Annotated in this window: 52 protein-coding genes and 1 pseudogene; 20 read left to right on the top strand and 33 right to left on the bottom strand. The window is 70.4% G+C overall.

Features of this window, described 5'->3' with window-relative positions:
• The first annotated feature begins 223 nt into the window (after nucleotides 1-223).
• The 4 genes from BMZ18_RS13580 (at nucleotide 224) to phoU (ending at nucleotide 5306) form a co-directional block, all read left to right on the top strand.
• On the top strand, nucleotides 224-1192 hold the full coding sequence (locus BMZ18_RS13580) for an acyl-ACP desaturase (protein WP_068363999.1): 969 nt from the start codon (nucleotides 224-226) through the stop codon (nucleotides 1190-1192).
• Between the two features lie 163 nt (nucleotides 1193-1355).
• Complete coding sequence (gene dusB, locus BMZ18_RS13585; RefSeq protein WP_068102942.1) at nucleotides 1356-2495, top strand: tRNA dihydrouridine synthase DusB; 1140 nt, start codon at nucleotides 1356-1358, stop codon at nucleotides 2493-2495.
• Nucleotides 2496-2555: 60 nt separating this feature from the next.
• Nucleotides 2556-4553: an LCP family protein gene (locus BMZ18_RS13590; protein ID WP_074922255.1), complete on the top strand. Its 1998-nt coding sequence runs from the start codon at nucleotides 2556-2558 to the stop codon at nucleotides 4551-4553.
• Nucleotides 4554-4628: 75 nt separating this feature from the next.
• The gene (phoU, locus tag BMZ18_RS13595) at nucleotides 4629-5306 is read left to right on the top strand and encodes a phosphate signaling complex protein PhoU (protein WP_068363064.1); all 678 of its coding nucleotides are present in this window, start codon (nucleotides 4629-4631) and stop codon (nucleotides 5304-5306) included.
• Between the two features lie 112 nt (nucleotides 5307-5418).
• Here phoU and pstB read toward each other — a convergent pair whose 3' ends face one another.
• The 6 genes from pstB to BMZ18_RS13625 all read right to left on the bottom strand — a co-directional run bounded on the left by pstB (nucleotide 5419) and on the right by BMZ18_RS13625 (nucleotide 11250).
• Nucleotides 5419-6195: a phosphate ABC transporter ATP-binding protein PstB gene (gene pstB / locus BMZ18_RS13600; RefSeq protein ID WP_068102946.1), complete on the bottom strand. Its 777-nt coding sequence runs from the start codon at nucleotides 6193-6195 to the stop codon at nucleotides 5419-5421.
• A 15-nt stretch (nucleotides 6196-6210) separates the two neighbouring features.
• Complete coding sequence (gene pstA, locus BMZ18_RS13605) at nucleotides 6211-7107, bottom strand: phosphate ABC transporter permease PstA (RefSeq protein WP_068102948.1); 897 nt, start codon at nucleotides 7105-7107, stop codon at nucleotides 6211-6213.
• Between the two features lie 38 nt (nucleotides 7108-7145).
• Nucleotides 7146-8183, bottom strand: coding sequence for a phosphate ABC transporter permease subunit PstC (gene pstC, locus BMZ18_RS13610; protein WP_068363061.1), 1038 nt, complete (start codon nucleotides 8181-8183; stop codon nucleotides 7146-7148).
• Nucleotides 8184-8271: 88 nt separating this feature from the next.
• Nucleotides 8272-9369 (bottom strand): phosphate ABC transporter substrate-binding protein PstS, encoded by a 1098-nt coding sequence (gene pstS, locus BMZ18_RS13615; protein ID WP_068363058.1) that lies wholly within the window; start codon nucleotides 9367-9369, stop codon nucleotides 8272-8274.
• 196 nt (nucleotides 9370-9565) lie between these two features.
• The gene (gene mshD / locus BMZ18_RS13620) at nucleotides 9566-10447 is read right to left on the bottom strand and encodes a mycothiol synthase (protein ID WP_068363088.1); all 882 of its coding nucleotides are present in this window, start codon (nucleotides 10445-10447) and stop codon (nucleotides 9566-9568) included.
• Nucleotides 10448-10455: 8 nt separating this feature from the next.
• The gene (locus BMZ18_RS13625; protein ID WP_068102953.1) at nucleotides 10456-11250 is read right to left on the bottom strand and encodes a winged helix-turn-helix transcriptional regulator; all 795 of its coding nucleotides are present in this window, start codon (nucleotides 11248-11250) and stop codon (nucleotides 10456-10458) included.
• Between the two features lie 124 nt (nucleotides 11251-11374).
• Here BMZ18_RS13625 and BMZ18_RS13630 point away from each other — a divergent pair, with 124 nt between their 5' ends.
• The 5 genes from BMZ18_RS13630 (at nucleotide 11375) to BMZ18_RS13650 (ending at nucleotide 14601) form a co-directional block, all read left to right on the top strand.
• Complete coding sequence (locus BMZ18_RS13630) at nucleotides 11375-12154, top strand: LmeA family phospholipid-binding protein (protein WP_068102955.1); 780 nt, start codon at nucleotides 11375-11377, stop codon at nucleotides 12152-12154.
• On the top strand, nucleotides 12151-12597 hold the full coding sequence (locus tag BMZ18_RS13635) for a thioredoxin family protein (protein ID WP_068102956.1): 447 nt from the start codon (nucleotides 12151-12153) through the stop codon (nucleotides 12595-12597). Before BMZ18_RS13630 ends, BMZ18_RS13635 begins: the two co-directional genes overlap by 4 nt.
• Nucleotides 12598-12905: 308 nt before the next feature.
• Nucleotides 12906-13406, top strand: coding sequence for a DUF4395 domain-containing protein (locus BMZ18_RS13640; RefSeq protein WP_068363056.1), 501 nt, complete (start codon nucleotides 12906-12908; stop codon nucleotides 13404-13406).
• Between the two features lie 47 nt (nucleotides 13407-13453).
• Nucleotides 13454-14290 carry a sulfurtransferase gene (locus tag BMZ18_RS13645; protein WP_068363053.1) on the top strand — a complete coding sequence of 279 codons (837 nt, stop codon included), beginning with the start codon at nucleotides 13454-13456 and terminating at the stop codon, nucleotides 14288-14290.
• Between the two features lie 2 nt (nucleotides 14291-14292).
• Nucleotides 14293-14601 carry a DUF1416 domain-containing protein gene (locus BMZ18_RS13650; protein WP_068102964.1) on the top strand — a complete coding sequence of 103 codons (309 nt, stop codon included), beginning with the start codon at nucleotides 14293-14295 and terminating at the stop codon, nucleotides 14599-14601.
• 111 nt (nucleotides 14602-14712) lie between these two features.
• On the opposite strand, the gene BMZ18_RS13655 is transcribed toward BMZ18_RS13650, so the two are convergent.
• Entirely contained in the window at nucleotides 14713-16182 is a 1470-nt protein-coding gene (locus BMZ18_RS13655) for a cutinase family protein (protein ID WP_074922252.1), read from the bottom strand.
• Nucleotides 16183-16507: 325 nt separating this feature from the next.
• Between BMZ18_RS13655 and BMZ18_RS13660 the strand changes: the two genes are divergently transcribed.
• Nucleotides 16508-17149: a heme-binding beta-barrel domain-containing protein gene (locus tag BMZ18_RS13660; RefSeq protein ID WP_235606308.1), complete on the top strand. Its 642-nt coding sequence runs from the start codon at nucleotides 16508-16510 to the stop codon at nucleotides 17147-17149.
• Here the strand turns inward: BMZ18_RS13660 and BMZ18_RS13665 are convergent.
• From BMZ18_RS13665 to BMZ18_RS13690, 6 genes are all read right to left on the bottom strand, one after another.
• Entirely contained in the window at nucleotides 17137-17427 is a 291-nt protein-coding gene (locus BMZ18_RS13665; RefSeq protein WP_068102968.1) for a hypothetical protein, read from the bottom strand. The two genes, BMZ18_RS13660 and BMZ18_RS13665, sit on opposite strands and share 13 nt — an antisense overlap.
• Before the next feature lie 241 nt (nucleotides 17428-17668).
• Nucleotides 17669-19456, bottom strand: coding sequence for a thiol reductant ABC exporter subunit CydC (gene cydC / locus BMZ18_RS13670; RefSeq protein WP_139203973.1), 1788 nt, complete (start codon nucleotides 19454-19456; stop codon nucleotides 17669-17671).
• The gene (gene cydD / locus BMZ18_RS13675) at nucleotides 19453-21120 is read right to left on the bottom strand and encodes a thiol reductant ABC exporter subunit CydD (protein ID WP_068363045.1); all 1668 of its coding nucleotides are present in this window, start codon (nucleotides 21118-21120) and stop codon (nucleotides 19453-19455) included. The genes cydC and cydD overlap by 4 nt, the downstream gene beginning before the upstream one ends.
• A complete protein-coding gene (gene cydB, locus BMZ18_RS13680) occupies nucleotides 21117-22148 on the bottom strand; it encodes a cytochrome d ubiquinol oxidase subunit II (protein WP_068363042.1) in 1032 nt (343 codons plus the stop codon). Before cydB ends, cydD begins: the two co-directional genes overlap by 4 nt.
• 10 nt (nucleotides 22149-22158) lie before the next feature.
• Entirely contained in the window at nucleotides 22159-23631 is a 1473-nt protein-coding gene (locus BMZ18_RS13685; protein WP_068363039.1) for a cytochrome ubiquinol oxidase subunit I, read from the bottom strand.
• A gap of 151 nt (nucleotides 23632-23782) precedes the next feature.
• Entirely contained in the window at nucleotides 23783-24634 is an 852-nt protein-coding gene (locus BMZ18_RS13690) for an aminodeoxychorismate lyase (protein WP_068363035.1), read from the bottom strand.
• Between the two features lie 70 nt (nucleotides 24635-24704).
• Between BMZ18_RS13690 and ygfZ the strand changes: the two genes are divergently transcribed.
• The 3 genes from ygfZ to BMZ18_RS13705 all read left to right on the top strand — a co-directional run bounded on the left by ygfZ (nucleotide 24705) and on the right by BMZ18_RS13705 (nucleotide 26816).
• On the top strand, nucleotides 24705-25835 hold the full coding sequence (gene ygfZ, locus BMZ18_RS13695; protein ID WP_068363031.1) for a CAF17-like 4Fe-4S cluster assembly/insertion protein YgfZ: 1131 nt from the start codon (nucleotides 24705-24707) through the stop codon (nucleotides 25833-25835).
• Nucleotides 25832-26521, top strand: coding sequence for an MOSC domain-containing protein (locus BMZ18_RS13700; RefSeq protein ID WP_371828504.1), 690 nt, complete (start codon nucleotides 25832-25834; stop codon nucleotides 26519-26521). The genes ygfZ and BMZ18_RS13700 overlap by 4 nt, the downstream gene beginning before the upstream one ends.
• A 106-nt stretch (nucleotides 26522-26627) precedes the next feature.
• Nucleotides 26628-26816 carry a DUF3073 domain-containing protein gene (locus BMZ18_RS13705; RefSeq protein ID WP_072681144.1) on the top strand — a complete coding sequence of 63 codons (189 nt, stop codon included), beginning with the start codon at nucleotides 26628-26630 and terminating at the stop codon, nucleotides 26814-26816.
• 84 nt (nucleotides 26817-26900) lie between these two features.
• Here BMZ18_RS13705 and BMZ18_RS13710 read toward each other — a convergent pair whose 3' ends face one another.
• The 8 genes from BMZ18_RS13710 to purF form a co-directional block, all read right to left on the bottom strand.
• The gene (locus tag BMZ18_RS13710) at nucleotides 26901-27794 is read right to left on the bottom strand and encodes an aldehyde dehydrogenase family protein (protein WP_068363028.1); all 894 of its coding nucleotides are present in this window, start codon (nucleotides 27792-27794) and stop codon (nucleotides 26901-26903) included.
• Between the two features lie 47 nt (nucleotides 27795-27841).
• Nucleotides 27842-28939 carry a phosphoribosylformylglycinamidine cyclo-ligase gene (gene purM / locus BMZ18_RS13715; RefSeq protein ID WP_068102982.1) on the bottom strand — a complete coding sequence of 366 codons (1098 nt, stop codon included), beginning with the start codon at nucleotides 28937-28939 and terminating at the stop codon, nucleotides 27842-27844.
• Between the two features lie 79 nt (nucleotides 28940-29018).
• A complete protein-coding gene (locus BMZ18_RS13720; RefSeq protein WP_068363025.1) occupies nucleotides 29019-30635 on the bottom strand; it encodes an ABC transporter ATP-binding protein in 1617 nt (538 codons plus the stop codon).
• Nucleotides 30632-31579, bottom strand: a complete 948-nt coding sequence (locus BMZ18_RS13725; RefSeq protein WP_068363022.1) for an ABC transporter permease — start codon at nucleotides 31577-31579, stop codon at nucleotides 30632-30634. Before BMZ18_RS13725 ends, BMZ18_RS13720 begins: the two co-directional genes overlap by 4 nt.
• A complete protein-coding gene (locus BMZ18_RS13730) occupies nucleotides 31579-32667 on the bottom strand; it encodes an ABC transporter permease (protein WP_082833927.1) in 1089 nt (362 codons plus the stop codon). The genes BMZ18_RS13725 and BMZ18_RS13730 overlap by 1 nt, the downstream gene beginning before the upstream one ends.
• Nucleotides 32668-32669: 2 nt before the next feature.
• Complete coding sequence (locus BMZ18_RS13735) at nucleotides 32670-34241, bottom strand: ABC transporter substrate-binding protein (RefSeq protein ID WP_068363081.1); 1572 nt, start codon at nucleotides 34239-34241, stop codon at nucleotides 32670-32672.
• A gap of 196 nt (nucleotides 34242-34437) precedes the next feature.
• Nucleotides 34438-35037, bottom strand: a complete 600-nt coding sequence (locus BMZ18_RS13740; protein WP_068363019.1) for an ASCH domain-containing protein — start codon at nucleotides 35035-35037, stop codon at nucleotides 34438-34440.
• Between the two features lie 4 nt (nucleotides 35038-35041).
• Nucleotides 35042-36607: an amidophosphoribosyltransferase gene (gene purF, locus BMZ18_RS13745; RefSeq protein WP_068363017.1), complete on the bottom strand. Its 1566-nt coding sequence runs from the start codon at nucleotides 36605-36607 to the stop codon at nucleotides 35042-35044.
• A gap of 139 nt (nucleotides 36608-36746) precedes the next feature.
• Between purF and BMZ18_RS13750 the strand changes: the two genes are divergently transcribed.
• Together BMZ18_RS13750 and BMZ18_RS13755 are read left to right on the top strand one after the other, a co-directional pair.
• A complete protein-coding gene (locus tag BMZ18_RS13750; protein ID WP_244516534.1) occupies nucleotides 36747-37286 on the top strand; it encodes a DUF427 domain-containing protein in 540 nt (179 codons plus the stop codon).
• A complete protein-coding gene (locus tag BMZ18_RS13755) occupies nucleotides 37283-37609 on the top strand; it encodes a hypothetical protein (RefSeq protein WP_244516535.1) in 327 nt (108 codons plus the stop codon). The genes BMZ18_RS13750 and BMZ18_RS13755 overlap by 4 nt, the downstream gene beginning before the upstream one ends.
• On the opposite strand, the gene BMZ18_RS13760 is transcribed toward BMZ18_RS13755, so the two are convergent.
• Together BMZ18_RS13760 and BMZ18_RS13765 are read right to left on the bottom strand one after the other, a co-directional pair.
• Nucleotides 37610-37939 carry an AzlD domain-containing protein gene (locus tag BMZ18_RS13760; RefSeq protein WP_170851491.1) on the bottom strand — a complete coding sequence of 110 codons (330 nt, stop codon included), beginning with the start codon at nucleotides 37937-37939 and terminating at the stop codon, nucleotides 37610-37612.
• Nucleotides 37936-38619, bottom strand: a complete 684-nt coding sequence (locus BMZ18_RS13765; RefSeq protein ID WP_442978334.1) for an AzlC family ABC transporter permease — start codon at nucleotides 38617-38619, stop codon at nucleotides 37936-37938. The genes BMZ18_RS13760 and BMZ18_RS13765 overlap by 4 nt, the downstream gene beginning before the upstream one ends.
• An 84-nt stretch (nucleotides 38620-38703) precedes the next feature.
• On the opposite strand from BMZ18_RS13765, the gene BMZ18_RS13770 reads away from it, so the two are divergent.
• The gene (locus BMZ18_RS13770) at nucleotides 38704-39270 is read left to right on the top strand and encodes a helix-turn-helix domain-containing protein (RefSeq protein WP_068102996.1); all 567 of its coding nucleotides are present in this window, start codon (nucleotides 38704-38706) and stop codon (nucleotides 39268-39270) included.
• 10 nt (nucleotides 39271-39280) lie between these two features.
• Here the strand turns inward: BMZ18_RS13770 and BMZ18_RS13775 are convergent, their stop codons facing one another.
• From BMZ18_RS13775 to BMZ18_RS13790, 4 genes are all read right to left on the bottom strand, one after another.
• Nucleotides 39281-39667, bottom strand: a complete 387-nt coding sequence (locus BMZ18_RS13775) for a sterol carrier family protein (RefSeq protein WP_068102998.1) — start codon at nucleotides 39665-39667, stop codon at nucleotides 39281-39283.
• Between the two features lie 183 nt (nucleotides 39668-39850).
• Nucleotides 39851-41668, bottom strand: coding sequence for an alpha/beta hydrolase (locus tag BMZ18_RS13780; RefSeq protein WP_068363013.1), 1818 nt, complete (start codon nucleotides 41666-41668; stop codon nucleotides 39851-39853).
• 31 nt (nucleotides 41669-41699) lie between these two features.
• On the bottom strand, nucleotides 41700-43985 hold the full coding sequence (gene purL, locus BMZ18_RS13785; protein WP_068363010.1) for a phosphoribosylformylglycinamidine synthase subunit PurL: 2286 nt from the start codon (nucleotides 43983-43985) through the stop codon (nucleotides 41700-41702).
• A gap of 89 nt (nucleotides 43986-44074) precedes the next feature.
• Nucleotides 44075-45349 carry a M18 family aminopeptidase gene (locus BMZ18_RS13790; RefSeq protein ID WP_068363073.1) on the bottom strand — a complete coding sequence of 425 codons (1275 nt, stop codon included), beginning with the start codon at nucleotides 45347-45349 and terminating at the stop codon, nucleotides 44075-44077.
• Between the two features lie 619 nt (nucleotides 45350-45968).
• On the opposite strand from BMZ18_RS13790, the gene BMZ18_RS13795 reads away from it, so the two are divergent.
• Nucleotides 45969-47261, top strand: a complete 1293-nt coding sequence (locus tag BMZ18_RS13795) for an alpha-amylase family glycosyl hydrolase (protein WP_068363007.1) — start codon at nucleotides 45969-45971, stop codon at nucleotides 47259-47261.
• 1 nt (nucleotide 47262) lies between these two features.
• On the opposite strand, the gene purQ is transcribed toward BMZ18_RS13795, so the two are convergent.
• Together purQ and purS are read right to left on the bottom strand one after the other, a co-directional pair.
• Nucleotides 47263-47952 carry a phosphoribosylformylglycinamidine synthase subunit PurQ gene (gene purQ, locus BMZ18_RS13800; protein WP_068103006.1) on the bottom strand — a complete coding sequence of 230 codons (690 nt, stop codon included), beginning with the start codon at nucleotides 47950-47952 and terminating at the stop codon, nucleotides 47263-47265.
• Nucleotides 47949-48182, bottom strand: a complete 234-nt coding sequence (gene purS, locus BMZ18_RS13805; RefSeq protein ID WP_068103008.1) for a phosphoribosylformylglycinamidine synthase subunit PurS — start codon at nucleotides 48180-48182, stop codon at nucleotides 47949-47951. Before purS ends, purQ begins: the two co-directional genes overlap by 4 nt.
• A gap of 108 nt (nucleotides 48183-48290) precedes the next feature.
• Between purS and BMZ18_RS13810 the strand changes: the two genes are divergently transcribed.
• The gene (locus BMZ18_RS13810) at nucleotides 48291-48935 is read left to right on the top strand and encodes an MBL fold metallo-hydrolase (protein ID WP_068363004.1); all 645 of its coding nucleotides are present in this window, start codon (nucleotides 48291-48293) and stop codon (nucleotides 48933-48935) included.
• Here the strand turns inward: BMZ18_RS13810 and BMZ18_RS13815 are convergent.
• On the bottom strand, nucleotides 48932-50575 hold the full coding sequence (locus BMZ18_RS13815) for an FAD-binding dehydrogenase (protein WP_068363001.1): 1644 nt from the start codon (nucleotides 50573-50575) through the stop codon (nucleotides 48932-48934). The genes BMZ18_RS13810 and BMZ18_RS13815 overlap by 4 nt on opposite strands.
• Before the next feature lie 18 nt (nucleotides 50576-50593).
• Nucleotides 50594-51190 (bottom strand): helix-turn-helix domain-containing protein, encoded by a 597-nt coding sequence (locus BMZ18_RS13820; protein ID WP_068362998.1) that lies wholly within the window; start codon nucleotides 51188-51190, stop codon nucleotides 50594-50596.
• Between the two features lie 64 nt (nucleotides 51191-51254).
• Here BMZ18_RS13820 and BMZ18_RS13825 point away from each other — a divergent pair, with 64 nt between their 5' ends.
• Complete coding sequence (locus BMZ18_RS13825; RefSeq protein WP_068362995.1) at nucleotides 51255-52823, top strand: FAD-dependent oxidoreductase; 1569 nt, start codon at nucleotides 51255-51257, stop codon at nucleotides 52821-52823.
• Nucleotides 52824-52882: 59 nt separating this feature from the next.
• Here the strand turns inward: BMZ18_RS13825 and BMZ18_RS13830 are convergent, their stop codons facing one another.
• Together BMZ18_RS13830 and BMZ18_RS13835 are read right to left on the bottom strand one after the other, a co-directional pair.
• On the bottom strand, nucleotides 52883-53620 hold the full coding sequence (locus BMZ18_RS13830) for a DUF2334 domain-containing protein (RefSeq protein WP_068362991.1): 738 nt from the start codon (nucleotides 53618-53620) through the stop codon (nucleotides 52883-52885).
• A gap of 84 nt (nucleotides 53621-53704) precedes the next feature.
• Nucleotides 53705-54205 (bottom strand): glutathione peroxidase, encoded by a 501-nt coding sequence (locus tag BMZ18_RS13835; protein WP_068103019.1) that lies wholly within the window; start codon nucleotides 54203-54205, stop codon nucleotides 53705-53707.
• A gap of 145 nt (nucleotides 54206-54350) precedes the next feature.
• Between BMZ18_RS13835 and BMZ18_RS13840 the strand changes: the two are divergent.
• Nucleotides 54351-54658: pseudogene (locus BMZ18_RS13840) on the top strand (hypothetical protein); the annotation flags it as partial.

The raw sequence follows: 54658 nt of genomic DNA on the forward strand, positions 1-54658 counted from the left end.
GGATATTTCACAGCCGATTCGGCCGTCCCGCCGGGCCTATACTCGAACCGGTCGGCACGCAGCCCCGTAACCGAACTCGGCGCCCGTTCGATGGGTGTCGTCGAGACACGCATTCGGGTCGCCGGCGCGGCGCACGCCGCACAGCGAGGCCCGACGAGACACCCCACAGCGCGGTTACGGTGCCGTAGGCTGTTTCGGATCGACATCGACACGGAGGATTGGCATGGCACGGGATCTGACCCAACTCGAGCTGCTCAGCGAGCTGCAGCCGGTTGCGGAGGAGAACTTGAACCGGCACCTCTCCATGGCCAAGGAATGGCACCCGCACGACTACGTCCCGTGGGACGAGGGTCGCAATTTCGCCGCCCTCGGCGGCGAGGACTGGTCGCCCGAGCAGTCGCAGCTCGACGAGGTGGCCAAGGCCGCCATGATCACGAACCTGCTCACCGAGGACAACCTGCCCTCGTACCACCGCGAGATCGCGGAGAACTTCTCGCAGGACGGCGCGTGGGGCACCTGGGTGGGCCGGTGGACGGCCGAGGAGAACCGCCACGGCATCGTCATGCGCGACTACCTGGTGGTGACTCGCGGCGTCGATCCCGTCGCCCTCGAGAACGCCCGTATGGAGCACATGACCAACGGATTCGCCTCCCCCGCCGGGGAGAACGGCGATCAGATGGGCTTCCTCCACTCGGTCGCCTACGTCACGTTCCAGGAGCTCGCCACCCGCGTGAGCCACCGCAACACCGGCAAGGTCTGCAACGACCCCATCGCCGATCGCATGCTCCAGCGCATCGCCGCGGACGAGAACCTGCACATGATCTTCTACCGCAACCTCTGCGGAGCGGCGCTCGACCTCGCGCCCGATCAGGCGCTGAAGGGTGTGTCGGACATCGTGCAGAACTTCGTGATGCCCGGCGCGGGCATGCCGAACTTCCGACGCAACGGTGTCCTCATGGCCAAGCACGGCATCTACGACCTCCGCCAGCACCTGGAGGACGTGGTCATGCCGGTCCTGCGCAAGTGGAAGATCTTCGAGCGCACCGACTTCGGCGCCGCCGGCGAGCAGACCCGCGACGAGCTCGCGGCGTTCCTCGAGAAGCTCGAGGGCCAGGTGCTCAAGTTCGAGGAGCAGCGCGACCGCATGCTCTCTCGCGAGGCGGCGAAGCGGCAGGCCGCTCAGGCCTCCTGACCTCCGGCCACCGGGCGTCGTCTCGGCCGAACTGGCCGTGACCGCCCCGTGACCCGTATTCTCGATGATGCCCGGCCCCCGTCCGACGGCGGCCGGGCATCGTTCTGTCGACACGCCGACTCCCCCGTCGGCCCCCCGAGTGCGTTTGGTGCGTGATGTCCCCATGGCTTTGCAGATCGGTTCGTTGACGCTGCGCAGTCCGGTGGTCCTCGCCCCCATGGCCGGCGTCACCAACGTCGCGTTCCGCACCCTGTGCCGCGAGCTCGAGGACGAGCTGACGGGGTCGACGTCGGGGCTGTACGTGTGCGAGATGGTCACCGCGCGCGCACTCGTGGAACGTCAGCCCGCCACGCTGCACATGACCACGTTCGGCCCCACCGAGACGCCGCGATCCCTGCAGCTCTACACCGTCGACCCGCAGACCACGTACGACGCCGCGAAGATGATCGTCGACGAGGACATGGCCGATCACATCGACATGAACTTCGGCTGCCCCGTGCCGAAAGTGACCCGCAAGGGCGGCGGCGCGGCACTGCCGTACAAGCGCTCGCTGTTCGGCGCCATCGTCGCCGCGGCGGTGCGCGCCACCGAGGGCACCGACATCCCCGTCACGGTCAAGTTCCGTATCGGCATCGACGATGCGCACCACACCCACCTCGACGCCGGACGGATCGCGGCCGGCGAGGGCGCGGCCGCAGTGGCCCTGCACGCACGGACCGCCGCTCAGCGGTACTCCGGCACGGCCGACTGGTCGGAGATCGCGCGGCTCAAGGACCACGTGCGCGACGTGCCGGTCCTCGGCAACGGCGACATCTTCCACGCCGACGACGCCGCCCGGATGATGACCGAGACCGGGTGCGACGGCGTCGTCGTCGGGCGGGGGTGCCTCGGTCGTCCGTGGCTCTTCGCCGAACTGTCCGCCGCGCTGCGCGGCACGGAGCGCCCGACGCCGCCGACCCTCGGCCGAGTCGCCGACATCATGCGTCGGCACGCGGAACTGCTCGCCGACCACCACGGCGAGGACCGCGGACTGCGGGAGATGCGCAAGCACGTCGCCTGGTACATGCGGGGCTTCCCCGCGGGCTCGGATCTGCGGCAGAAGATGGCCACCGTCTCCACGCTGGTGGAGCTCGACGGTCTGCTCGACCAGCTCGATCCCACCGTGCCGTTCCCCCCGGACGCCGAGGGTCCCCGCGGACGGCAGGGCTCGCCCTCGTCGGTCGCGCTGCCCGACGGGTGGCTGGACGACCCGGAGGACTGTGCCGTCCCCGCGGGCGCCGATCTGATGCACTCCGGCGGATGATCGCTAGGATTGCGTCGATCGCGCGACCTGCGGTCGGTGCACGAGAGGGAGACCGCACGCGTGGGTGACGACGACGAGACGCGCGCACCCGGCGTCGGCCGACGTGCCCCGTGGGAACGTCCGATCTCCCGGCTTCACGATCCGGAGTCCGGCACGAACTCCTCGCCGGAGTCGTCCCGCGACGACGAGGCGAGTGCCGACGTCCCGGCGCCGACTCCTCGAAACGGCCCCGCCGACACCCCTGCCCCGACCGACGATGCGGACGCCCGCCTGTCCGTCGCGGAACTGGTCGACAAGGTCGCCCGCATCACCTCCCGCCGTCGGGACGGTGCGGGCGAGGACGCACCCGCCACCACCCCGCCTCCCACCCCGGCACCACCCGCGCCGACCCCGACTCCCGCACCGCCGGTCGAGAACGGGTCCGCATCGGCGACCGAGGACGACCCCACCGTCGTGCTGCCGGCCGCCGCGCCCCCGCGCAAGGGACCCGAAGCGGTGGGCACCGTCGCACCGCCCGCCCTCACCCGGCTCGCCCTGTCGAAGGCCCGCAAGCGGGCGCGGATGCGGCTGGCCGGCCGCGTGTCCGTCGCCCTGGTCTCCGTGCTCGCTCTGCTGCTCACCGGCATCGTCTGGGGCTACCTGCGCGCCACCGACCGCGGCTTCGCCCAGGTGTCGGCTCTGGACACCGAGTCGACGGACGTCGTCGACGCGCCGGGCCAGTACGGCGACGAGACCTACCTCATCGTCGGCACCGACACCCGCGCCGGTGCCAGCGGGGAGATCGGCGCCGGTACCGAGCTCGACGCCGAGGGCGCCCGGTCCGACACCGTGATCCTCATCAACATTCCGGCCGATCGCAGCCGGGTGGTCGCGGTGTCGTTCCCCCGCGACCTCGACGTGACGCGACCCGAGTGTCAGGCCTGGGACTCGACCACCGGCGACTACACCGACGAGGTCTTCCCGGCGGCGGACGGCGACAAGCTGAACGCGACGTACGCCCTCGGCGGCCCGAAGTGCCTGGTCAAGGTGATCCAGAAGATGTCCGGCCTGCGTATCGGGCATTTCGTCGGCATCGACTTCGCCGGTTTCGAGTCCATGGTGGACGAGGTCGGCGGTGTCGACGTGTGCACCACGCAACCGCTGATCGACGACGAGCTCGGCACCATCCTCGCCACGACCGGCGAGCAGCGCGTGGACGGGCGCACCGCGCTGAACTACGTCCGTGCCCGGAAGGTCGAGGCCGAGGGGACGGGCGATTACGGCCGCATCAAGCGTCAGCAGGTCTTCCTGTCGTCGCTGCTCCGGTCGGTGCTGAGCAACCGCGTGCTGTTCGATCCGGGCAAGCTCAACGGGTTCGTCACCGCGTTCACGCGCGACACCTTCGTCGAGAACGTGAAAACGGCGGACCTGCTCACGCTCGGCAAGTCGCTGCGCGGAGTCGACGCGGGCGCGGTCACGTTCCTCACCGTTCCGACGGCCGGCACCACGTACTACGGCAACGAGATTCCGCGGACCGACGACATCGACGCCATCTTCCGCGCGATCATCGACGATCAGCCGCTGCCGGGTGAACAGCGCGCACCCGAGACCGCTCCGACGACTCCGGATTCGACGGACACCCGCGCCGTCGCCACGACGCCGCAGGTCTCCCTCGATCCCACCGCGGTGTCCGTGCAGGTGTCCAACGGCTCCGAGGTCGGCGGGCTCGCGGCTACCACGGCGGACTCGCTCGCGGCATACGGCTTCCAGATCGTGGGCACGGGCAACGCCGACGCCACGACGACCGGCCCGACGGTGGTGCGCTACGGACCGGGCTCGATCGCGGAGGCCGCGACGGTCGCGAGCGCTCTTCCCGGTGCCGTCCTGCAGGAGACGACGTCGCTCGGCGGCATCGTCGAGGTGATCCTCGGCGGCGCCGACGCCGGCACCGTGACCGCGCCCGCCCCGGTCGGCGAGACGCTGCCGACCTTCGACACGGCCGTCGACGGCGCCCCCACCGACGTGGCGCTGCCGAGCGACCTCACGGTCACCAACGCCGCCGACGCGACCTGCATGTAGTCGGCTGCGCGGCATTCACCCGCCGTTCACCGCCTGCATCCCGGCCCGATCATCACCCGGGCCTAGAATCGGACCATGCGCGTGGCTTACAACGAACAGATGACCGAGCTCGCCGACCTGCTCGGCGAGATGGCCGGGCTCGCCGGTCAGGCCATGGAGCGGGCCACGCAGTCCCTCCTCCAGGCCGACCTCCGCATCGCCGAACAGGTGATCGGCGACCACGAGCGCATCACCGATCTCAGCGCCCAGGCCGAGGAGCGCGCGTTCGCGCTGCTGGCCCTGCAGGCCCCCGTCGCCGGCGATCTCCGGTCCGTGGTGTCCGGCATCCAGATCGTCGCGGACATCGACCGCATGGGTGCACTCGCCCTCCACGTCGCGAAGATCGCCCGTCGTCGCCACCCGGCGCACGCCCTCCCCGAAGAGGTCAACGGTTACTTCGCCGAGATGGGACGCATCGCCGTCGCGCTCGGCGCGTCGGCGCGCGAGGTCCTCGAGACGCGCGACCCCGAGCGGGCCGCGAAGCTCCGCGAGGAGGACGAGGCGATGGACGATCTGCACCGGCACCTCTTCAGCGTCCTGATGGACCGTGAGTGGAAGCACGGCGTGGCCGCGGCCGTCGACGTGACGCTGCTCGGCCGGTTCTACGAGCGTTTCGCCGACCACGCCGTGGAAGTCGGTCGTCGCGTGATCTTCCTCGTCACCGGTGAACTGCCCTCCGACATGCCGACGCCGCCGGCGCAGCACGTCAACTAGATCACCCACCCGGTCCGGCTCGTCCGGGCCGGGCCCGCCGGTTCGCCGGCCGCCACGAGCACGAGAAAGGGCGCCCCTCGCGAGAGGGGCGCCCTTCGTCGTCGTCGAGTGTCTAGCCGAAGCGGCCGGAGATGTAGTCCTCCGTGGCCTTCTTCGAGGGGTTGGAAAAGATCTTCTCGGTGTCGTCGATCTCGATGAGGTTGCCGGGCTTGCCGGTGGCCTCGAGGTTGAAGAACCCGGTCTGGTCGCTGACGCGGGCCGCCTGCTGCATGTTGTGCGTGACGATCACGATGGTGAAGTCCTTCTTGAGCTCACCGATCAAATCCTCGATCGCGAGGGTCGAGATGGGATCGAGCGCCGAGCAGGGCTCGTCCATCAGCAGGACGTCCGGCTGCACGGCGATCGCGCGCGCGATGCACAGACGCTGCTGCTGACCGCCGGAGAGGCCGCCGCCCGGCTTGTCGAGCCGGTCCTTGACCTCGTTCCAGAGGTTCGCGCCCTTGAGGGAGTTCTCGGCGATCTCGTCGAGTTCCTTCTTGCTCCGGCCGCCCTGCAGCTTGAGCCCGGCCACCACGTTGTCGCGGATCGACATGGTGGGGAACGGGTTCGGGCGCTGGAACACCATGCCGATGGTGCGGCGGACGCCGACCGGGTCCACGCCCGCGCCGTAGATGTCCTCGCCGTCGAGCTTCACCGAGCCCTCGACGCGGGCACCCGGAGTCACCTCGTGCATGCGGTTGAGGGACCGCAGCACGGTCGACTTGCCGCAACCGGACGGACCGATGAAGGCCGTCACACTGCGCGGCGGAACGGACAGCGTCACGTTCGACACGGCGTGGAACTTGCCGTAGTAGATGTTGACGTTGTCGAGATCGAGACGTTTGGCCATGACGAAGTCCTTCGGTCAGAAACTCTTGGGGGCGAAGAAGCGGGAGACCAGCTTCGCGCCGATGTTGAGCACCGCGACGATGAGGATGAGGGTGAGTGCAGCGCCCCACATCCGCTCGCTGGTGAGCGCGGCCGTACCGGCCTTCTGCAGGTCGACCATCATGAGCGGCAACGAGGTCTGCGGCCCGGCGAACAGGTTGAAGTTGATGGCGGTGGCCGATCCCACCAGGATCAGGACCGGCGCCGTCTCCCCCATCACGCGGGCCAGCGCGAGCATGATGCCGGTGACGATGCCGGAGAGCGCCGTCGGCAGCACGATCTTGGCGATCGTCTTCCACTTGGGCACCCCCAGGGCGTACGAGGCCTCACGGAGGTCCTGCGGCACGATGCGCAACATCTCCTCGGCGGACCGCACGATCACCGGGATCATGAGGAGCACGAGCGCGAGGGACACCGCCAGACCGGAGCGGTCGAAGCCGAACGTGGCGATCCACAGCGCGTAGACGAACAGCGCGGCCACGATGGACGGCACGCCGGTGAGGATGTCGACCATGAAGGTGGTCGCGCGGGCCAGGCGGGTGCCCTGCCCGTACTCCACCAGGTAGATCGCCACGAAGATGCCGATCGGGATGGAGATCAGCGCGCAGAACAGGCCCTGGAGCAGGGTGCCGACGATCGCGTGGTACGCGCCGCCGCCCTCGCGGAACGGCGTGACGCCGGCCTGCGAGTACGTCCACCAGTCGGCCGTGGCGACGGCGCTGATCCCCCGCGAGACGACGGTGTAGAGCACCCACACCAGCGGAACGAGGGCGATCAGGACGGCCAGGGAGACCAGAACCGTCGCAGCGCCGTCGGACGCCTTGCGACGGGCGGACACACCCTGGAAGGTCGGTTCCTTGACGGGCCGGTCCATGGTGGCGGTGCCACCGGCTGTGCTCGTGTCGGCCACGGTCAGTCCTTCTTTCCGGCGATGGCGGCGCGGGCGCCGGCGTTGACGAGGAAGGTCAACACGAACAGCACGAGTCCGGCGGCGATGTACGCGCCGGCCTGCAGCTCGTTGTTGAACTCCGCCGCGGCCAGGGCGATCTTGGTGGCGAAGGTGTTACCGCCGTCGAAGAGCGTCCAGCCGAACGTCTGCTGCGTGCTGCGAATGATGATGTAGAGCGCGATGGTCTCACCCAGAGCGCGGCCGAGGCCGAGCATCGATCCGCTGACGAAGCCGGACTTGCCGAACGGGATCACCGTGGTGCGCACCACCTCCCAGCGGGTGGCACCCAGGGCCAGCGCGGCCTCGATCTGCCCCTTCGGGGTCTGCACGAACACCTCGCGGGTCACCGCGGCGATGATCGGCAGGATCATCACGGCGAGGACGATCGCGCCGGTGAAGATGGTGCCGCCACCGGCGATGGACACCGAGCCGGTGGCGAACAGCGGGATCCACGACAGGTTCTCGTTCAACCACTCCGCGACGGGCGCGATGGCCGGAGCCAGCACGTAGAGGCCCCAGAGGCCGAACACGATGGACGGCACCGCGGCGAGCAGGTCGATGACGTATCCGAGCGGGCCGGCCAGACGCTTCGGCGCGTAGTTGGTGAGGTAGATCGCGATGCCGAGAGCGACGGGCATCGCCAACACGAGCGCGACGATCGACACGGTCGCGGTGACCAGGAAGAGGTCCCGGACACCGAACAGCATCGCCGAGGTGTCCGACGTCGACCACTGGCCGTTGTAGGTGAAGAAGTTGACCGTGTTGTTCTGCAGCGCGGGGATCGCCCGCCACAGCAGGAACGCGCCGATGGCCGCGATGAGAACGATGACGAACACACCCGAGCCGGTGGCCAGAGTGGAGAAGACGCGGTCACCCGGGCGGGTGACCGTCTTGTTGCTCTTGGTGTCGGGCACTGGCGTCGGCGCTTCCGTCCTTCGAGCGACGCCGGCCGTGGTCGCCGTGGCCGGGGTGACGTCGCTGATCGAATGAGTGTCGCTCATACCGCTCACAGTCTCGTGTCGTGGGGGTACGGCGTCGCCTGCACCGTGATCCGTGGTGTCGGGCATGGTGCAGGCGACGACCAGTGTGTCAGGAAATGGCGTTGATCGCGGTCACCAGACGCTCCTTGAAGGCGTCCGGCAGCGGCACGTACCCGGCCTCCTCGAGGCCTTCCTGGCCCTCGTTGGCTGCGCTGAGCAGGAACGACTTGACCGCAGCCGAGGTGTCGGCGTCGTACCCGGCCGAGCAGACGATCTCGTACGTGGCCAGCACCAGCGGGTAGGAGTCCGGCTCGCTCGAGGTGAACAGCGCGTCGGTGTCGAGCACGAGGTCGTTGCCCTCGCCCGAGAAGGTCACGGCGTCGATGGCGCGACCGGCGGTCTCGCTGCTCAGCTCCACGGGGCCGGAACCGAAGTCGAGGCGCGCGGTGGCGAGGTTCTCCTGGTCGGCGAAGCCCTTCTCGACGTAGGTGATCGAGCCGGGGGTCGCGGCGGCGGCCTGGGCGACACCGGACGAGCCGTTGGCGCCCTCGCCGACTCCACCGGCCCAGTCCGAGCTGTGGTCGAGGGTCCAGGACTCGGGCGCCGCGTCGGAGAGGAAGCGCTGGAAATTGTCGCTGGTGCCCGAGGAATCGGAGCGGTAGATCGGGGTGATGGCCGTGGACGGCAGGGACACGCCCTCGTTGACCGCGGCGATCGCCGGATCGTTCCACGTGGTGATGCGGCCGGTGAAGATCTGGGCGACCAGGTCCGGCGTCAGCACCAGATCGTCCACACCGTCGAGGGTGTAGGCGACGGCGACGGGGCCGAAGACCAGCGGGAGGTTCCAGGCGGGGTTGCCGGCGCAGCGCGTGGCGGCGTCGGCGGCCTGCTGCTCCTTGATGGCGGAATCGGAGCCGGCGAAGTCGACCAGGCCGGCGACGAACTGGGTCCGGCCGTTGCCGGAACCGCTGACGGTGTACTCCACGGCCTGACCGGCGCAGACGCCCGAGTAGACCGAGGTGAAGTTGGACATGGCGTTCTGCTGGGCCGACGAGCCCTCACCGGTGATCGGGCTCTTGCCCTCACAGGTCGCCGCGGACTCGCTGCCGCCGCCGGCCTCGACGTTCGCGTCGCTGCCACATGCGGCCAGCGTCATGCCGCCGGCGGCCAGGACACCCAGAAGGGCAATGCTGCGCTCGAGCTTCACCTGTCTCCTCCAAGACCAGCCCGCTGCGATCGGTCGTCGACCGGCGGGCGCGAGAGATGCGGTGACGTGACCGCAACGGACAACACGCGCTGCCCGACGCGAAAGGTAAGCGGCCTGCGTGGACGAATCCCCGCGCGCATGTGAACGGAAGGTGAACAGGCGGACGTGGAGCCCGATTCGGGGTGCGATCTCCGTCTCAGCGACGGGCGTACGCGGTGTCCGTGTGGAACCGGGTGAAGCCGAGTCGATCGTAGGTGTGCACGGCCGCGGCGTTGTCGGCCTCGACGTAGAGCAGCACCGCCGACAGCCCCGCGTCGACCAGATGGCGGACACCGGCGAGCGTCAGCACCCGCCCGAGTCCCCTGCCCTGCTCGGCCGGGTCGATCCCCACGACGTACACCTCGCCGAGCGCCGGGTCGGACCCCGCCGGCGGATGCACCTTGGTCCAGTGGAACCCGAGCAGCCGGGTGTCGTCGTCCGCCGGGGTGGCGACGAACAGTCCCGCCGGGTCGAACCACGACTCGGCCTTGCGCTCGTCGATGTCCTCCTGCGTCCACCCGCCCTGCTCTGGGTGCCAGGAGAACGCGGCGTTGTTGACCCGCAGGATCTCGGCGTCGTCACCGGGGCGGTAGGTCCGCACGACGATGCCCTCGGGCGTCGTCGGCTCCGGCAACGCCTCGGTGGACGGACGACGCATCTGCAGCAACTCCCGCGCGACCACGAGATCGAGCCGCTCGGCGACGCGCTGCGCCGCGGGCAGGTCACCGTGCGCCCACACCCGCGCCGCCGGGCCGTCCAGGACGTGGTCGACCAGGCGGGTACCGACGCCGTGACCCCGGTGATCGGGGTGGACGACCAGTTCGGCGATCTGCGGCGCCGAGTCGGTCGCCACGGCGACGACGGCGTACCCGACCGGCACGTCGTCCCGGACGGCGATCACGTGGCGGTCGTCGCCTCGGCCGTCCAGTGCCCGCACGGCCTGCTCGGAGAGCGGGGCGGTGCCGTCCACGGCCGTCGCGCGCCCGATCGCGTCGCGGATCGCGGCACGCTCGTCGTCGGTGGGGCGTCGGTCGGCCAGGGCGACGGTCACGTGAGCAGCTCGTTCCGGGGGTCGGTGCGGGCGTCGGTGCGGGATTCGTCGGAACCCGCGAGATCGTCGTCGGCGACAGCATCGGTGCCGTCGTCGTCCGCCGGGTCGGCGCCGCCCTTGCGGGCCGACGGCCGCACCGCCTTGTAGCCGACGTTGCGGACCGTGCCGATGAGCGATTCGTACTCCGAGCCGAGCTTGGCGCGCAGCCGTCGCACGTGCACGTCGACGGTGCGGGTGCCGCCGAAGAAGTCGTATCCCCAGACCTCCTGTAGCAGCTGAGCGCGCGTGAAGACACGGCCGGCGTGCTGGGCCAGGTACTTGAGGAGCTCGAACTCCTTGTAGGTCAAGTCGAGGGGCCGTCCCCGCAGTCGGGCCGTGTAGGTGCCCTCGTCGATCACCAGCTCGCCGAGGGTGATCCTGCCGGTCGCCTCCGTGTCCGCCACGCCGCCGTGCCGACCGGCCGACAGCCGCAACCGCGCGTCGAGCTCGGCGGGACCCGTGGTGGGCAGCAGGATGTCGTCCACACCCCACTCGGAGTTGACGGCCACGAGCCCGCCCTCGGTGAGCACGGCCACCACGGGAACGGAAGATCCGGCCGCCCCGAGCAGACGGCAGAGGCCGCGCGCCGCCGCGAGGTCGGTCCGGGCGTCGACCACCGCGACGTCCGCGTTGCCCGCCTCGAGCAGCGACGACACATCGGCCGGCACGGGGCGGACGTGATGGGCGAGCAGGGACAGGGAGGGCAGCACCGAATCCGGGTTCGCGTCGGAGGTCAGCAGCAACAGCTCCATGCGGCCCTCCTCTCCCGGTGTGTGCGCCGAGGGACAGACTAGCCTGTGGCACGGGCGATGCCGGGTCACGGCAGCCCCGTCCGACCGAGCCGGACGGGTGCACGGCCGAAGAGGAAGGACCGCAGTGCGCAAACTGATCGTCGGGCTCGTCGCCCTGGTGGCCGTTCTCCTGGCCGTCGATTTCGGCGCCGCGGCCTACGCCGAGTACCGCGTCTCCCGGGCGCTGCGCGACGGCGGCGATCTCGTGTCCGATCCCGACGTCACCGTGCACGGTTTCCCGTTCCTCACGCAGTTCGCCGACGGCCGGTACTCCCGCGTGGAGATCCGCGCCCGCGAGGTCCCGACGCCGTACGTCGAGAAGACCACGATCGAGGCCACCCTGCGTGACGTGCGCATTCCGCCGTCCGACCTGGTCGACGGCGCCGTGCGCACCGTGCCCGTGGGCGAACTCGACGCCCGCGTTCGGATCGACGCCACCGACCTCGGTCGCTTCCTGGACATTCCCGACCTGCAGGTCTCGGCGCCGCCCGCCGACCGCTCCGACGGCACGGGCGGCTCGGGCGGATCCGGCGAGACCACGGCGGGCGCGGTGGTCCTCTCCGGCACCGTCCCGGTCGGACCGATCGACACCGCCGTCAGCGTGACCGCCGAACTCCTGCTCGACGGCGACGGTGTGTCGATCGTCGCAACCGATCTGTACTTCGGCCCGGAGGGCCGGGCGGACTACACCGTTCCCGACTTCCTGAAACCGGCCGTGCTCGGTCTGTTCACGCGCACCATCGACACACAGCAGCTTCCCTTCGGTCTGCGCCCCACCGAGGTGCGAGCCGAGGGCGGACAGATCGTCGTCGAGGGCGAGGCCGACGACGTGACGGTCGACCTCAGCGAGATCGGGACCTCGTGACCGGGATCCTGGTGCTCCTCGCGGTCGTCGCGATCGCCGTGCTGATCGGGCTGATCGTCCGGCGACGCGACGGGGCCGTCCGCGCGGGCCGAGGCGCCGGGCCGGACGACGCCCGTCGGCGGGCCCTGACCGCCGCCGGTGCCGCCGAGGGGTCGGTGACCGTGCTGCACTTCTCCGCCGACTGGTGCGGACCCTGCAGCGCGGTGCGCCGCGTGGTGGCCGCGAGCGTGCAGGCCCTCACCGACGACGGCCACCGCGTCCGCGACGTCGAGGTCGACATGGAGGACGACCCCGCCCTGGCCCGCGATTTTCGCGTCATGTCCCTGCCCACCACCGTCGTGCTGGATGCGAACCTCCGCGAGCGCTTCCGGGCCTCCGGTGTGCCCGGGTCGGCCGATCTGCGGGCCGCCGTCCTGGCCGCCGCGGCACCCGAGCGGGACTGACCGAGAAACGGTGGTCACCACCCGCGCTGCCGGGACGGCGCGGACGTGCGTACGATGGGCGCCGTGATCGCCAGCCGCGAGCTTCTGCTCACCCGACGCCGCACAGTGGATCTGTGCCGCCTCGGCGGCTGTTGCTGCCGCTGCCGCTGAATCACCGGCTCTCCCCGCCGACCGCACTCGCGTGCGACGCGCCCCGATCGGGCCCCTCCCGCGACGGCCCGGCGCCCCGGGGACGAGCACCCGACACCCCGCCGAACGGCCGTGTGTCCCCTCCCGGTTCGCAGCCCATCCCGCAGGAGCATCCCGCAGTGTCTCTTCATCACCCCGACTCGACCCGACGCGAGTCGTCCCGTTCCGTCTCCCGCGTCGACGTCCGCGGTCCCCGCACCGTCGCCTGGGTCACCACCGCGGTGCTGGCCGTCGTCCTCCTCCTCGCCGGCGCGAGCACCGTCGCCGCGGCCGTTCTCCTCGGCGTCCAGGCCGTCGTCTTCGCGATCGGCGCGCTGCGCGGCCCCGCCGGGCACCCCTACGGCGTCGTGCATCGCGCCCTCGTGGCCCCGCGCCTCGGTCCCGTGACCGAGACCGAGCCGGTCCCGCCGCTGAAGTTCGCGCAGGCCGTCGGGTTCGTCTTCGCCGCCGTCGGCACCGTCGGTTTCGCCGCCGCGGTCCCGGCTCTCGGCTACGTCGCCACCGGCTTCGCCCTGGTCGCGGCCATCCTCAACGCCGCCTTCGGCCTCTGCCTGGGCTGCAAGCTCTACCCGCTCGCGAGCCGGTTCCTCCCGGCGCGCACCACCGCTGTTCCCTCCTGACCCGACTCCACCTTCCGAGCACCGACCGCATCACCGAAAGGAAAACCATGGCCCGCTCCGACGTCCTGGTCTCTGCCGATTGGGCCGAGCAGAACCTGAACGCCCCGAAGACCGTGTTCGTCGAGGTCGACGAGGACACCAGCGCCTACGACGGCGGTCACCTCGAGGGCGCCGTGCGCCTCGACTGGAAGAAGGATCTGCAGGACCCGGTCCGGCGTGACTTCCTCAACCAGAAGCAGTTCTCCGATCTGCTCTCCGAGCGCGGCATCGCCAACGACGACACCGTGATCCTGTACGGCGGCAACAACAACTGGTTCGCCGCGTACGCCTACTGGTACTTCAAGCTCTACGGCCACCAGGACGTCAAGCTCATCGACGGCGGCCGCAAGAAGTGGGAGCTCGACGGCCGGCCGCTGTCCAAGGACACCGTGGAGCGCGAGCGCACCCAGTACGAGGCGCAGACCCCGGACCTGTCCATCCGCGCGTTCCGTGACGAGGTCATCGACGCCATCGGGACCAAGAACCTCGTCGACGTGCGCTCCCCCGACGAGTTCTCCGGCAAGATCCTCGCCCCCGCGCACCTTCCGCAGGAGCAGGCGCAGCAGCGCGGCCACGTCCCCACCGCCATCAACATCCCGTGGAGCACCACCGCCAACGAGGACGGCACCTTCAAGGACGACGACGCCCTCGAGGCGCTGTACAAGGAGAAGGGCTACGACGACGAGAAGGCGACCATCGCCTACTGCCGCATCGGCGAGCGCTCCAGCCACACCTGGTTCGTGCTCAAGGAGCTGCTCGGCAAGCAGGACGTGAAGAACTACGACGGCAGCTGGGTCGAGTACGGCTCCCTCGTCGGCGCCCCCATCGAGCTGGAGGTGCGCTGACCATGTGCGGAGCACCCGTCCAGGGACAGACCCTGCCCGCCGGAGTCGACGTCGAGAAGGAGACCGTGATCGTCGGTCGCGTCCTCTCGGCCGAGGACCAGCAGCCCGTCGGCGGCGCGTACGTGCGCCTGCTCGACGAGTCCGGTGAGTTCACCGCCGAGGTGGTCGCCTCCGGAACCGGCGACTTCCGCTTCTTCGCCGCCCCCGGCACGTGGACCCTGCGCGCACTGTCCTCCACCGGCAACGGCACGGCCACCATCGCGCCCGAGTCCGCCGGTGTGCACAGCGCCGACGTACTCGTCGCCAAGTAGCTCGGCCACCACACCAGCACCGACGACACAGCAGCCCCGCCCCGAACGATCGGGGCGGGGCTGCTGTGCTTCTCGGATCGGCGCTATTTACCCGGCTCCGCCGGGCTCGTGCTATTTACCCGGCTCCGCCGAGATGCCCAGCGACTTCAGAATCTCGTCGAACGTCGTCGGGATCGATTCCTGCTCCGGCGCCGGCGGCGCGAGGTAACCCGGGTTGACGGGCGGGATCACCTGCGGCGCACCGGATTCCGACGGCGCAGCGGATTCTGCGGGCGCGGCGGGAGCGGGCGGGGCCTCGCTCTGCTCGCGGGCGAGGTCGGTGATCCAGCGGATCATGCGCTCGCTCTCCCAGTCACGGCCGTTGTCGGGGAAGTTGTCCCAGTAGTAGAGGTGCTGGACGAACCCCAGTTCGAGGTACGGCTTCTCCCACAGCTGCGGGATGTCGGCGTTGTCCTCGGCGAATCCCTCCGCCTCGGCGGCCAGCTTGGCCTCGACGATCGGGCGGCCGGGACCGAGCGCCCACTGCACGGCGTCGGACACCTCCTGCGGCGACGGCAACGGTGGTGTCGGGCTGGTGTCCTCCGTCCGATCGGACACGCGGAGCATCACGTCGAGGACCGACTCGTCCGAGGTGGCGAAGTCCGGGTCGGTGAACACGTGGGCGATGGTGCGTGCCGCGAGGTCGGACGCCGCGGCCGCGAAGTCCGTGAGCAGCAGACCGGGTGCCGCGAAGGTGAAGTGCATCTGCCCGAAGACGTTCGCCGCCAGCGGGAGGATGCCGAGCCGCAGCGGAGCGTCGCAGGCGATGTCGCCCGGCCGGCAGAACCACTTCATCTTCGGCGTGAGAGTGCCGTAGTCCTTGGGCTCCGACGACATGAAGCCGCCGCCGGACGGTCCCGGCTGCCCGAGCGACGGCGTTCCGGCCGGCCGGTAGGGGTCACCGACCAACGCGACGCCTGCAATGTCGTCACTGGTCACCGAGGCGGTTGCGGGGCGGGAGCCGATGTCGACGGCGAGCCGCTCCATCACTTCCGCGCCCACGCTGTAGCCGAGCAGGACGAACTTGGTGGAACTGCCGCACTTCGCCTTGTTCTCCTCCAGGAACCGGTCGGTGCCGGCCAGAGCCTCGCGCACCGACTCCTGGTAGGTCGGCACAACCTCGGTGGGGCTGACACCGTAGGTCGAGGAGTAGGGAACGTAGACCCAGCCGACGCGCCCCGGGTGATCGGCGTTGGCCTCGCCCGTCGGGACCGTGACGTTGCCGGTCCAGTTCGACCACGGCAGCCGGTCCACCTCGTCGAGCGGGTTGCGGGTCGACTCGGAGTCCGTGGCTCCGGTGACGGCGACGATGAGCACGTCCGGGCAGTCGAGGGCGTAGTTGTTGGGGTCGACGTCGATCTTCGTCCCGGCCCCGAAGACGTCGAGGATCGACTCCACCGGATCGTCCCCGAGACCCAGGGGGTCGGACGGCGTGATCGGTGCCGCCAGCGCCGTCGCGCCCCCCGCCGACAGCAGCAGCGTCGCGGCGACGACCCCCGTCCGTCGTCCCGCCGCCGTCCACCACGTCCTCGTCACGCGCATCGAAACCGATCGTCCTTTCCGGGGTACACCTCGGGCGCGAACGGGCCCGCGGCCGGGCGCAGCGCCCGATCGGTTCGAACCCTATGAGAGATGCAGGGGCGACGGATGCGAGCCGATTTGTCAGATGACACAAGGTTCACGACTCGAGGTTCGATCCGGCCGATCAGGGAAACGAGCCCCGCGACCGACCTCGGCCGGGCCGTGCGGCCGTGGGTGTCTACACTGGGACCGTGGTCATCTTCTTCGAGGTACTCCTGGTACTGGCGTCGATCCTCATCGCCTGGTTCTCGCTCTACGTCGTCTACCGCTTGGTCACCGACGAGTCGTGAGTGACCGGCTGAGCGGCGACGAGGCAGTCGCTCGCGCCGAGGAGCGCGCCAAGCAGACCGCGACGCGCAACATCCCGTCGCTTCCGGACCTGCCCGCGCCCGCCGATACGGCGAACCTGCGCCTGGGCGAGGACATCTCGCCGGCGATGCTGGCGCTGCTTCCGCTGGTCGGGGTGTGGCGCGGCGAGGGCGAGGGCCATGACGAGCAGGGTGACTACCGGTTCGGTCAGCAGGTCGTCGTGAGCCACGACGGCGGCCCGTACCTCGTCTGGGAATCCCGGAGCTGGCGGGTGACCGACGACGGCGCCTACGCGGCCCCCGATCTGCGCGAGTCCGGCTTCTGGCGCGTCAGCGGCAGCGACGCCGCGGGCGCCGAGAACCCCGAGACACTCGAACTGCTGCTCACCCACTCCTCGGGTGTGGTCGAGCTCTACTACGGCCACGCCCGGAACCAGTCGTCCTGGGAGCTGGCCACCGACGTCGTGATCCGCAGTACGTCCGCCGCGTTGGTGGGCGGAGCCAAGCGGCTCTACGGCATCGTCGAGGGCGGCGATCTCGCCTACGTGGAGGAGCGCGTCGGACCCGACGGCGACCTCTCTCCCCGGCTGTCCGCGCGCCTGGAGCGCTACGCGGGCTGACCGTCTTCGGCGTCGGCCTGCTCGGTGTCGGTCTGCTCGGTGCTCTCGTTCTCGATCTTCCCGTCCTCGTCGACCATGTCCGCGAAGGCGGTGCCCGACACCGTGCCGTCGGTCCCCGGGAGCGTGACGGTCTTGCGCGCCCCGGTCTCGTAGCGCTCGTTGAGGCCGTCCATCTTCTCCCCGGCCCTGTCCAGATCCTCCTGTGACAGTTCGGGTCCCACCGTCTCGTCGGTCTTCTCCGTGCTGTTCTCCCGGGTCTGCTGCTCGTCGGCGCTCATGAGACAAGCGTGACACACGCACGCACCGGACGGAGGCGATTGCTCGGTCTGCGATGACCGGGCACAGCCCGGGCGAGCCCGAACAGGAAGCGGCCCCCGAGCCGTACCGGGTGGGCATCTTGCGAGAAGACGCGCACCGGGTCTCGGTCTGGACGGACCGAGGGCTCGGGGGCCGGGTAGCTACCTGGTATTCGCCCGCCGCTCGCGCGGAGATTCCGGTGAATACCGTCAGCGGGTGCGGCTAGCGGGCAGCCACCTCACGTGTCCATAAGTCATACAACTTCGAACCACCTCCTCTCTCGTGTACCGACGACGCTACGCCCGCCCGAGCGGAGTCGGCAACGATTTTTTCTCGCGGTGAACAGGAGAGAGTCCGCACTCCGGCCGGAACCGGACGGTGGGTGATCACCACCGCCGTGGTCGCCGGATCCAGCAGGCCGGACCCCGGGTCGAGCAGTGCGGCGAGCAACCGCGCCGAGCTCGCGTCGTCGAGGTGCTCGGTGGGCTCGTCGACGATGACGACGGGTGCGCGGGACACCACGACGCGGGCCAGCAGCAACCGGCGACGTTGCCCTCCCGAGAGGGACCGGTCACCCCCGACGAGAACCGTGTCCGGCCCGTCGGGCAACGCACGCACCCACGCGCCCAATCCCGTCGCGTCGAGGGCGGCGAGCGCCTCGTCGACGCCGAGGTCGCCCCGGACCACTCGAAGGTTCTCGAACACCGACGTCTCGAAGACCCGCGCATCCTCCGCGAAGAAGGTCACCGCGGCGCGAACGTCGGCCGGGTCGAGGTCGGACAGGGTGCGTCGACCGGTGGTGGCGTCGCCGAGGCTCACCGTGCCGGCCACGGCGGGCAGCAGGCCGGCGGCCGTCAGCGCCACCGAGGTCTTTCCCACCCCGCTGGGACCCACCAGGGCCACCCGCTCGCCCGCAGCGATCGTCGTCGTCATCGGCGCGGTCCCTCGGTCGGTCGCATATCCGGCGACGACGCCGTCGAGCACCAGCTCAGGACGCGCCGTGGCGAGCCGCGCACCGGGAACCGGCGGCTCCGGCGTCGTCGTACCGCTCCCGATCAGGTCCACGATGCGCCGCGCCGCCAGTCGGCCGCGCGTCACGGCGACCGCGGCGGCGGGAAGGACCGACGTGGCCTCGAACGCGGCCAGCGGCACGAGGACGACGATCGCGAGCGACATCGGGGACGTGCCCCCGGCGAAGGCCGTGCCGGACCCGTACGCGACCGTCCCGACCAGCAAGGCCCCGACGACCGCGACGCCCGTCGCGAGCGGCCCCGCCGCAGCAGCGAGAGCGGACCATCGCGCGGCGCGATCCTCCGCGGCCGCGACGTCACATCGGGCGGCCGCGGCGCGGGCGCGGACGTCCGCCAGTCGACCGGCGACGCGCAGTTCGGCGGCGGACTCGATCGCCAGGACCGTGGACGCTGCGGCGTCCGCACGGGCGCGGGCGTGATCGGCGTCGTCGTCGGTCTGCGCGCGGGCGGTGAGGATCGGCGTCACGACGCCCGCGAGGAGAAGACACCCCGCGAGGATCGCCGCGGCGGCCGGCGAGAACGCGGCGAGCAGTCCGACCGACGCGACGGCGAGCACGGCGGCGACCGCGGCCGGCACGAGCGCGCGCACGACGACGTCCCCGATCGCGTCGACGTCGTCGCCGGTGCGCACCACGAGATCCCCGCGGCGCAGTCGCCAGGCCGCCGTCGACTCCCTCTGTGCGAGAGCGCGATACAGCGCTGCGCGCAGGGCGACCGTTCCGCGGAGTGCGACGTCGTGGGTCGCCAGCCGTTCGAGATACCGGCAGATACCGCGGCTGATGCCGAGCGCGCGCACCGCCACGACGGCGACGGACAGGTGCAGGACGGGCGGCATCTGCCACGCCCGGAGGATCAGCCACGCGGACAGCGCCGACAGGGCGAGCGCGCTGCCGAGCGTCGCGACCCCGGCGAGCACGGCCCACGCGATGCGGCGACCGTCGAGGTCGGCCAGGGCGAGGACGCGTCGGAGGTCGGTCATCGCGAACTCCACACCGGTGCGTCGGTCACGCTCACCACCCGGTCCGCGGCGGCCAGCACGTCGGGGGTGTGCCCCACGATCACCACCGTGCGCCCCGCGGCGGCGAGGCGGACCAGCGCCGCGAGAACGGCTGCCGCACCGGCGGAGTCGAGGTGCGCGGTGGGCTCGTCGAGCAGCAGAACCCGCGCCGACGACGCCAGGGTCCGCGTCAGGGCCAGGCGTTGCCGCTCCCCCAGCGACAGGCCGTCGCCGCCGTCGCCCAGCCGGGTGGCCCACCCGTCCGGTGCGGACGCCACCACGGCGTCGAGACCGGTGGTCACCGCGGCGGCGGTGACGAGGTCGTCGTCGTCGCACCACACGTTGTCGCGGATGGTGCCGGCCGTGATCGCGGGGCGTTGGGGCAACCACGCCACCGACGCCCACCACCGCTCGAGGTCGAGGTCCGCGACGTCCACGTCGCCCACCGTGACGCGGCCGCGATCGGGTTCGGTGAGGCCGAGCGCGACGGTGAGCGCGGTCGATTTGCCGGACCCGTTGGGGCCGGTCAGCACGGTGACCTCGCCGGGCCGGCACTCGGCGGACAGCTCGTGTGGTGCCGGGCCGTCCCGTCCGTCGACCGTGACGCCGTGCCATCGAAGCGGTTGTGCGACAGGCGGATCGACGGTCCCCGTTCGGGGTCGTTCGGCGTCCTCGTCGAGCAGCGCGAACACGCGATCGGCCGCCTCCGCGCCGTCCTCCGACGCGTGGAAGGCGGCACCCACCGCGCGCAGCGGGAAGTAGATCTCCGGGGCGAGGATCAGCGCGACGATGCCGGGGGCGAGCTCCATCTCACCGCGCACCAGCCGGAGACCGATCGTGACCGCCACGAGCGCGACTCCCAACGACGCGAGCAGTTCCAGCACCATCGAGGACAAGAACGCGGTGCGCAGCGCGCGCATCGTGGTGCGGCGGTGGCGGTCGCCGAGCTCGGCGACGCGCTCCTCCGGACCCTGCTCGCGTCCGAGTGCGCGGAGCGTCGGGACGCCGGCGAGCAGGTCGAGCTGGCGCCCGGCCAGTGCGGCGGTGGCGTCCAGCGTGCGACGCGAGCGTCCCTCGGTCAGCCGGCCGATGAGAATCATGAACACCGGGATCGTCGGCAACGTCACCGCGACGACGACGGCCGAGAGCGGGTCGAACCACGCCACCACCGCCAGCGCCGCCGGTGTCACCGTAGCGGCGAGGAGCAGCGACGGGACGTAGTCGGTCAGGTAGGGCCGCAGGCCGTCGAGGCTGCGCGTGAGCACCGTGGTCCACTCCGCGCGCCGGTGGTCGAGACGCCGGTCGGGCACACGCGCCGCGGCGTCCAGCGCGTCGGCCGTGAGGTCCTGCACCACCCGCGTCGCCGAGCGGTGCGCGGTGCGGGCACGCAGATGCGTCGCGACGACACGGCCGAGCACCGCGACCCCCAGGATCGTGAGTTCGACGGTCCAGGCGCCGGGCGTCCGTCGTGCCGGATCGGTGACCACGCCGGCGAGGATCGTGCCCACCGCGACGGCGATCACGACCACGCAGACGGTGGTGACCAGGGACAGCCCGGTCGACACGAGCAGGTAGCGACGACCCGCCGCGGACCGGCTCCACAGACGCGGGTCGACGGGCCCGCGCCGGCGACGTCGGGTGGTCATCGGGCCAGCCCGATGGACTGCGGAATGTCGGCGACGGACAGTCGGCGCCGGAAGACCCAGTAGGTCCACGCCTGGTATCCGAGCACCACCGGGGCGACGATGACCGTCGCCCATCCCATCACCCGCAGCGTGTACTCCGAGGACGACGCGTTCTCGACCGTCAACGACCAGGCCGGATCGAGGGTCGACGGCAGCACCGCGGGGAACAGGGAGGCGAAGAGCAGGACGACGGCGCCGGCGATGGTGACGGTGGTGCCGAGGAAGGCCCAACCCTCCCGGCCCGCGTGCGCGGCGACCACGGCGGCGACGAGCGCGGCCACCGCGACGCCGACCAGCCACCAGGTCCAGTCCTTGCCGTGGGCCAGCTGGGTCCAGAGCGCGAACGCGCCCGTCGTGGCCGTCGCGGGCAGGGCCAGGCGCCGGGTGAGCGCCGCGGCGTCGCGGTGCACGTCGCCGGACGTCTTGAGCGCCACGAACACCGCGCCGTGGAACAGGAACAACAGTGCCGTCGTCGCGCCGCCGAGCAGGGCGTACGGAGTCAGCAGATCGAGCAGTCCGGACACGACCTTCTTGTTCTCGTCGACGGCCACGCCGCGCACGATGTTCGCGAACGCGACGCCCCAGAGCACCGCCGGTACCCAGGAGCCGATGCCGATGCCCAGATCGCAGCGACGACGCCAGATCGGGTCGTCGATCTTCCCGCGGTACTCGATGGCGCAGATGCGCAGGATCAGGGCGACCAGGATCAGCAACAGCGGCAGATAGAACCCGGAGAAGAGCGTGGCGTACCACTCGGGGAACGCGGCGAACAGGACGCCGCCCGCGGTGATCAGCCAGACCTCGTTGCCGTCCCATACCGGGCCGATCGTGTTGAGCACCACGCGTCGTCGCTTCTCGGCGATCTCGGCGGAGGCACTGCGTCCCAGCACCGGCATCAGCATGCCGACGCCGAAGTCGAAGCCTTCCAGCACGAAGTAACCGACGAACAGGACGGTGACGAGGACGAACCAGAACTCGGGAGTGGCCATGGCGGTGCTCCTAGTACGCGAACGACAGCGGGCGGGCCGCGCCGTCGGAATCGTCGGTGTCGTCGGCCTCGGCGTGCGGGTGGCGATCGTGCTCCAGCGGCCCGGCCTGCACGTAGCGGCGCATGAGGCCGAACCACACGGCCCCCAGCGCCGCGTAGACCACCGTGAACGTCGCGAGCGAGGCGACGACGAGGCCCACCGGGTGGTCCGACACGCCCTGGTCCACGGTCAGTCGGATCGCGTCGACGCCCGTCGGGTTGGGGGCGACGATCCAGGGCTGGCGACCCATCTCGGTGAAGATCCAGCCGGCGCTGTTGGCCAGGAAGGGCGTCGGGATCGCGAGAAGCGACAGGCGAGAGAACCAGCGCTGGTCGGGAATACGGCCGCCCCGCGTCACCCACAGTCCGGCGAGCGCCAGCGCGGCCGAGCCGGCGGCGAGGCCGATCATGGCGCGGAACGCCCAGTAGGTGACGAAGAGATTGGGCCGGTAGTTGCCCGGTCCGTACATCTGCTCGTACTGCGCCTGCAGTTCGGTGACGCCCTGCACGGTGGCACCGGTGTCGCTCTCGGCCAGGAACGAGGTCAGACCGGGGATGGCGACGATGTGCTGCACGCTGTCGCAGTCGTTGTGCGTGCCGATGGTGAGGATGGAGAAGGACGCGCCGGTTTCGGTGTGGCACAACGATTCCGCGGAGGCCATCTTCATGGGCTGCTGGTCGAACATGAGCTTGCCCTGGATGTCGCCGGTGATCGCGAGGGCGGCTCCGGAGACGATCATGACGACGAAGGCCAGGCGTGCGGCGGGCCGGAACATGCTGCGTGCGTCGGACTCCGGGCCGGTCTCACCGCGACGGGCGCTGCGCACCATCCACCACCCGGCGATCCCGGCGACGAAAGTCGCTGCGGTGAGGAAGGATCCGGCCACGGCGTGCGGGAACGCGGCGAGCGCGGTGTTGTTGGTGAGCATGGCGACGATGTCGACCAGCTCGGCCCGCCCGGTGTCCGGGTCGTAGATCGCCCCCACCGGATGCTGCATCCAACTGTTGGCGGCGATGATGAAGTACGCGGAGGCGTTGACGCCGATCGCGACCAGCCAGATCGTCGCCAGGTGCACGAGTTTCGGCAACCGGTTCCACCCGAAGATCCACAGCCCCAGGAAGGTCGACTCGAGGAAGAACGCCACGAGTCCCTCGAGGGCGAGCGGTGCTCCGAAGACGTCGCCGACGAAGCGCGAGTACTCCGACCAGTTCATGCCGAACTGGAACTCCTGGACGATGCCGGTGGCGACGCCGAGCGCGAAGTTGACCAGGAAGAGCTTGCCGAAGAACTTGGTGAGTCGGTACCACGAGTCCTTGCCCGTGATCACCCACATCGTCTGCATGGCGGCGACCAGCGGGGCGAGCCCGATGGTCAATGGAACCAACAGGAAGTGATAGACGGTGGTGATGCCGAACTGCCACCGGGAGACATCGAGTGCGTCCATGGCCAACTTCTCTCGCGGACCGCAGGTCAGGGTGATCGGCCTGCACTCCGGACGCTACTACTACGCGTAGTAGTAAAGCGACGGACTGTGTCCGCGGTCATGGGCGATCCACGTCACCCGGCTCACGTCCGGGACCGGGGTCCGCGACGGGTCAGAGCTGGACGGCCGTGTCGACGAGCGTGCGCACGGTCTCGTCGAGCGGTGTCTCGCCGAGGGCGACGTCGCCCAGCGTGTGAACCTTCGCGGCCAGGGTGATGGACGACACCAGCCAGACGCTGTCGGCGAGAACGAGATCCGCGACGCGGAGCGGCGACCGACGGCAGGTGAACCCGGCCGACCCGGCGACGTCGTAGAGCGCGTCGACGGTGGTCCCCGGCAGCACGCCGTGCTCCACCGGCGGCGTCGTCATGACCCGGTCCGTCACGGCGACCACGGTGGAGCGCGGCCCCTCGAGGACGTAGCCCTCGGCGCTGCGGAAGATCACGTCGTCGAATCCCGCTCGCTGCGCGTGCCGCAGCGCGGCCATGTTGACCGCGTAGGACAGCGTCTTCGCGCCCAACAACGTCCAGGGCGCGGCGCCGGCCACGTCGACCGAGTACCCCCGAGCCAGCGTCAGCGCCGACACCCCGGCCGTGCGTGCCGACGCCACGCGCGCGGGAACGGCCGAGACCGTCAGCAGCGCGGTCTCGCCGCCGTCGCCGTCCTCTCGGCCGCGGCTGAGGTAGAGACGCATCGCGCCTTCCTCCGCCGTGCCCCAGGCCGTCGCGGCGATGCCGATCGCGCGGGTCCAGGCGTCGACGCCGGGCTCGGTGAGGTCGACGGCCGCCGCCGAGCGGCGCAGTCGCGCCAGGTGGGCGTCCACCCGGCACGCCTTTCCGCCGCGCACCAACAGGGTCTCGAACACGCCGTCGCCTCGGACGGCACCCAGGTCGTCCGCGTGCAGGACCGGACGGGTCGGATCGAGGACGTCGCCTGCCAGGGTCACCACGACGCGGGAGCTCATGGCGTCAGGGTAGTGCCGGGCCGAGAGACGCCCCCTGCACCCGACCACGACACGCTCCTAGACTGGGGACGTGGCCGCCGTTTCCGATCGCCCGTTCGAGCCCTCTCCCGTTCTCGGCCGTCCGGGGGCCGTCGCCTCCCCGGCCGAACTTCCCGACCTGGGCACCGCCTGGCACTACGGCGACCCGTTCGGTGAGCAGCGTGCTGCCGCGACCTCGGTCGCGGTGATCGACCGCAGCACCCGCGCGGTCATCGCCGTCACCGGCGAGGAGCGCCTCACCTGGCTGCACACCATCTCGTCCCAGCACATCGCGTCGTTGCCCGACGGACGCTCGGCGGAGAATCTGAGTCTGGACGTCAACGGACGCGTCGAGGACCACCTGGTCCTCACCGACCTCGACGGAACCACGTGGATCGACACCGAGGCCGCGCGCGGTCCCGCGCTGCTCGGTTTCCTGACGAAGATGGTGTTCTGGTCCAAGGCGGAGCCGCGGGACGGCGGCGAGCTGGCCGTGCTGTCCCTGATCGGCCCACAGGCCCCGTCCGTGTTGCGGGCGGTGGGGGCGCCGGTGCCGGAGCTGCCGTACGACGCAGCGGCATTGCCGGATGGCGGCTTCGTCCGCCGCATGCCGTGGCCCTCCCGCACCGACTCGTTCGACGTGCTCGTTCCGCGAGATCGTCTCGAAGAATGGTGGGCGACGTTCGTCGTCGCCGGTGCGCGGGAAGCGGGCAGCTGGGCGTACGAGGCGCTGCGGGTGGAGACGGTCCGCCCCCGCCTCGGTCTCGACACCGACGAGCGGACCATCCCGCACGAGGTGGGCTGGATCGGCGGCGTCACCGAGTTCGGCGCGGTGCACCTGGACAAGGGCTGCTACCGCGGGCAGGAGACCGTCGCCCGCGTGCACAACCTGGGCAAGCCTCCCCGCCGACTGGTGCTGCTGCACCTCGACGGGTCCGCGGACAGTCGCCCCGAAACGGGTGACGACGTCACCGCCGAGGGACGGACGGTCGGCCGCGTCGGCACGGTGGTGGACCACTTCGAACTCGGCCCGATCGCACTCGCCCTGATCAAACGCGCCGTCCCGGTGGACACCGCGCTGACCGCCGGCCCCTGCGCGGCGTCGATCGATCCGGACTCCTACGCCCCGGACACCGCGATCCAGGCCGGGCGCGCCGCCGTCGACCGACTGCGCGGGCGGTGACCGCCCCCGAATCGACGGGGCCGGTGCCGACGGGCCGTCTTTTGGACGTCTGCGTGGTGCACACGCTCCACCCGCTCTCGCGGCCTGCCGTCGTCGACTCGGCGATCGACAAGCGCCCCGTCACCGGACCGGTCGAGGTCACCGCACTCGGACTCACGGGCGACCGTTCGATCGACGTGAAATTCCACGGTGGAGCCGATCAGGCCGTGTACGCCTTCGACGACGCCGAAGCACTGCGGTGGGCGACCGAGCTCGGCCGGCCGGTCCCCGCCGGTTGGTTCGGGGAGAACCTGCGCGTGTCCGGTGTGCCGGTGACCGACGCCGTCGTCGGCTCCACGTGGGCCGTCGGCACGGCCGTGCTGGAAGTCACCATTCCGCGTCGGCCTTGCGCGACGTTCGCCCGCTGGACCGAGGAACCGCGCTGGGTGAAGCGGTTCACCGAGCGTGGCGACGTGGGGACCTACCTCCGCGTCGTCCGCCCCGGACACGTCGGCGCGGGTGACCTCGTCGAGGTCACCGGCGTGCCCGATCACGGCGTCACGGTGCGCGATCTGTTCGTCGGCAGCTCGGTCGCGGCGATGGACGCCCTGCTGGACATCGAGGGTTTCGCCCCCAAGGTGTACCGCGAGGCGCGGGACATGGCGGCGCGGGCGAGACGACGCGCGGCGCCACTCGATCCGGTGTGAGCGCGTCGGACTTTCGCACGCTATTGTGTGAGACAGGAAGAACACACAATCAGACGGGGCCGCCAAAAAATCCCAGGCCGCCCCGCTATTCGCGAGGGGGTTAGCCATGGGCCGCGGCCGGGCTAAGGCAAAGCAGACCAAAGTTGCACGTGAGCTCAAGTACAGCTCACCGTCGACGGACTTCGAATCTCTCCAGCGAGAGCTCGCAGGCTCCCCCGACTCGCACCGGAACGGACTCGCCGACCGGGAGCCGTCCCGGTACGAGGACGACGAGTACGAAGATTGGCGGCGCTGACTCCCCCATACCGACGCACCACGTGCGGGGCACTCCCTGGATCTCCAGGGGTGCCCCGCACGTCGTCGTGAGACGGTCCGTCCGTCAGATCGCGTAGTCCCGGCGGGTGCGCTGCACGCCGATCCAGTGGTCGGTCGTGAACTCGTCGATGGCCCACTCGCCGCCGAATCGACCGATGCCCGAACCCTTCTCGCCGCCGAACGCGGTGTTGGGCTCGTCGTTGACGGTCGTGTCGTTGACGTGGGTCATGCCCGCGTCGATGCGCAGACCCACCCGCACCGCACGCTCGACGTCGCGGGAGAACACGGCGCTCGACAGCCCGTACTCGGTGTCGTTCGCGATGCGCACCGCATCGTCGTCGTCCCGAGCACGGATCACGGTGGCGACGGGGCCGAACACCTCCTCGGCGGCGGTGGCGACGTCGTTGGTCCCCAGCAGCAGATGGGGGCTCAGCACGCGTCCGGCGGGACCGGACCGTTCCCCACGGACGCGGACCTCGGCGCCGTCCTTCTCGGCGCGCTCGACGAGGTCGAGGACGTGGCCGAGCTGATCGTCGTCGATGATCGGACCGATCTGCGTCGCCGGGTCCTTCGGGTCGCCGGTGACGAGCGATCGCACCCGCTCGGTGAGACGGTCGACCACCTCGTCGTACACGGCGTCGGCGACCACCACGCGATTGGTGGCCATGCAGATCTGGCCCTGGTGGAAGAAGGAGCCGAACGTGGCGGCGTCGACGGCGGCCTCGAGGTCGGCGTCGTCCAGAATCAGCACCGGGCCGTTGCCGGGCAGGGTGGCGGCCCAGTCCGGCTGCGCGTCGGCGGCGCCGCGGAAGGCCGCGTCGGCGTCGTCGGCGTTGGCCAGCGGAAGGCGCACGAGAACGTCGTCGGACCAGGGGTCGACGTCGTCCGCCGTCTCACCCAGCCGGCCGACGCGCCACTGGCCGGCGATGGGCATGGTGTCGAATCCGTCGTAGGTCATGGGCGACGGGTGCCCGTGAGGTCGGCCGGGAAACGGCCGGCCGCACTCTAGAAGCGCGGGTGGTTGCCCACGAGGACGGCCCGCTCGTCCGCCCCGTTGTCGGCCTTGCGCACCGTGCCGAGGGTCCAGCAGTCGATATGGCGGGCCGTGAGCACGGCCATCGCGCGGTCGACATCCTCCGGAGCGACGACGGCGACCATGCCGACACCCATGTTGAACGTCTTGTCCATCTCGGCGCGGTCGACCCGGCCGCGCTGAGCGATCATCGCGAAGATCGGCGCGGGGGACCACGTGCCTCGATCCAGCTCGGCGACCAGGCCCTTCGGCATGACACGGGCGAGGTTGGCGGCCAGTCCACCGCCGGTCACGTGGCAGAAGGTGCGCACGTCGGTCTCGGCGGCGAGCGCGAGGCAGTCCTTGGCGTAGATGCGGGTGGGCTCGAGCATTTCCTCGCCGAGCGTGCGGCCGAACTCCTCGACGTGCCCGGTCAGCGACATCCGGCTGATCTCGAGCAGCACCTTGCGGGCGAGCGAGTAGCCGTTGGAGTGCAGACCGGACGAGCCCATGGCGATCACCACGTCGCCGGGCCGCACCCGATCCGGCCCCAGCACGTCGTCCGCCTCGACGACGCCCACGCCGGTCGCGGAGAGGTCGTACTCGCCGTCGGCCATCATGCCCGGGTGCTCGGCGGTCTCGCCGCCGAGCAGGGCGCAGCCGGCCTGGACGCAGCCGTCCGAGATACCGGCGACCAGCTGGGCGACGTGCTCGGGGACGACGCGGCCGACCGCGATGTAGTCCTGCAGGAAGAGCGGCTCGGCCCCGCACACCACGAGGTCGTCGACCACCATGGCGACGAGGTCGATGCCGACGGTGTCGTGCTTGTCCAGGGCCTGCGCGACGGCGAGCTTGGTGCCGACACCGTCGGTGGAGGCGGCGAGCAGGGGCTCGCGGTACCCGCCCTTGAGCGCGAACAGGCCCGCGAACCCGCCGAGCCCACCCATGACCTCGGGCCGCGTCGCCCGCTTGGCCAGCGGCGCGAACAACTCGACGGCGCGGTCACCCGCCTCGATGTCCACCCCCGCTGCCGCGTACGACGCGCCTCCCGAGGACGGGGCGCTGCCGTGCTGGTGGGTCTCGTCGGTCATGGGTGTGGCGCTCCGTAACTGCTGTCGTGGTGCGACCCGGAATCCGAGCCGAATGCGCCCTTACGGTACCGGAGCACCCTCACGGGCGGTCCCGCGTGACCCTCGGCTCGGGAATCGCCGCGATCAAGCGGCGGGTGTAGTCCTCGGCGGGCTCGCGCAGGATGCGCGCGGGCGTGCCCAGTTCCACGACGGCACCGTGACGCAGCACCGCGACCCGGTGGGCCAGGCGATCGACGACGGCCAGGTCGTGGCTGACGAACAGGCACGCGAACTGCAACTCCGTCTGCAGCTCCTCGAACAGGTCCAGCACCGCCGCCTGGACGGAGACGTCGAGGGCACTGGTGGGCTCGTCGGCCACCAGCAGGTCCGGCTTCAGCACCAGCGCGCGGGCGAGCGACGCGCGTTGCCGCTGACCGCCGGAGAGCTCGTGGGGATATCGGGCGTCGGTGCCGGACGGCAGCTTCACGGCATCGAGCCACTCCCGCACGGTCCGCTCGATCTCGGCCTTGCCCACCCCGTGCACGATCAGCGGCTCGGCCACCGCCTTCCCGACCGTGAGCCGAGGGTTGAGGGAGGTCGACGGATCCTGGAAGACGAAGCCGAACCGCTTGCGCAGCGCCTTCAGGTCCTTGCCGCGCAGTCGACCGACGTCCTGGCCGAGCACCTCGACGGTGCCCGACGTCGGCTTCTGCAGGGCTGCGACGCAGCGCCCGATGGTCGACTTGCCGGAACCCGACTCCCCCACCAGGCCGAGCGTCTCGCCGCGGTGCAGGTCGAACGTGACGTCGTCGACGGCGCGGAACACCGGTTGGCCGATGCCGCCCGGGAACTGCACGGTGAGGTCGCGCACCGAGAGCACCACCTCGTCGGAGACGGCGCGGTCCGCCACCACCGGGTCGAGGGTCGGCACGGCGGCGAGCAGCGTGCGGGTGTACTCGGCCGACGGGGACTCGAACAGGTCGTGCACGGTGGCCTCCTCGACCACCTCGCCGTCCTTCATCACCACGACGCGATCGGCGATGTCGGCCACGACGCCCATGCTGTGCGTGATGAGGACGATCGCGCAGCCCAGCCGGTCCTTGAGGTCGCGCAGGAGGTCCAGGATCTCGGCCTGCACGGTGACGTCGAGGGCCGTCGTCGGCTCGTCGGCGATGATCACCTTGGCCTCGCAGGAAATGGCGATCGCGATCATGACCCGCTGCTTCTGCCCGCCGGACAGCTCGTGCGGGTAGTAGCCGAAGCGACGCTCCGGGTCGGGCAGGCCCACCAGCTCGAGCAACTCGACCGCGCGGCGGCGTGCGGCCTTCTTGTCCATCCGGTTGCCGTCGGGACCGGGGTGGGCGCGCAGCGCCTCGACGATCTGGTAGCCGACGGTGAAGAGAGGGTCCAGCGCGCTGCCCGGCTCCTGGAACACCATCGCCACGTCGCGGCCGCGCAGCTGCGCCCACTGCTTGTCGCCGAGTCCGGTCACCTCGCGGTCGCCGAGGGTGACCGAGCCACGTAACGATGCCGTGGAGGGCAGGAGCCCGATGGCGGACCGCACGCTGACGGACTTGCCGGACCCGGACTCCCCCACCACGGCGAGCACCTCACCCGGGCGGACGTCGAAGGAGACCTCGGAGACGGCGCGGACGGCGCCGGCGTCGGTGGCGAAGGTGACCGACAGGTCCGTGAGGGTGAGGGCTGGCGTGGTCATGATACGTCCTTTGCCCGACGGCGCGTACGCAGCACGGGATTGAGAGTCTCGCTGACGGATTCGCCGACCATGGTCATGCCGAGCACCACGAGCACGATGGCCGTGCCGGGGAAGATCGACGTCCACCAGATGCCGTTCGAGATGTCCGGCAGTGCCTTGTTGAGGTCGTATCCCCACTCCGACGCCGACGTCGGTTCGATGCCGAACCCCAGGAAGCCCAGTCCGGCGAGCGTGAGGATGGCCTCCGCACCGTTGAGCGTGAGGATCACCGGCAGCGTCTGCGTAACGTTGGCGAGGATGTGCCGGAACATGATGCGCAGCGGGCTCGCCCCGGTGACCCGGGCGGCGTCGACGTACGGCTCGGTCTTCACCGACACCGTGGCGTTGCGCACCACCCGGAAGTACTGCGGCACGAACACCGCGGTGATCGCGACCGCCGCCGACAGCACGCCGCCGAAGCTGCTGGACTGCCCGCCGGCCACGACGATCGAGACCACCACGGCCAGCAGCAGACTCGGAAAGGCGTACATCGCGTCCATGAACAACACCAGCACGCGGTCGACCCAGCGCCCGATGTAGCCGGACAGCAGTCCCAGGGGCACCCCGACGGCGATGGAGAGCACCAGGGACACGCCGATCACCAGCAACGCCGTGCGGGCGCCCCACACGACACGCGAGAAGACATCCTCCCCGCGCACCGACGTGCCGAAGAGGTGGTCGGCGCTCGGTCCCGCCTGCCGGGCGAAGTCGACTCCGTCCGAGGAGGTCTGAGAGAACCCGTAGGGCGCGATGATCGGGGCGAAGACGGCCATGATCACGAACGCGGCCACGAGGACAAGGCCGATGACGATGGTGGCCTTCTGCAGTCCGGCGCTCGACCGGACGATCGCCAGACCCGGCACCCCGCGCCGACGCTTCGGCGCCGCGATCTCGCCGACGGTCATCAGAACCTCACCCGCGGGTCGACGAGTGCCACGATCGCGTCGGTGAGGAAGCTGATCACCGCGACGACGATGGCCAGGAAGGTGACGATGCCCTGGACGGCGACGAAGTCCCGCGCCTGCAGGTAGCGGGCGAGCTGGTAGCCCAGGCCCTGCCACTCGAAGGTGGTCTCGGTGAGGACGGCGCCGCCGAGCAGCATCGCGATCTGCAGTCCCATCACGGTCACGACGGGGATGAGCGCGTTGCGGAACGCGTGCCGACGGGCGACGGTGCGCGCCGCGAGTCCGCGGGCGCGCGCGGCGTCGACGTACCCGGCCTGCAGGGTCTGCAGCAGGTTGACGCGCACCAGACGCAGGAACACCCCGGCCGTGAGCAGTCCGAGCGCGATCGCCGGAAGGACGGCGTGCTTCAGCACGTCGACGGTGTAGGAGGGCTCGCCGTAGAGGATGGAGTCGATCAACAGAATGTTGGTCTTCGGCGAGACGTTCTGCAGCGCCAGTTCGACGTCGGTGCTCGCCCGACCGGCGACGGGAAGCCAGCCCAGTTTCACGGCGAACACCAGCTTGAGCAGCATGCCGACGAAGAACACCGGCGCGGCGTAGAAGAGGATGGCGAGGATGCGCAGGGTGCCGTCCGAGAAGGAATCCCGACGCGTGGCGGCGTAGAACCCGAGCGGGATCCCGACGGCGAAGGCCACGAGCAGCGCCCAGAACGCGAGCTCGAGCGTGGCGGCGCCGTTGGTGATCAGCACGCTGCTGATCTCCTGGTTGTTGGTCGCGGCGCGACCGAAGTCACCACGCACCAGACCGGTGAGGTACTCCCAGTACTGGACCAGGATGGGCCGGTCGTAGCCCGCGGCGGCGCGGCGCTCGGCGATCTGGTCGGCGGGCAGCCGCCCGCCGAGGGCGGCACTGATGGGGTCTCCGAGCACGCGCATGAGGAAGAAGACCACCGTGACCAGGATCCACGCCGTCGGCACGATCAGCAGGAACCGGATCACGAGATAGCGGGCGAGCGCGCCGTAGCGTGACGACGCGCTCGCCCGTGACTGCTTCCCCACCGACGCCTCGTTCGGCGTGGTGGCGGTCATGCTCAGCCCTTCGCGATGGGCGTGAAGCGGAACTTGAACGACGCGTCGAGGGTCTCGTCGACGCCGCTGACGGAGTCGGTCGAGACCGCGATCTGCTTGCCTTCGAGCAACGGCAACGTCGAGACGTGGTCCTGCGCCATCTTGGTCTGGATCTCCCCGATGATCTCGCTGCGACGAGCCTCGTCCGTCTCGGTGCGCTCGGCGTCGATCAACGCCGTGATCTCGGGGTTGTCGAAGTGGTTCTGCAGGAAGTTGTCCGGCGCGAAGAACGGCGTCAGGTAGTTGTCGGCGTCCGGGAAGTCCGGGAACCAGCCGAGCTGGTACACGGGGTAGGTGTCCGCGACGCGCTCCTTGTTGTAGGTGTTCCACTCGGTCGACTGCAGGTTGACCGTGAAGAGGCCGGTGTCCTCGAGCTGCGCCTTGACCGCGGCGTACTCCTCGGACGAGCTCGACCCGTAGTGATCCGGGTTGTACTGCAGGTTCACCGCGACGGGGGTCTGGACCCCGGCGTCGGACAGGAACTTCGAGGCCTCGTCCTTGTTCGGGGACTCGCCGTAGACGTCCTTGAACGCGGTGTTGGCGCCCTCGAGCCCGCTGGGGACCACCGACCAGGCCGGGGTGAACGTGCCCTTGTAGACGTTCTCGGACAGCGCGTCACGGTCGACCGACGCCGCGACGGCCTTGCGGATCGCCAGCTTCTGCTCCGGGGTGCCGCCGGGCATCGTGTTCAGGTTGAACACGACGTAGCGCAGCTCGCCGCCGGGTCCCTCGTGCACGGTCAGACCCTCGGTGCCCTCGAGCGACTCGATGTCGGTCGGGGTGAGCGAGCGCCACGCGACGTCGATGGACTTGTTCTGCATGTCCAGCTTGAGGTTGTCGGCGCTGGTGTAGGTGCGCAGCGTGACCGCCGACGTCTTCGGCGTGCCGAGCACGCCCTGGTAGCCGTCGAACGCGGAGAAGCTCACCAGGGAGTTCTTCTCGTAGCTGTCGATCGAGTACGGACCGGCGAACGGCTTGCCGGCCACCACCGCGTCGTCGTCGAGGATCGCGTCGGCCGAGAACACCTGCGAGTCCACGATGGGTCCGGTGTTGGTGGCGAGCACCTGCGGGAAGGTCTGGTCGTTCGGCGCCTTCAGCGTGAACTCGACCGTGCGGTCGTCCGGAGCGGCCACGGAGTCGAGGTTCGCGAGCAGCGAGGACGGCCCGTTGGGGTCGTCGATGGAGACGATGCGGTCGAAGGAGAACTTCACGTCCTCACTGGTCAGGGCGTTGCCGTTGGCGAAGGTCAGCCCCTCCTTCAGCGTGCACGTGTACACGGTGGGCTGGCTGAACTCGCAGTTCTCCGCGGCATCGGGCTGCAGCTCGTCGCTGCCGGGCGCGTAGTTCATCAGGAACGGATAGACCTGGTTCATGATGGTGAACGAGCCGTTGTCGTACGAGGCGGCCGGATCGAGCGAGTAGACCTGGTCGGTGGTGCCCACCACCAGGGCGTCGCCGGCGGCCTCGCCACCCTCGCCGCCGCCGTCGGTACGGCCGGAACCGCAGGCCGCCGCCGTGAGGGCGGCTACGGACATGAGGGACACGGCGGCGGTTCGGGTGCTGAACACGCGCGCGGTGCGTCCTCGGGAGGGCACGCTCATGGTGGGTGATCCTTCGTTCGTCGTCGCACGGCAGACGGATGTCGTACGACAGTGCGTTTCGGTGAACGGGAGATTACCGAGACGGTGTGACAGCCGTGTGTCGAATGCGTAATTCAGTCATGACCGGTCCCTACCGGTAGGGCTGTCGGCCTGTCCGACCGGAGGCGTCGACCACCCGCTCCCCCCGCGGCGACAGCCGGTAGCCGATCCGCAGGCTCTCCGTCAGACCGAGCGCCTTCAGGCGCCGCACCCGGGGCTTGAACACGTCGCGCTCCAGCCCCAGCCGCGCTCCGAGATCCGCCGCCAGCACCGCCGGGTGATCGCGAATCAACTCCAGCGTCGCCCACGCCCACGGGGAGTCCGCTCGCGCGTCCATCGCGTCGACCTTCGCACGCAGGGCGGCCAGCTCGTCGTCGGTGAGATCGTCCTCCTCGCGCAGGGCGATCCGCGGATCCTCCCCGCCGAACGACACCTCGATCCGCCACACGGGATCACCGTCGCCGCCGCGAAAACCCTTGCGCAGCTGCGCAACCGACGTCTCCCCGGCCGCCCGGGCGTCGTCGTCGGTCAACGTCGCGGGGTCGACCTCCGTGATCGCGTCGACGACGATCACGCCGGCCGGCGTGTGGATCCACGTCCCGACCTTGACGCGACGTTTCGACCACCGCCGGTACTGCACGCGCACCGTTCCGTCGGCGATGGCCTCGGCGACGGCGCGACGGATCAGCACGGCGTCAGGGGCGGGAGAGCGCGCTCACGTTGTCGTCGTCGGCGGGAGCGTCCAGCCCCGAGGCCGAGGCGAACAGCTTCTCGAGCACGCTCTTGCCCATCGCGGTCTCCTTCGGGAGCGGGATGGGGTAGTTGCCGTCGAAGCACGCCGCGCACAGCCGGGTCGAGGGCTGCTCGGAGGCGCCGATCATGCCGTCGATGGAGATGTAGCCCAGCGAGTCCGCACCGATCGCCTGACGCACGCCCTCGAGCATGCCGTCCTCGGAGTCCATGCCGTTGGCGATCAACTCGGCGGGTGAGGCGAAGTCGATGCCGTAGAAGCAGGGCCACCGCACGGGCGGGGAGGCGATGCGCACGTGGATCTCGAGGGCGCCGGCCTCGCGCAGCATCCGAACCAGGGCGCGCTGGGTGTTGCCGCGGACGATCGAGTCGTCCACCACCACGAGACGTTTACCGCGAATGACCTCGCGCAGCGGATTCAGCTTGAGCCGGATGCCGAGCTGGCGGATGGTCTGCGAGGGCTGGATGAAGGTGCGGCCCACGTAGGCGTTCTTCATCAGACCCTGACCGTAGGGAATGCCCGACCCCTGCGCGTACCCGACGGCCGCGGGCGTGCCGGACTCGGGAACCGGGATGACCAGGTCGGCCTCGGCCGGGTGCTCCTCGGCCAGGCGTCGGCCGATCTCGACGCGCGTCGAGTGCACCGACCGACCGCCGATGACGCTGTCGGGGCGCGCGAGGTAGACGTACTCGAAGACGCACCCCTTGGGCTCGGGGGCGGCGAAGCGCGACGAGCGGACGCCGTCGGCGTCGATGGCGAGCAGTTCGCCCGGCTCGATGTCCCGCACGAACGAGGCGCCGACGATGTCGAGTGCCGCCGTCTCGGACGCGACCACCCAGCCGCGGTCGAGGCGACCGAGCGAGAGCGGGCGCACCCCGTGCGGATCGCGAGCCGCGTAGAGGGTGTTCTCGTCCATGAACGTGAGGCAGAACGCACCCTCGAGGGTGGGCAGCAGCTCCATCGCGGCCTGTTCGATGGTGCTGTCGGCCGCGCCGTGGGCCAGCAGCGCACCCACCACGTCGGAGTCCGAGGTGGCGCCGGTGCCGCGCGGGCGACCCATGATGCCCGCCTCCCGCGCCCGGTCGGACAGGGCCGCGGTGTTGACCAGGTTGCCGTTGTGGCCGAGCGCCACGCCGCTGCCCGCGGCGGTGGTCCGGAAGATCGGCTGCGCGTTCTCCCACGTGGTGGACCCGGTGGTGGAGTAGCGGCAGTGTCCGATGGCGACGTGGCCGTTCATGGCCGCGAGAGTCTGCTCGTCGAACACCTGGCTGACCAGGCCGAGGTCCTTGAACACCAGCACCTGCGCGCCGTCGGCGACGGCGATACCGGCGGCCTCCTGGCCGCGGTGCTGCAGCGCGTACAGCCCGTAGTACGTCATCTTGGCGACGTCCTCACCGGGCGCCCAGACGCCGAAGACGCCGCATTCCTCGCGGGGTTCGTTCTCCGGTCCCTCGAGATCGGGCATGCTCAGCAGGTTGGGGCTGTGGACCGAGAGATCGGCACGGGTCACGACAAGCTCTCCCTAGGGGCCGGCGAGGGGTTGGGACGATGGTCGCACGTGGACAGCGCAGAAGCGATTCCAGTGATCGAGTCTACGGCGCTCGCCGGACGCAACCGTCTGACCGCCCGACTTGTTCCCCGTGTGCCCGATGTCGGCAGGCATGATGGAGACCATGGTCGGCAGACTTCCCTTCGGCGTCACCCCCGAGCAGCCCGGCGAGGGCCAGGAATCGGTGTGGGACTACCCGCGCCCGCCCCGACTCGAGTCCTCGACGCGGCACCTGGTGGTCCGGTTCGGCGACGCGGTCGTCGCCGACAGCACGTCGGCGTACCGCGTGCTCGAGACCAGTCACCCTCCGACGTGGTACGTCCCGCGTGACGACGTCGATTCCGCGCGTCTGCGTCGATCCCGCGCGCGTTCGACGATGTGCGAGTGGAAGGGAGCCGCCACCTACTGGGACGTGCTGGGCGACGACGGCGCCGTCCTCGAGGCCGGCGCGTGGAGCTACGAGACGCCGACTCCAACGTTCGCGGACATCGCCGGCGCCCTGTCCTTCTCCCCCGCCCAGCTGACGTGCGAACTCGACGGGGAGGTCGCCCGGGCCCAGGAGGGCGGCTTCTACGCCGGGTGGATCACCTCGGACGTGGTCGGCCCCTTCAAGGGGATTCCGGGCAGCTGGGGGTGGTGACGATCGGCGAGTTCGGCGCGAACGACCGCTACGCGCACTCCGACGTCGCCGAGCGGTCTCGACGCGAGAAGGCCGTCGCATTGGCGCGCTACCTCTGGGACCGCGGCATCGATTCCGGTGAGCTGGCGACGATGCCGGCGGCCACCCGTCGCAAACTGGCGCGCGCGGCCGACATCAATCCACCGAGTACCGACGAGACCTGGACGGTGGTCGCCGGGCTTCTCGACGAGAAGGACGCATGGGCGGCCGGGCGAGCCGAGGAGACGCGGCCGCACCGGGACGAGAAGATCCTCTGGGTCAAGCCCCCCGTCCGTCCCTGGTGATCACGCCGCACCCAACAGACGCAGCACCGCCGTCACCGCGGCCGCGCCGACCACGACGACGACGAACGGGGCTCGGCGCCAGGCGAGGACGGCGGCCACGAGCACACCGGCCGGGAGGGCGAATCCCGACGCCGTGACGCCGGCCGGAAACGCGGACGTCGCGACCAGCGCGACGAAGACGACGGCCACCGCGACGTCCAGGGTCCGTTCCGCGGCGGGAGTCAGAGTCCGTCTGCCGCGCAACACGATTCCGCCCAGCCGGAGCAGGTAGGTGCCGGCCGCGAGTCCGAGTACGCCGAGGACCAGGACCGTGGCGCTCGCCGTGCTCACGATGCGCTCCGCTCTCGGCGGAGCACGATCGGTACCACCACGGCCAGCGCGACCACCACCGACACCCCCGCGGGCACCACCGTGTTCGCGAGGAGCGCGACGACGGCTCCGGCGAGCGCCGCGCGCCGTGTGATGCGGTCGCGCAATGCCGGCATCACCAGGGCGAGCAGGACGGCGGGGAAGGCGGCGTCGAGTCCGAGGGCGTCGGAATCGGCGACGACGGACCCCACCGCGGTGCCGACCAGCACCCCGAGATTCCACAGCACGAACAGCACGATCGAGGAGAACCAGTAGGTGCGACGTCGCCCGGCCGTCGTGGTCGCCGCGGTGGCGAAGGCGACGGACTCGTCGGTCACCAGATGGGCCCCGAGAAGACGGGTGGCCGCCTTGTCTCCCAGCAAGGGAGCGACGGAGAACGCCAGCGGGGTGAGACGGCCGTTGATCAGGAGCGCGCCGAGCGCGGCGGCGAGCACGGTTCCGCCCGAGGCGAGGACCCCGACGAAGACGAATTGCGACGCGCCCGCGAAGACGACCACCGAAAGCAGGACCGGAAGCCACCACGGGAGGCCCGAGGCCACGGCGATGGCGCCCAGCGACGCTCCCACCAGGGCGTCGGCCAGGCACACCACCAGGATGTCCCGCACCGCGACGTCCGGATCGTGCCGGATCGTTCGCATCATCGAACGCATGACTCCTACGATGAACGGTAGCGGCCCGGTTCGTCAAGACGAACGATCGACGCATGTGCCGAACGGTGTGCCAGAATGGTCGCCGTGCCGTCCGACCGCGCCCCCATCGCCGCGATCGCCGCCTCCCTGGTGCGCGAGCGGCGTCGTACCGGCCTGTCCCTCGCGGAGGTCGCCCGCCGCGCCGGAATCGCCAAATCGACTCTGTCGCAGCTCGAATCGGGCACCGGCAACCCCAGCGTCGAGACGCTCTGGGCGTTGTCGGTGACCCTCGACGTCCCGTTCGCCCGGTTGGTCGAACCGACCCGCCAGGAGGTACGCCTCGTGCGCCGCGGCGAGGGTCCGGCCATCGCCTCCGACGCGGCCGAGTACAGCGCCACACTGCTGACGTCCTGCCCGCCGAACGCGCGTCGGGACGTCTACCTCATCGCCGCCGATCCCGGCAGCCCCCGCCTGTCCGATCCCCACATGCACGGCGTCGTCGAACACGTGGTGCTCGGCACCGGCCGCGCGCGCCTCGGGCCGGTGGACGACCCGGTCGAGCTGCTCCCGGGCGACTACCTCTCCTACCCCGGCGACGTGCCCCACGTCTTCGAGGCTCTGGAACCGGGTACCACCGCGACCATGATCACCGAGCAGTACTGACGCGCCGGGGTCACACCCGGACGAGCGGCAACCAGTGCGCCACCTCGCCGGCCCGCCCACCGGACGCCGTCACGCCCGCACCCCGCACGGCGTCGGCGAACTCGGTCCGGCCGGTCACGAGCAGCAGCCACGTCCGCGGATCGCACTCCACCACGTTGGGCGGCGTGCCGCGCGTGTGCCGGGGCCCGACGATGCACTGCACCGCGACGAACGGCGGTACCCGCACCTCGACACTCGATCCCGGCGCGGTCTGCTCGAGCGTCCGGGCGCTGAGCCGCACGGCGGCCGCGAGCTCGGCGCGAGGAGGCTTCGGGACCGACGGGTCGTCGAGCCAGGCGGACACCGCGATCAGCGACGCTCGGAGTTCGGCCGGGTCCACGGTTTTCGACGGTGCCACGGCTCCGAGTGTCCCACCCCCGCCGATCGACCTGCGTCACGGTCCACATCTCGGTCGAATTGACGGGATCCCGTCTATCAGGCGCAGTTGTGGACACTCAGGCATGCCGCACGGTACCCACCGGGATGTCGAACCATACCCAGCGGGCGAGCGAGACCTCCCCGGCGCTCGTCACGCCCGCTCCTACTTCTCCGGACCGTCCGCGTCGGCGTACTCGACCATGACCGCGCGGATGCGCTCGGTGTCGGCCTGCGTCCAGCCCTCCGGCGCCGCGACGGCCGCGAACCCGTCGAGCACCGTGGTGCCGTAGTTGTGCCCGTGGCCGTCGGGCACCCCGGCCGCGTTGGTCAGATCGGCGCTCACCTGCCAGAACGTGACGAACGGGAACCACCGCATGCTGGGCAGGCGGTCGTACCCGGGCGGTTCGGCCAGCCAGTCGGGCCGCTGGAACAGCAGGTCCGGCGTCCACCACACGATCGGGTCGGACGGGTGCTGGATGTACAGCACGCGTGGGAACGGCCACTCGCCGGACAGTGCCTCGACGTCGCGGGTGCTGTCCGCGAAGCGCATGAGCAGGCCGCCGGCGTACACGGGTTCCACCTCGGGGGTGCCCGGGTCGCGGCGGTCGACGTAGGTGGACCAGATGCGGTTGGAGTTCGGCGGCCCCACCCACAGCACGCCGTCGACGGTGCTGCGGATGTCCGCGATGTCGGCGAAGGCTCCTTCGCCGGCCTGCGTGCCGAGGCTCTCCCCGTAGACGTACAGCTTGGGCCTGGTCGGGGCGGGCTCCTGTTCCCAGCGCGCGTGCACCCGGTCGATGAGGTTCTTGCCCGCGGCGGCCGCCTTCTCCCGGTCGGCGAGGAAGGAGATCCAGCTCGGCAGATACGAGTACTGCGACGCCACCAGAGCCACGTCGCCCTCGTACATCAGCTCCACCGCGCGCGCGGCCGTCGGGTTGACCCAGCCAGTGCCCGTGGTCGGGATGACGACGACGGCCCGACGAGAGAACGCGTCCGTGCGGTCGAGCTCCTGGATCAGCAGATCCATACGCTGCTCGGACGTCTCGGCGCTCTCGAGGCCGGCGTACACCCGGATGGCCTGCTTCGACTCCCGTCCGGTGGCGCGGCGCATCTCCTCGGCGTCGAGTCCGCCGGAGACGAAGTTGCGGCCCTCGAAACCCAGTGTGTCCCAGTCGACCACCGAGCCGGGCCCACCGGACCGCTCCGGGACCGTCGGCTGTTCGGCGCCCTCTCGGGTGTTGCCGTTCTGCGTGCTGAACACCGAATTCGCGATACTCATGGTGCCGCGCAGCAACACACCCTGCACCAGTGTCACCAGGACCACGATCACCAGGACGAAGCCCACCAGGTTGGCCACCCACTGCGGCAGACGGATCAGACGCAGCAGGTTCCGCACCAGGAAGCGACGGAAGTCGCGGATCACCCGCCAGAGTCCGATGAGCACGCCGGCCACGACCAGGCTGATGATGCCGGTGCGGATGAACCCGGTGCTGGTCAGCCCCTCGGCGTTCATGAGCGCGGCGAGTTGGCGCTGCCACTCGGCGGAGGCGTAGAGCATGACGGCACCCGCCACGGCCCCGACGATCGGCACGGCCACGACGATGCCGCGCTCGACACGCGGAGGGAGCGGCCACCAGGGTTGCTGCCGCAGCACGGTCCGCAACATCACCCACCCCACCGCGACACCGACGCCGTAGCCGATCGCGGCGGTGATACCGCTGACGATGCCCTGGAACAGCCACCCGCGCGGCAGCAGCGACGGCGTCAGGGACCAGCAGAAGAACAGCGCTGCGAACGCGAGTCCGGTGACGTCGAGCCGCAGCAGTCCCCACGCCCACACCACCGCAGGATGCTTCCGCACGGTGTGCGTCGCCGTGGCGAGCACGTAGGCGGGCAGCTCCTCGAACGAGTGCGGCCGGGGGATCTCGTCCTCGGAGTCCGTGCCGCCCCGCCCCGGTGACCGCGTGGAGGTGTCGGTCACCGGACGGCTCGGGTCGGCCGGAACCCTCGACTCAGCCGAAGAGCCTCGGCAGTGTCCCCTCGAACGCCTCGCGGAGCTCGCTCAGCGGCACGGTGAACTGCCCCTGGAACTCCACCTCGTCCGACCCCTCGTCGGCCACGCCGATCCGCACCCACGGCAACCCCCTCGCACTGCACATTCCCGTGAACCGGGTCTCCTCGGTTCGAGGAACGGCTACGAGTACCCGCCCGGACGATTCCGAGAACATGGTCACGAAGGGGTCGACGCCCTCGGGCAGCAGGATGCGACATCCGGACTCGCCGGCGAGGGCAGCCTCGACCACGGCCTGCGCCAACCCGCCCTCGGACAGGTCGTGCGCGGCGCTGACCAGCCCGTCGCGGCTGGCCGCGGTGAGGATGTCGGCCAGCAACTGCTCCCGGGCCAGATCGACCCGCGGGGGCACGCCGCCGAGGTGATCGTGGATCACCTGCGCCCAGATGGAGCCGTCGAACTCGTCGTGCGTGTCACCGAGAAGGATCAGCGTCTCCCCCGGCTCGAGGCCGAGTCCCGTGGGGATGCGGCGATGAACGTCGTCGAGCACACCCAGGACGCCGACGACGGGGGTCGGCAGGATCGGCGTCGATCCGGTCTGGTTGTAGAAGCTGACGTTGCCGCCCGTGACCGGAATGCCCAGCGCCACACAGCCGTCGGCGAGTCCGCGCACCGCCTGCTGGAACTGCCACATCACGCCCGGGTCCTCGGGCGAGCCGAAGTTCAGGCAGTTGGTGACGGCCTTCGGCGTCGCGCCGGTGGTGGCGACGTTGCGGAACGCCTCCGCGAGCGCCAACTGCGCACCGCGGTAGGGGTCGAGGGCGGTGTAGCGGCCCGAGGCGTCCGTCGCGAGCGCGATGCCGCGGCCGGTCTTCTCGTCGATCCGCACCACACCGGCGTCGGCGTGCTCGGCCAGAACGGTGTTGCCGCGCACGTAGCGGTCGTACTGCTCGGTGATGAGCCGACGGCTGCAGAGCTGCGGCGAGGAGATCATGCGCAGCAACGTCTCCCGCAGCTCCACGGGGGTCGACGGGCGCGGCAGTCCCTCGGTGGTGTTCGCCACCAGCGCATCCTGAGCCGCCGGGCGCTGCACGGGCCGCTCGTAGACCGGACCCTCGTGCGCCACGGTGCGCGGCGGGACGTCGACGACGGTCTCGCCGTGCCAGGTGATCTGCAGGTTCTCGCCGTCGGTGACCTCACCGATGACGGTCGCCAGGACGTCCCACTTGGCGCAGACGGCCATGAACGCGTCGACGTTCTCCGGCGTGACCACGGCGCACATGCGCTCCTGGGACTCGCTCGAGAGCACCTCCGCGGGCGTCATGCCGGTGGCGCGCAACGGAACGCGATCGAGCTCGATGTGCATGCCGCCGTCGCCCGCGGACGCCAGTTCCGAGGTGGCGCAGGACAATCCGGCACCGCCGAGGTCCTGGATACCGACGACGAGCTTCTGCTGGTAGAGCTCGAGGCAGCACTCGATGAGCACCTTCTCGGTGAACGGATCGCCCACCTGGACAGCGGGCAGCTTTCGCCGACCCTGTGTCTCGTCGAAGGTCTCCGAGGCCAGGACGGACACGCCGCCGATGCCGTCGAGCCCGGTGCGCGCGCCGAACAGGATGATCTTGTTGCCGGTGCCCGACGCGAACGCCAGGTGCAGGTCCTCGGTGCGCATGACGCCCGCGCACAGGGCGTTGAGGAGCGGGTTGCCGGCGTACGAGGCGTCGAAGACGGTCTCGCCGCCCACGTTGGGCAGGCCCAGGGAGTTGCCGTAGCCGCCGACCCCGCGCACGATCCCCTCGAGCACCCGGCGGGTGTCCGGCGCGTCCGCCGCACCGAACCGCAGCTGGTCCATGACCGCGATGGGCCGTGCGCCCATGGCCATGATGTCGCGAACGATGCCGCCGACGCCGGTGGCGGCGCCCTGATACGGCTCGATGTACGACGGGTGGTTGTGGCTCTCCACCTTGAACGTGACGGCCCAGCCGTCCCCGACGTCGACGACGCCGGCGTTCTCGCCGATGCCGGCGAGCATTCCGGCCCGCATCTCGTCGGTGGTGGTCTCGCCGAAGTACTTCAGATGCACCTTGGAGGACTTGTAGGAGCAGTGCTCGCTCCACATCACCGAGTACATGGCCAGCTCGGCGTCCGTGGGACGGCGGCCGAGGATCTCCTTGATTCGGGCGTACTCGTCGTCCTTCAGGCCCAACTCGGCGTACGGCTGCGCCACGTCCGGATCGGCGGCAGCGGCGGCGACGGTATCGACCCGAGGGGTCGACTCGACAGACACGATGGGTGGGTCCTTCCCTCGGGCAGGAAATGCCGGTACGCGAGAACGACGGTGATTCTACGGCCCCGGTCCGACCGTCTCGCAGCCCGTCAGACGCCCAGGAACGCGGCGAGCGCGTCGGAGTACATCTCGACGTCGTGCGCACCCATCAGTTCCCGGGCCGAGTGCATGGCCAGCTGCGGTGCGCCGACGTCGACCGTCGACAGACCGGTGCGCGACGCAGCGATGGGACCGATGGTGGATCCGCACGGCAGGTCCGCCCGGTGGACGTACCGCTGCAGCGGGACGTCGGCACGCTCGCACGCCTGCGCGAACGCCGCCGCCCCGACGGCGTCCGTCGCGTAGCGCAGGTTCTGGTTGACCTTGAGGACGGGCCCGCCGTTGATCTCGATGCGATGCGACGGCTCGTGCCGCGCCACGTGATTGGGGTGCGTGGCGTGCGCCATGTCGCCGGAGGCGTGGATCGACGCGGCCATGGTCCGGAAGAAGTCCTCGCGAGAACCGCCGCGCGCCAGCACGATCCGCTCGAGGACGGTGTTCATCAGATCGGAGTGGGCGCCGCGGTCGGACATGCTGCCGACCTCCTCGTGATCGAACAGCGCGAGAACCGGCACCACGTCGTCGGCCTCGGCGGCGGCGGTCACCAGCGCCTCCGTCCCCGCGTAGCAGGTCCCCTGGTTGTCCAGCCGCGGCGAGCTGACCAGGTCCTCCGACAACCCCACGACCGCAGCCGGATTCAGGTCGTGGGTCATCAGCTCCCACCCGAGCACGTCGGCGTCGTCCACCCCCGCCTCGTCCGCCACGAAGGCCAGGAAGGAGCGCGGGGAGCGACCCGTTCCCCACACCGCGTCGAGATGATTCTGCGGGTCGGGATGTACGCCCTTGCGGTCCTCGGACAGGTGAATGGCGAGCTGCGGGACCCGCAGGATGGGCCGGTCGATCCGCACGGCCACCTCCCGCACCCCCGCGCCGTCCCGGACGCCGAGGCGGCCGGAGATCCCGAGATCGCGGTCCAGCCAGGAGTTCAGCCACGCGCCGCCGTAGGGCTCGAGGGCCACCATCTGCCAGCCGGCGGAGTCACGGTCGGGGTGTTGCTTCACGCGCAGGTTGGGGCTGTCGGTGTGGCCGCCGACGATGCGGAAGGGGGCGTCGGGCGCCCGCTCGGTGGACCACGCGATCAGCGAGCCGCCGCGCACCACCAGGTAGCGGCCGGGGTCGGTGGGCCAGGCGTCGGCTTCGGCGAGTTCGACGAATCCGTTCGCGGCCAGTTCGGCGGTCACCGTGGCGACGACGTGGAAGGGCGAGGGCGACGCGTTCACGAAGGAGCACAGTCCGGACGCGGTCGCGGAGGTGAGGGACGCCATGATCACCGATCGTAGAGAGGGCGGGCCCGGAAACGACGATGCCGGGCCCACCACGAGGGTGGACCCGGCATCACCGAGGAGGGACGACTCAGCTGAAGAAGTCCAGGCCGCCGAGGAAGGTGCCGGCGCCGCCGAAGATGTCGGACACTGCGCCGAGGAACTTGGCGAGGCTCTCGAGTGAAGTGATGTCCATGATTTCTCCCTTTGTGAGGTCGGTGGGCTTGTGCCCGCACCTAAGTAATTCACAGGAATGGCGAGCCCGCAACAGAACGCGTGCCATCCACATGTGACCTGAGTCAACTCATGAGTCGATCCGCGTCCCGCCCGACTCACCACGCAGTCAGCTGAAGAAGGACAGCGCCGAAACGATGGTGCCGAGCGCGGTGACGAAGTCCGAGAGATCTTCGAAGGACGAGAAGAGGTCGGTCAGGGAGGACGACACGGGCGGGCTCCTTCTGTGGAGGTGAGGGGCGAGCACCACGCTCGCCCGCGTCAACAAGTCACACCAAGATCACTGCCGCAACAGCAACATCGTCTGTTCACTTTTACAACACGTCGTCGCCACCGACTACCGTCGTGCTCGCGCCCACACACCCTCGATCAGTTCCAGGAGACAGCCGTGTCCGACCACCCGGCCCCACCCGCGTCGACCGAACCGGACTGGGTGGCCCACGCCGTCTGGTGGCAGGTCTTTCCGCTGGGCTTCACGGGCGCCGAGCGGGAGAGCGCGCCGCTGACTCACCGGCTGCCGCACGTGGAGTCGTGGCTCGACTACCTGATCGACCTCGGCTGCAACGGGCTCGCGCTCGGCCCCGTCTTCGCGTCGTCGACGCACGGGTACGACACCGTGGACCATCTGACCGTCGATCCTCGCCTCGGGGACGACGCGGACTTCGACCACCTCGTCGCGGCCGCCCGCGAGAAGGGCGTCCGGATCCTGCTCGACGGCGTGTTCAACCACGTCGGCCGTGACCACCCGTGGGTGGTCGACGCCCTGCGTGACGGGCCCGATTCTTCGGCGGGACAACGCATTCGGTGGTCCGGCGACCATCCCGAGTCGTTCGAGGGGCACGACATCCTGGTGGCGTTGAACCACCGTAATCACGAGGTGCGCGATCACGTCGTCGAGATCATGACCCACTGGCTCGCCCGCGGGGCGGACGGGTGGCGACTGGATGCGGCGTACGCCGTCGACCCGTCGTTCTGGGCCGCGGTACTGCCGCGCGTGCGCGCCGAGCATCCGGATGCCTGGTTCGTCGGCGAGATGATCCACGGCGACTACGCCGCGTACGTCGGCAAGTCGGGCGTGGACTCGGTCACCCAGTACGAGCTGTGGAAGGCCACCTGGAGCGCCTTGCGCGACGGCAACTTCTTCGAACTCGCCCACGCCCTCGGCCGGCACGACGCGCTGCTGCCGACGTTCGTGCCCGCCACGTTCGTCGGCAATCACGACGTCACCCGCATCGCGTCGACCCTCGGCGACGACCGGGACGTCGACATCGCGACCGCGCTGCTGTTCTTCGTTCCCGGCACGCCCACCGTCTACTACGGCGACGAGCAGGGGTTCCGCGGCGTGAAGGAGGACCGCGTCGGGGGCGACGACGAGATCCGCCCCACGTTCCCCGCCACGCCCGCCGAGCTGTCCCCGCTGGGCCTGCCGCGCTACCGGGTGCACCAGACGATGATCTCGCTGCGCCGCCGCTTCCCGTGGCTGCGCACCACCACCGTCGACGTCGAGACGCTGACCAACACCGCGCTCACGCTGCGCGCGACGCACGACGGCACGACTCTGCGGCTCGCCTCGAATCTCGGTGACGACGCAGTCGCACGCCCGGGCGGCGACGTCCTCGCCGCCGCGGACGGCGTCGCCGACACCCTCCCGCCCCACACGTGGGCGGTCGTCCAAAGCTAGCTCAGGCGGATACCACCGCGTCGAGCGCGGAGTAGAAGATGCCGAGCCCGTCGTCGCTGGGGCCGGTGAGGGCCTCGGTGGCGTGCTCCGGGTGCGGCATGAGGCCCACCACGCGTCCGTTCTCCGAGGCGATGCCGGCGATGGCGCGCTGGGAGCCGTTGGGGTTGTCACCGGCGTACCGGAACACCACGCGGCCCTCACCCTCGAGCTCGTCGAGCACGGCCTGCGACGCCTGGAAGCGGCCTTCGCCGGACTTCAGCGGGACCAGGATCTCGGCGCCCGCCTCGTACCGCGAGGACCACGCGGTGGCGGTGTTCTCGACCGTCAGCCACTGATCACGACAGGTGAAGTGCAGGTTGGCGTTTCGCGTCAGTGCACCGGGCAGCAACCCGGCCTCGCACAGCACCTGGAACCCGTTGCAGATGCCGAGCACGGGCAGCCCGCCCCGGGCGGCGTCGACCACGGCGGTCATGACGGGCGCGAACCGGGCGATCGCGCCGGCGCGCAGGTAGTCGCCGTAGGAGAAACCACCGGGCACGACGACGGCGTCCACGCCCTTCAGGTCGGCATCGCCGTGCCACAGGGCGACGGCCTCGCCACCGGCGAGGGTCACCGCCCGGGCTGCGTCGATGTCGTCGAGCGTGCCGGGGAAGGTGATGACGCCGATGCGGGCGCCCGTCGCAGCAGTCACAGCCGGGTCACCTTCCACTCCTCGATGACCGTGTTGGCCAGGAAGGTCTCGGCGATGGACTCGAGCGTGGCGTCGTCCACGTCGTCTCCCACCTCGAGCTCGAACCGCTTGCCCTGGCGGACGTCGGAGATGCCGGCGAAGCCGAGACGCGGGAGCGCCCCGACGATGGCCTGCCCCTGGGGGTCGAGAATTTCCGCTTTGGGCATGACGTCGACTACGACACGGGCCACGGTGGGTGCTCCTGAACATCGGGGGTGAGCGTGCAGGCAAGTTTAACCGCCGCGCACACCACCTCGCGTCCGCGGTACGCCGCGCCGGACCCGGCGCATACTCGGGTGATGGAGCTGACTCACTTCGGACATTCGTGCATCCAGGTCTCGCTCGAGGGATCCACCGTGTTGTTCGACCCCGGGGCGTTCTCGCACGGGTTCGAGGGCATCACCGGGCTCGACGCCATCCTGATCACCCACCAGCACGCGGACCACGTGGACACCGATCGGCTGCCGGCACTGCTCGAGGCCAACCCTGGTGCCGCGCGGTACGCGGATCCGCAGACGGCGGAGCAGCTCGGGGACGGCTGGACCGCTGTGCACGCGGGTGACGTCCTGTCGGTGGGCGATCTGCGGATCACCGGCGCGGGCGGCACCCATGCCACCATTCATCCCGACGTCCCGCTGATCGACAACATCGCGTTCCTGCTGGGGTCGGCCGAGCGTCCGGGGCAGCTGTACCACCCCGGCGATTCGTTGTTCGTGCCCGACACCGCCGTCGAGGCACTGGCACTGCCCGCCGCCGCGCCGTGGATGAAGCTCAGCGAGGGCGTGGATTTCCTGCGTGCCGTCGCACCGCGTGTGGCGTTCCCCATCCACCAGGCCGTCGTCTCGCCCGAGGCGCGCGGTTTCTGGTACGGCCTCTACGACCAGTTGTCGCCCGAGGCAACCGAATTCCGCACCGTCGACGAGGAATCCGGCGTCACGATCTAGCGGGCCAGCGCGCGGCCGGCGGCGCGACCGGAGAAGATGCAGCCCCCGAGGAACGTTCCCTCGAGGGAGCGGTATCCGTGCACGCCGCCGCCGCCGAACCCCGCCACCTCACCGGCGGCATAGAGCCCGGGGAACACCGATCCGTCCGCACGCAGGACCTGAGAGTCGAGGTTGGTCTCCAGGCCGCCCAACGACTTTCGCGTCAGCAGGTGCAGCTTGACGGCGATCAGCGGCCCGTTCGCGGGGTCGAGCATCTTGTGGGGCGAGGCGATGCGGGCCACCCGATCGCCGCGGTACTTGCGTGCGGCGTGGATCGCCGAGACGGACAGATCCTTGCCGAAGTCGTTGTCCATCTCGCGATCCCGGGCCACGAGCAGGGCTTCGATCGCCGCGGGGTCGAGCTCGACGTCACCGATCTTGTTCATCCCGGCGACGAGTTCGGCGACGGAGTCGGCCACCACGAAGTCCTCGCCGCGAGTCTTGAACGCCTCCACCGGGCCCGGAGCGCCGGGTCGCACCCGTTCGAGAAGCTTGCGCACGTCGCGGCCGGTGAGATCGGGGTTCTGCTCCTGCCCCGAGAGCCCGAACTCCTTCTCGATGATCTTCTGGTCCAGCACGAACCACGTGTAGTCGTGGTCGGTCGAGACGATGTGCTCGAGCGTGCCGAGGGTGTCGAATCCGGGGAAGAGCGGCGCGGGCAGCTGGTGTCCGGTCGCGTCGAGCCACAGTGAGGACGGGCCCGGCAGAATGCGGATGCCGTGGTTCGGCCAGACGGAATCGAAGTTGGTGATGCCCTCGGTGTAGTGCCACATGCGATCCTCGTTGATCACGTGACCGCCTGCGCGCCCGGTGATCTCGAGCATGCGACCGTCGACGTGCGCGGGGACGCCGGAGAGCATGTGCCGCGGCACCCGACCCATGCGCGTCGGCCAGTTCTTCTTCACCAGCTCCCAGTTTCCCCCGATGCCGCCGGAGGTGACCAGGACGGCGTCGGCCCGGATCTCGAAGTCGCCCACCACGGTTCGCGACGACGACACCCCGCGTGCGACCGTCGTCGGCTCCAGGACCGCCCCACGGACGCCCGTCGCGGCGCCGTCGGTGACCACGACCTCGTCGACACGATGGCGGAACGCGAAGGTCACGGAGCCGCGCTCGACACCCTCGCGCACGATGCGCTCGAAGACCTCGACCAGGCCCGGTCCGGTTCCCCAGGTCAGGTGGAAACGCGGGACGGAGTTGCCGTGGCCCGTCGCCCCGTAACCGCCGCGCTCGGCCCACCCGACCAGCGGGAAGACCTTCCAGCCCCGCTCCCGCAGCCAGCTGCGCTTCTCCCCCGCCGCGAAGGCGACGTAGGCCTCCGCCCACTGACGCGGCCAGTGGTCCTCGGGGCGATCGAACGTCGCCGCGCCCATCCAGTCCTGCAGGGCCAGGTCGTAGGAGTCCTTGATGCCGAGGCGCCGTTGCTCGGGACTGTCGACCAGGAAGAGCCCGCCGAAGGACCAGAACGCCTGACCGCCCAGGTTCGCCTCGTTCTCCTGATCCACGAGGATCACCCGCTTGCCCGCCTCCACCAGTTCCGCGGTGGCCACCAGCCCCGCGAGTCCGGCCCCCACCACCACGACGTCGGCGTCACGTGTCATGTCACCCAGCGTAGAACGTCATCGCGGCGGGTACTGGGCGGTCAGATGCATCCGCTCGCCCTGGGGCCCGAAGATACCGAGGTACTCCACCGGCCGAGCGTCCGCGGAACCGAACCAGTGCGGCAGGTGGGTGTCGAACTCGGCCACCTCCCCCGGCTTCAGCACGACCTCGCGGTCCCCGAGAATCATGCGCAGTCGTCCGCTGAGGATGTAGAGCCAGTGGTAGCCCTCGTGGGAGTGCAGGGTCGGCTCCGCGACGGGCGGACCGGCCGGGACGATGGTCTTGTACGCCTGCAGGCCGCCCGGTCGGCGGGTCAGCGGCACCACGATCATCCCGTTGTGACGCTTCTCCGGCTTCAGGTGGACCCGCGGGTCACCGGTCTCGGGGGCCTCCACGATCTCGTCGAGCGGCACCTCGTACACCTTCGCCAGGGGCAGCAGCAGTTCGAGACTGGGCTTGCGCTGACCCGACTCGAGCCGCGACAGCGTGCTCACCGGGATGCCGGTGCGCTCGGCGACGACGGAGAGCGTCACGTCGGCCTTGCGTCGCAGCGCCCGCAGCCGAGGCCCGATCGCCGAGAGCACCGCGTCCACGTCGTCCGTACCGTCGTCCATACGTCTATTGCAGTTTCCGCAACAATGTTTGTCAAATACGCGATACGGCCTCACAGTGGCAGCCATGACCGCACACACCCAGTCCGCCCCCCACTCCCGGTCCGACTCCGACGTTCTGGTGATCGGTGGCGGCGCCGCGGGCCTGAGCGCAGCACTCATGCTGGGCCGTGCCCGTCGCCGCGTCGTCGTCCTCGACAACGGCACTCCCCGCAACGCGCCCGCCTCGCACATGCACGGCGTGCTCGGCCGCGACCACACCTCCCCGCTCGACTACCTGAAGCACGGGCGGGCCGATCTGGACCGGTACGACGTCCGCGTCGTCGACGCCACCGTCACCGATCTCGGCGGCCACGCCGGCCACTTCACCGCCACCACCGACGACGGCACGACGTTCACCGCCCGCCGGCTGATCGTCACCACCGGACTCACCGACCACCTGCCCGACGTGCCCGGCCTGGCCGAGCGGTGGGGTCGGGACGTCGTCCAGTGCCCGTACTGCGACGGCTGGGAGGTCCGGGACCGCCGCATCGGCGTCCTCCGCACGTCGCCGATGAGCCTGCATCACGCCACGCTGTGGCGGCAGTGGACGGATCGCATGGTCTACCTGACCGACGGCGCGGAACCGACCGAGGACGAGCGCACGCGACTCGGCGCGCGCGGCGTCGACATCGTCACCACGCCGGTCACGTCCGTCGAGACCGCCGACGACGCCCTCAGCGGTGTCACCCTGGCCGACGGCACCGTCGTTCCTCTCGACGCGCTCGCCGTGGGGCTGCGCTTCAGCGCCCGGAGCGAACTGCTCGCCTCGCTCGGCCTGCACGCGGTTCCCCACACCATGGGTCTCGGCGAGGTGATCGAGGCGGATCCGACGGGTGCGACGTCCGTCCCCGGAGTTCGCGTGGCGGGCAACGTGTCCGACCCGTCGGCCACCGTGATCGCCGCGACGGCGCAGGGCTCGTTGGTCGGTGCGCACACCAACCTCGAACTCGTGATGGAGGAGACGGACGCCGCGGTCGCCCGCAGCGGCGAGAGGCCGACGCTCGACGGGGCGTTCTGGGACGAGCTCTACCGCGAGTCGGACCGTCGATGGAGCGGAAATCCCAACCCGCCGTTGACCCTGGTGGCCGCGCCGCTGACACCGGGGAGGGCCCTGGACGTCGGCTGCGGCGAGGGTGCCGACGCCGTGTGGTTGGCCCAGCAGGGCTGGGAGACAACGGGTGTGGACATCTCGGCGGTGGCGGTGGACCGGGCGCGAGACCTCGACGATTCCGTCACCTGGGAGACCCGCGACCTGATGCACGATCCGCTGCCCGAGGAGTCGTTCGACCTGGTGACGATGCACTACTTCGGCATTCTCCGCTCCGACGGAGACGACGCGGTGCGTCGACTAGCGGCGACCGTCGCGCCGGGCGGCACACTGCTCATGGTGAGTCACGCTCGGGTACAGGGTCATTCGTGGATCGGATTCGAGCCGACGGACTTCTGGTCACCCAGCGAGGTGGGCGCCGTCCTCGACCCGGCCGAGTGGGAGATCAGGGTCGACGAGACCCGGCCCCGCCCCGCGCCGCCCGCCGGAGCGGGTGGGCATCACGTGGACGACGAGATTCTGGTGGCCGTGCGGCGCACGCGGTGATGACAGCCGTGCGGCGCACGCGGTGATGACAGCCGTGCGGCGCACGCGGTAGTTCTCGGTCAGGCGGCCGACGACCGGGTCCGCGAGATCCATTCGTAGCGAGCGGATTCGGCGCCGTGGAAGCACGCGAGGTCCACGGCGTCGAGCATCGCGGTCCAGGGGCCCGGCCGGCCGAGTTGCTTGGCGCTGACGGACAGTCGCACCACGCCGCCACGACGCGCGACCCGGCCCGCACCCATCACGAGGGCGCGGCACCACCACGGCTCGGACGTTCCCGGCTCCCACACGTAGCCACCGGACCCGGCGCCGAATCCCTCCCCGATGCCGAACACGCGGCTGCGCACCACGGTGCCGCGGTCGAGGTCGGAGATTCCGGTCAGTCCCGCGTACAGGCGGAATCCGACCGCCGGGAGTGCGGAGATCGCACCGGGCGAGGCGACCCACCGCGGCGGGGCGAAGGCGCGGGTGCGCAGGCCGATCTCCTCCATGACGCGGTCGGCAGCCCGCAGACGAAGGCCTGCCTCGTGCGCGGGAAGGACGGCGAATTCGGCGCGACGACGCTTGGTCGCTGCCTGGTCGTACCCGTGCAACACGATCGCATCACCGTGCTCGCGTCGGGCCCGGAGCCAGTCCTGCGTCTCGGGGTCGCGAGTCAGCCGGTACTTGTCCTTGAGGCGCGGCGCCACGAGCAGCGAGAGGGACAGGTTGCGACGGTCCATCTCGGCGGCGAACTCGGCGGCGGCGTCGCAGGTCTCGTCACGGATTCCGGAGACGGACACGATCAGACGTGCGGTCATGAGAAAACCGTCGCACACCGAGGTGTACGACGGTTCGTCTCACGCGTGAACTCCCGACGAACGCCGGGAGGACGTCGGCGCCGGTCAGAGCGTCGGGACCGGGAGCACCTTGTCGATCGCGGCCAGGACCTCGGGGGCATCCGGCTCCGTGCGGGGACGGAAGCGGGCCACCACTTCGCCCTCCGGCGAGACCAGGAACTTCTCGAAGTTCCACTGGACGTCGCCGGCCTCGCCGTCGGCGTCCGGTGTCTGCACCAGATGCTCGTAGACGGGGTGCCGGTTCTCCCCGTTGACGTCGATCTTCTCCATCAGCGGGAAGGTCACGCCGTAGGTGGTCGAGCAGAAGGTCTCGATCTCCTCCGCCGAGCCGGGCTCCTGGCCGCCGAACTGGTTGCACGGGAAACCCACGACCGAAAGGCCGCGGTCGGAGTAGTCCTTCGCCAGCTTCTCGAGGGCGGTGTACTGCGGCGTCAGGCCGCACTTCGATGCCACGTTGACCACGAGCACCGCTCGGCCGCTGTACTCGTCGAGCGACGTCGGCGCCCCACCCAGGGTGGTGATGCCGATGTTCTGCAGTTCTGTCATGCGGTCACAGTACCGATGAGTAACCCCCGGGACGACCGGGTGGTGCCGCAGACTTGGCCGGCCGTCGATTCGTGCGTGCGTGTCATGGACCGTGTCGGTGGGTGCCGGTACACTCGAACATACGAGCGACTGGGGGGTCGAAGTCATGGTCGGTGTGCAGGTGGGGGCAGGTGCGACGGGCACCGTTCCGTGGGCTGCGCTCGACCACGCCGCCCTCGGTCTGCCCGCCACCATTGACCTCCCCTCCTCGCAGGCGCTGGACGCGCTGGTCCACGCCGCCGCCGGCGTCGCGTACCTGAAATGGTTCGAATATCAGCTCGCCGCCGCCATGCACGCCGAACTCGTGGAGCCTTTCGAGGACGAGGACCGGCGTGAGCTCGATGCGCACACCCGCTGCGCCGCCACCATCGCCACCACGTTGTCGATCACGCAGGGGGCGGCCCGCACCCTGCT

Source organism: Rhodococcoides kroppenstedtii (genome assembly GCF_900111805.1).
In the GTDB taxonomy this organism is placed as follows: domain Bacteria; phylum Actinomycetota; class Actinomycetes; order Mycobacteriales; family Mycobacteriaceae; genus Rhodococcoides; species Rhodococcoides kroppenstedtii.

What these genes read in the sequence shown, in the direction of transcription:
- BMZ18_RS13580 (WP_068363999.1), top strand. Translation starts at nt 224, where the DNA reads ATGGCACGGGATCTGACCCAACTCGAGCTGCTCAGCGAGCTGCAGCCG.
- dusB (WP_068102942.1), top strand. Translation starts at nt 1,356, where the DNA reads ATGGCTTTGCAGATCGGTTCGTTGACGCTGCGCAGTCCGGTGGTCCTC.
- phoU (WP_068363064.1), top strand. Translation starts at nt 4,629, where the DNA reads ATGCGCGTGGCTTACAACGAACAGATGACCGAGCTCGCCGACCTGCTC.
- pstB (WP_068102946.1), bottom strand. Translation starts at nt 6,195, where the DNA reads ATGGCCAAACGTCTCGATCTCGACAACGTCAACATCTACTACGGCAAG.
- pstA (WP_068102948.1), bottom strand. Translation starts at nt 7,107, where the DNA reads ATGGACCGGCCCGTCAAGGAACCGACCTTCCAGGGTGTGTCCGCCCGT.
- pstC (WP_068363061.1), bottom strand. Translation starts at nt 8,183, where the DNA reads ATGAGCGACACTCATTCGATCAGCGACGTCACCCCGGCCACGGCGACC.
- BMZ18_RS13625 (WP_068102953.1), bottom strand. Translation starts at nt 11,250, where the DNA reads ATGGAGCTGTTGCTGCTGACCTCCGACGCGAACCCGGATTCGGTGCTG.
- BMZ18_RS13645 (WP_068363053.1), top strand. Translation starts at nt 13,454, where the DNA reads ATGGCCCGCTCCGACGTCCTGGTCTCTGCCGATTGGGCCGAGCAGAAC.
- BMZ18_RS13650 (WP_068102964.1), top strand. Translation starts at nt 14,293, where the DNA reads ATGTGCGGAGCACCCGTCCAGGGACAGACCCTGCCCGCCGGAGTCGAC.
- BMZ18_RS13655 (WP_074922252.1), bottom strand. Translation starts at nt 16,182, where the DNA reads ATGCGCGTGACGAGGACGTGGTGGACGGCGGCGGGACGACGGACGGGG.
- BMZ18_RS13665 (WP_068102968.1), bottom strand. Translation starts at nt 17,427, where the DNA reads ATGAGCGCCGACGAGCAGCAGACCCGGGAGAACAGCACGGAGAAGACC.
- cydC (WP_139203973.1), bottom strand. Translation starts at nt 19,456, where the DNA reads ATGACCGACCTCCGACGCGTCCTCGCCCTGGCCGACCTCGACGGTCGC.
- cydD (WP_068363045.1), bottom strand. Translation starts at nt 21,120, where the DNA reads ATGACCACCCGACGTCGCCGGCGCGGGCCCGTCGACCCGCGTCTGTGG.
- cydB (WP_068363042.1), bottom strand. Translation starts at nt 22,148, where the DNA reads ATGGCCACTCCCGAGTTCTGGTTCGTCCTCGTCACCGTCCTGTTCGTC.
- BMZ18_RS13685 (WP_068363039.1), bottom strand. Translation starts at nt 23,631, where the DNA reads ATGGACGCACTCGATGTCTCCCGGTGGCAGTTCGGCATCACCACCGTC.
- BMZ18_RS13690 (WP_068363035.1), bottom strand. Translation starts at nt 24,634, where the DNA reads ATGAGCTCCCGCGTCGTGGTGACCCTGGCAGGCGACGTCCTCGATCCG.
- BMZ18_RS13705 (WP_072681144.1), top strand. Translation starts at nt 26,628, where the DNA reads ATGGGCCGCGGCCGGGCTAAGGCAAAGCAGACCAAAGTTGCACGTGAG.
- BMZ18_RS13710 (WP_068363028.1), bottom strand. Translation starts at nt 27,794, where the DNA reads ATGACCTACGACGGATTCGACACCATGCCCATCGCCGGCCAGTGGCGC.
- purM (WP_068102982.1), bottom strand. Translation starts at nt 28,939, where the DNA reads ATGACCGACGAGACCCACCAGCACGGCAGCGCCCCGTCCTCGGGAGGC.
- BMZ18_RS13720 (WP_068363025.1), bottom strand. Translation starts at nt 30,635, where the DNA reads ATGACCACGCCAGCCCTCACCCTCACGGACCTGTCGGTCACCTTCGCC.
- BMZ18_RS13725 (WP_068363022.1), bottom strand. Translation starts at nt 31,579, where the DNA reads ATGACCGTCGGCGAGATCGCGGCGCCGAAGCGTCGGCGCGGGGTGCCG.
- BMZ18_RS13730 (WP_082833927.1), bottom strand. Translation starts at nt 32,667, where the DNA reads ATGACCGCCACCACGCCGAACGAGGCGTCGGTGGGGAAGCAGTCACGG.
- BMZ18_RS13735 (WP_068363081.1), bottom strand. Translation starts at nt 34,241, where the DNA reads ATGTCCGTAGCCGCCCTCACGGCGGCGGCCTGCGGTTCCGGCCGTACC.
- BMZ18_RS13750 (WP_244516534.1), top strand. Translation starts at nt 36,747, where the DNA reads ATGTCGGCAGGCATGATGGAGACCATGGTCGGCAGACTTCCCTTCGGC.
- BMZ18_RS13765 (WP_442978334.1), bottom strand. Translation starts at nt 38,619, where the DNA reads ATGATGCGAACGATCCGGCACGATCCGGACGTCGCGGTGCGGGACATC.
- BMZ18_RS13770 (WP_068102996.1), top strand. Translation starts at nt 38,704, where the DNA reads ATGGTCGCCGTGCCGTCCGACCGCGCCCCCATCGCCGCGATCGCCGCC.
- BMZ18_RS13790 (WP_068363073.1), bottom strand. Translation starts at nt 45,349, where the DNA reads ATGGCGTCCCTCACCTCCGCGACCGCGTCCGGACTGTGCTCCTTCGTG.
- BMZ18_RS13810 (WP_068363004.1), top strand. Translation starts at nt 48,291, where the DNA reads ATGGAGCTGACTCACTTCGGACATTCGTGCATCCAGGTCTCGCTCGAG.
- BMZ18_RS13815 (WP_068363001.1), bottom strand. Translation starts at nt 50,575, where the DNA reads ATGACACGTGACGCCGACGTCGTGGTGGTGGGGGCCGGACTCGCGGGG.
- BMZ18_RS13820 (WP_068362998.1), bottom strand. Translation starts at nt 51,190, where the DNA reads ATGGACGACGGTACGGACGACGTGGACGCGGTGCTCTCGGCGATCGGG.
- BMZ18_RS13825 (WP_068362995.1), top strand. Translation starts at nt 51,255, where the DNA reads ATGACCGCACACACCCAGTCCGCCCCCCACTCCCGGTCCGACTCCGAC.
- BMZ18_RS13830 (WP_068362991.1), bottom strand. Translation starts at nt 53,620, where the DNA reads ATGACCGCACGTCTGATCGTGTCCGTCTCCGGAATCCGTGACGAGACC.
- BMZ18_RS13835 (WP_068103019.1), bottom strand. Translation starts at nt 54,205, where the DNA reads ATGACAGAACTGCAGAACATCGGCATCACCACCCTGGGTGGGGCGCCG.